The sequence below is a fragment of the Limnobacter humi genome, assembly GCF_024518835.1.
In the GTDB taxonomy this organism is placed as follows: Bacteria; Pseudomonadota; Gammaproteobacteria; order Burkholderiales; family Burkholderiaceae_B; genus Limnobacter; species Limnobacter humi.
Map to the genome: position 1 here is coordinate 1 of NZ_JANIGO010000007.1, position 48,894 is coordinate 48,894.

The following is a 48,894-nucleotide window of genomic DNA, read 5'->3' on the forward strand; positions in this document are numbered from 1 at the left end:
TACCATCGACTTAATCCGGTTCTGGTTTTTTTGAACATCGATCCGGATTAAGTTAAACCCATTTTCTACCTCCAGGACGACAATATTTCGAATTGCAGCGTCACTTAATCCACCACACTGTCAAATACATCGATGTTTTCTGCGAAAACATCGATTTCTAAACCCGCTTACGCTAAAGAAACGGGGAAAAGCTGCCGTTAATTGAGTCATGGCTAACACGACATTCCTCTTAGACTCCAGAGGTGGCGACAATGAAAATTTCCAATTCCAATGACCTGGCTGCTGCCCTGCCCCGTGCGCAGGACACCGCCAAACCCAACAGCGATCCACCCGCGATCCAGAAATCCATCATGGGTGATGCCGCCGTGCTTACACCGGGTGAGGTGGTGGAAATTGTTCAGAAAGCCAATGCCGCACTGCAGAGCAGCCAGTCGAACCTGAAGTTCATGGTGGACCCTGACAGCGGCGAACAGATTGTGCAAGTGGTGGACAAGGAAACCGAGGAAGTGCTGCGGCAAATCCCCTCGGTGGAGATGCTGAAAATCGCCAAGGCGATTGAAAAAATGCAGGGTGTGTTGATGTCGACACAGGCATGAATACCCTGAACAGGAGTTAGGCAATGGCAGCGATATCATCGGCAGGCGTCGGTTCGGGTTTGGACATTGAGGGCATCATCAGCCAACTGATGGCGGCAGAACGAAAGCCGCTGGCCACCATCAGTGAGCAGAAAACCCAGATCAACACCAAGATTTCGATCTACGGCATCATCAAAAACTCATTTGCCGACCTGCAAACCGCAACCCAAAAGCTGACCAGCTTGAGCACGCTCAACCCAATGAAAGCCACCTCCGCATTGGACACAGCGGTGGGTGCATCGGCCAGCTCGACAGCCGCCAAAGGCACCTACAACCTGGAAGTCAGCCAGCTTGCGAAAGCGCAAAGCGTGGCGGTGCCTGCGGTGGCCTCCGCCGACACCGTGGTGGGCACTGGTTCGCTGACCATTACACTGGGCAATTACAACTCCGGCACGAACACCTTCACAGCCAATGCAGCCAAAACACCGGTGACGATCAACATCGGCGCCGGACAGCAAACCTTGAGCGGCATCAAACAGGCCATCAACGATGCCGGTGCGGGTGTAACCGCCTCCATCATCAACGATGGCACTGGTTCACGATTGGTATTGACCAGCACGGACACCGGCGCAGACCTGGGTTTCAAACTGGGTGTGACGGATGCGGATGGCAACAACACCGACACCAGTGGTTTGTCTCAAATTGCGTACGACCCCACAGCCACGGCTGGTGCGGGTAAAAACGCGGCCACACTGCAATTGGCCCAAAACGCCAACTTCACCATCAACGGACTGGCGGTGACCAAATCCAGCAACACCGTGAGCGATGCCATTGATGGCGTTACCCTGAACCTGAAAGCCGTGACCACCAGCCCAGTGGCCGTCACTGTGGGTCTCGATGACACCGCGCTGAAAAGCACGCTGGACGGTTTCGTTGCGGCGTACAACAAAATTCGCGGAAACCTCAAAGACCAGCAACAGAAAGACGCCACCCTGTCCAAGGAAACCACACCATCGTCGCTGGAGCGCGGACTGCGCAACATTCTGCGCGACACCGTGTCGGCTTATGGATTAAGCCTGAGCGATGTGGGTTTGAGCTTTGACAACACCGGTGTGTTGTCCCTGAACAAAACCAAGCTGGACAGCGCGATGGCCGCCGACTCATCCGTGCTGCAAAAACTGTTCTCCAATACCGGTGTAGCCACCGATGCGCGGGTGAAGTACATGGGTGGCACGTCCAAAACCCTGGAAGGAACCTATGCCATCAACATCACCACGGCAGGTGGTAGTGGCACCAACATTGCCGGCACCATCGGCGGGGTTGCGGGTACAGGTTTGGACACCATTCTGACTGGCGCTACTGGCACCAATGCAGAGGGCTTGCAAGTGTCTGTCACGGCGGGCACGTCCGGCGCGCTGGGCACCATCACCTACAGCAAAGGCCTGGCCAGTCGCCTCAGTGAATGGATCGACAGCCTGAATGCAGAAGGTGGTGCACTCGTGTCCAGAACGGACGGATTGAATGCCCAGGTTAAACGCCTGGACAAGCAGACCGACAACCTCAACACTCGACTGGACATGGTGGAGAAGCGCTACCGGGCCCAATTCAGTGCCCTGGACACGATGCTGTCCAGCATGCAGCGGACCAGTTCATATCTGTCTCAGCAGTTGGCGGCGTTGTCCAAGTAAAAAGCGCTGAACAGTGGTGTAAAACCCCTGTTTTTAAGCGCTTGAAAAGGCGGACGGATCGGTACCATGTGTAATAGACAAACAACCGGGTGATTGTTCCCATGATGTACGGCGCAAAAGCTTATGCACAGGTCGGTCTTGAGACAGGCATCAACAGTGCCTCGCCGCACGGACTGATCGTGATGCTTTACGATGGCGCCATTGAAGCCATTCGGAAAGCGCGCATTTATCTCGAGATGAACGATATCGAGATGAAAGTTAAATCCATCGACAAAGCCCTGCGCATCGTCAAGGACGGACTGACAGCCTCGCTCGACATTGAGGCTGGCGGTGCCCTGGGTGAACAACTCCTGGCCCTCTACGACTACATTGGCAAAGAACTGGTTCTGGCCAATGTGCAAAACAACCCCGAACGTCTGGATACCTGCATGAACCTGCTCAACGATTTGCGCAGCGCATGGCTGGAAATCGGATCCACAGCAACCCTCGAAAAATAACGATAGACAAGGACTGGACGACCATGATGCTGAACAAGGAACACAACGCTGCTGTCATGCGACTGTACGCAGCCATTGCCAACCAAAGCCAGGCCATGCTGAATGCGGCCAAGGAAGGGGATTGGGATGGACTGTGCGCGGCCGAAGAGCATTGTTCGCGTTTGATCCATGAACTGCAAACCATCAAAGAGATCAAGGCTGTTGAACTGGACGACCACGAACGTACCCAGCACATTGGTTACTTGAAAAAAATCCTCGCCGACGATGCCGCCATACGCAACATCACCGAGCCTCGTCTGCGTCAACTCGAGGAGTTTCTGCGCGCGGCCAGCAATAGCCAACGCCTGAGCAACTCCTACGGGTCCAACTGAATCCCGATAGGCCGGGAGGCTGCGTTCCATGTCATTGACACCACTGCGCAGCCAGACCCCGGCCACCCTCAACTCCGTCCTTCAGGCCAACCCGGGCGACCGGGTCAGTGCCGACAAAGGCGAGGTTGCACCGATTGTGGCGGTGTTGTCACGCCAGCTTCCACTACCCCAGGCACAACAACTGGCCGGTCAAACAGCACTGGTCCGTGTACTCAAGGGTGGCCCAGGCAACCAGGCCGAGCTTGAATTCGACGGTCAAAACCTGTCGGTCAAACTGCCGCCAGGCCGTCAACTCACTGCGGGCGAAATGGTCACGGTGGCCTTCGCACTGAATGACAAGCTCGACGGATTGGGGGCCAACCCGACTGGAAACCGCAAGGTTCAGGATGTTCGCAACACGCCGGTGCCGCTCATCAGCACCAGCGATTCCGCCGAGGACGAGGGCCAACAATCGCCGAGTTTCGTGGACCGCCTGTCAGGCGGTGCCCGGCTGATTGGCCTTTTGGAGCGATTGGGGCAACATCAGCCCACCACGGTGTCCACCCAAGTGATGAAAAGCCTTCAGCAACTGGGCGCCATGGTTCAGGACAGACTGGCGACAGCGGCTGCACAAACCGGGCAGACCAGCGCTGAAACCGGGATGTTGGCTGGCAAGGATGGCGCAAAAACTGCGTCCCCAGCCTTGCCCCCCACCGTCAACTCCAACACGCCACAACCCCTTCAAAAAACCGATGTTGCCAGGCTTGCACTGAACCCTGGCTTAACCCATGTGCTGGCCCAACAAGTCAGCGAGGCCGTGGAAAACAGTGGTCTGTTTTACGAAAGCCACTTGCAGCAATGGGTGATGGGCCAACGCAGCGTGGATCAATTGGCTCAAGAGCCGCAAGCACGATTTGGTGCCGAGCAAATCATTGGTGACAAGGGCTTGAATCCAGCCTCGGTTGAACAATCCGCACGCTTGGTCAACGCGCAACTGGCCACACTCGACCAAACCCGCATTGTGCTCAACTTGCCGGGTTTACTGGGCAATCAACTACAGGTTGAGATCGAACCAGACCAGCACCAAGCCGACGACCCTTCAGACCACGAAACAGCGGGCGTGCGCCCCTGGGTTGCCAGACTGAAGCTGGACATGGCACATTTGGGTGTGCTGCATGTTCGCGTGCGTATGGTAGGGTCGCAATGTGATGTCACGATTGAAGGATCTTCCGCCAGCAAACAAGCCATGGACCCCCATTGGGGCGAATTCCAGCAAGCCATGTCGCAACAGGGCTTGAAGCTGAACCACGGGCAGTTCATCGCGGAGCAAACACATGGTTGATAAAGACAAATTGACGCCACAACAAGCCGTTGCCCTGGCTTACCTTGAACATTCCGGCGCACCCAAAGTGGTGGCCAAGGGCAAAGGGTTGGTGGCTGAGCAAATTATTCAAAAAGCCAAAGAGTCGGGTGTGTTTGTTCATGAAAGCCGTGAGCTGGTGTCGCTGCTCATGAACATCGATCTGGATCAACAAATTCCCCCTGGCCTGTATCAAGCAATCGCCGAATTGCTGGCTTGGGTTTATCAAATTGAACAACGTGAACAGAGGGTTTCATGAGCCATTCGATTTCCATCCAACCCGAATTTGATCCTGCGCTGCTCGACGAGTTTGCCTTGGGCTCTGAGCCCATGGTTCGAAAACTGCTGCACACCATGCTGGACGATGAGCATGAACTGTATGTTTTTCTCAAAGGCACAGGGGTTCATTTCGTCACTGAAATTCTCGAACTGGACTGGGAGCGGGGCCTGCTGTGGCTGGGAACCCCTTATGACAAAGAACTGGCGCAGGGCTGCAATGTGTACTGCGAATTTACCATCGTCAGTTTTCCGGACGGTGTGAAAGTTCAATTCAGTGGGACCGGTATGGTGCCGGATACTTTTGAAGCAGCGGCTGCCTTGCGGATTGCCATGCCCACGAGCCTGGTGCGCTTGCAACGCCGCAATTATTTTCGGGTGGTGGCCGACACAGAACTGAATCGCCAGGTTCGCTTGAGTGTGCCAGGTTTGCAAACCCTGCACGGGCTTCTGGACATCAGCCTGGCCGGTGTGGGCATGCTGGTTGGCAAACAACCCGACCTGGAGTCTGGCCATGTGTTCAGGAACGCGCAGCTCACACTGCCCGATGGTGAAGGCTCCATGCTGGTTAACCTTGAGGTTCGCAACATCAAGCCCCAGGTGGATGAGCCAGAGCAATTACAAGTGGGTTGCGAGATGACCTTGCTGGAACGGGGCGCAGAACGCCGGCTTCAACGTTTCCTGTTGGCCACCGAGCGTCGGCAGCGTTCTGCACAACATGCCTGAGGCTTAACGGCGTCGAGATCCACCGCCCAGCATCGACCCCAAAATGCCGCGCACGATTTCCCGACCCACTTGCGAACCAATGGCCCGGGCTGCGCTTTTGGCCATGCTTTCAGCCACGCTTTGTCGTTGACGGCCATTGCTTCCGGCGGTTTTTCCAAACAACAAATCGCCCAATCCACCAAAACTGCCACCGCCATCGCCAGCGGTGGTTTGGGGTTGAGGCGTGCTGGCAGTTACAGGCTCATCACGTGAGCCCGCTTTGTTGACTGCACGGTCCCGCAATCGCTCAAAAGCAGATTCACGGTCAACCGCCTGTTCGTACACGCCTGCCACCATCGATTCGGCAATCAAGGTCTTGCACTGGTCCGGCGTGGCTGGGCCAAACTGGCTGGCCGGCGGGTATATCCAGGCGCGGCGGGTGGGGCTGGGTGTACCCTTCGCATCCAGAAAGGACACCAAGGCCTCACCCACACCCAGCTCGGTGATGGCACTTTCAATGTTCAGCCCGGCGTTGGGCCGCATGGTTTCGGCCGCCACCTTCACCGCTTTTTGGTCGCGCGGCGTGAATGCACGCAAGGCATGTTGCACCCGGTTGCCCAACTGGCCCAACACCGTTTCAGGCACATCCAATGGGTTTTGGGTCACAAAGTAAACACCCACGCCTTTGGAGCGGATCAAACGCACCACCTGCTCCACCTTTTCAATCAAGGGTTTGGGTGCGTCATTGAACAACAGGTGCGCTTCATCAAAGAAAAACACCATCTTGGGTTTGTCCACATCGCCCACCTCGGGCAGGTTCTCAAACAATTCCGACAACAGCCACAGCAAGAAGGTGCCATACAGCTTGGGTGCATTCATGAGCTGGTTGGCCGCCAGAATATTGATCACACCCCTACCCTGCCCGTCGGTTTGCATCATGTCGGCAATGTTCAACATGGGCTCACCAAAAAACTGGTCTGCGCCCTGGCTTTCCAGACTCAGCAGGCCTCGCTGAATGGCGCCAATGGATGCAGCGGAAATATTGCCGTACTGCGTGGTGAAGTCCTTGGCGTTGTCACCCACAAATTGCAACATGGCGCGCAAGTCCTTCAAGTCCAGCAAAGCCAGGCCATTGTCATCGGCAATTTTGAACACCAGGTTCAACACGCCTTCCTGCGTGTCGTTCAAATTGAGCAAACGGCCCAGCAACAATGGGCCCAAGTCGGTCACCGTGGCCCGCACCGGGTGCCCCTGTTTGCCCAACACATCCCACAAGGTGACCGGAAAGCCTGTGAACTCCGGCACCGCCATGCCATTGGCACTCAGCCGATCCAACAATTTGGGGGATGATTTGCCCGGTTGCGACAGGCCTGTGAGGTCGCCCTTCACATCGGCCATGAAGACGGGCACACCAATTCGGGAAAACGCTTCGGACATGACCTGCAGGGTCACGGTTTTTCCCGTGCCAGTGGCCCCGGTGATCAAACCATGCCGATTGGCCAATGCCGGCAGCAAGCACAGTTCGGAAGTGGAATCTTTTGCTACGGGAAGGGGGGAAATCATGGACAGTGGCTCCAGTCGTTGAACGCACGGCAAGGGGAAAACGTTCAACGATTGTGCCACAGCCCGGGAATACAAGACCGGGCTGTTATTTAGACCGGCATGTTCATGATGTCGTTGTAAGCCTGAACAATCTTGTTGCGGGCCTGCACAACGCCCGTGAATTGCAGGGATGCCGTGTTCATGGCAATCACGGTTTCTTCAATGCTGACATTGGGGTCGTCCATTTGCAGCCGTTTGCTCAAATCATTGGATTTGTCTGCCGCTGAACTGGCACTCTCCAAGGCTTTGGAAATGGCATCGGCAAAGCTGCCAGCCTCCACACCCTGGGATTTGCTGGCCTTGCTGGCCTGCGTTGCGCCTTTCACAGCCTCGGACACGGCATTGCTCAGCACACCACTCAGTGCACCGCTCAGTGGGCCACCCAAGGCGCCAATCTTTTCAATCATGACGATCTCCTTCTTCACGAGCCTTATTTGTAACCGCAAGCGCTGGCAAGCCTTGCGGGAAACAGAGGCCAAAAAGCCCCCTATTTGATGTTTATTTATTGTGTCGCACCCTCAAGTTTCCGAAATGGGTGCCGTTAAGGCCGCTTTTTGTCGGATGGCCCGACAACCTGGCTCGGCACAATGGCTGTCATAGAACAACACCTTTGACCGCTTGCAGGACACCATGGCAGAAACACTGAACAGCCCAGACGTGATTGGCGCCGCTTCAACCGGCAACAACCCGATTGCCAATTTCCAGGCCCGTTTTGCGCAGCTTCCCCAGAAAAACCGCATCGCCATCCTGGCCGGCGTGCCGCTGTTGATCGCACTGCTGGTGTCGCTGATGATGTGGGCCAACCAAACCAGTTACAAAGTGCTGTTCAGTGGCCTGAATGATCAGGACGGTGGCGCCATCACCGAGGCATTGAGCCAACTGAAGGTGCCCTACCAGTTCAATTCCAGCGGTACCGCCATTCTGGTACCCGCCGACAAGGTTTACGACACCCGCCTGGCCCTGGCCAGCAAGGGCTTGCCCAAAGGTACTGTGACCGGCTTTGAAGCCATGGACAACCAGAAACTGGGTATTACCCAGTTTCAGGAACAGGTGAACTACCAGCGCGCCCTGGAAGGTGAACTGGCCCGCTCCATCCAGTCGATTTCGGCTGTTGAAAATGCGCGGGTTCACCTGGCCATTCCCAAGCCGTCCATCTTCATTCGTGAAAAGCAAAGTCCCAGCGCATCCATTGTGCTGACCCTGTACGGTGGCCGCACCCTGTCTGAATCACAAATCAGCGGCATCGTGCACCTGGTGTCGTCAAGCCTGCCCAACATGAGCCCGAAAGACGTGAGCATCGTGGACCAGACTGGCCGCCTGCTGACCGAGAATGACCAGAGCAGCACCACCGGCCTGAACCCGCATCAGCTGGCCTACCAGAACCTGGTGGAGTCCAACCTGACCAGCCGAATCATCAACATCTTGACGCCCGTGTTTGGCGCCAACAATGTGCGCGCCACCGTCACGGCTGACATGGATTTTTCCACGCAGGAACGCACGGACGAAATCTACAAGCCCAACAGCGACCCCACACAGTCGACCATCCGCAGCCAACAGTTGAGTGAATCCAAGGATGGCACAGCCACCAACCCATCCGGTGTACCAGGCACACTGTCCAATCAGCCGCCCACGCCAGCCACATCGCAAATTGGTCAAAATCCGCAACAGGGCCTGCCCAACCAGGGCAACAACACCAACAGCAGCGCACAAAATTCCAGCAGCCGGAAAGACTCCACCATCAATTACGAAGTGGACAAATCCGTTCAGTACAAAAAGGAACAAGTGGGCAAAATTGACCGCCTGTCGGCCGCGGTGGTGGTGAACTATAAAACAGTGACCGATAAGAAAGGGGAATCGCGCGACGTGCCGCTGACCCCCGACGAAGTAACCCAGATCAACACCTTGGTGAAACAGGCCATTGGCTTTGATGAAAAGCGCGGCGATGCCGTCAACGTGGTCAACCAGGCCTTCACCAAAGAAACCGTCGAAACCACCCCGCTGTGGGCACAACCCGACACCATGGACCTGGCCAAATCGCTGGGACTGCCCATCGGCGTTGCCTTGGTGGCCGCCATTCTGGTGTTCGGCCTGTTCCGCCCCATGATGAAGCCACCCGTGCTGGAACCCTACACCGAGGGCCCGGAACTGCTGCCCGGCCAAAACACCGCATTGACCGTCGGCGACCGTGGCAGCGACATGGAATTGCTGGAGCAGTTGCAGCGTGAAGGTGCCCTGCCCAACAACGGCATGAGCCGCCAGGAAAAGCTCGACAAACTCCGGAATTTGGCCAAAGAACACCCCCAGATTGTGGCCAATATTGTGAAGAACTGGGTCAACGGCGAAGCACAAAACGCCTAACCCACCAACGAGGACAAGTACCATGGCAGACAGCGAACTAGGCATACAAAAAGGCGCCATCCTCATGTTGAGTTTGGGTGAGGAAGAAGCCGCCGAGGTATTCAAATACCTGGGCCCCAAAGAGGTTCAAAAATTGGGTCAGCAAATGTCCAAGACCAAGGACGTGCCCAAGGAACGCATTGAAGAAATTGCTGGCGAAGTGGTGGAGTTGGCCCAAAGTCAAAGCGCACTGGGCCTGGATTCTGACAACTACATTCGCAGCGTGTTGACCCGCGCACTGGGTGAAGACAAAGCCGGCTTTTTGCTAGACCGCATTTTGCAGGGCAGCGACACCTCCGGCATTGAAGGCCTGAAGTGGATGGACCCAGCCACCGTGGCTGAACTCATCAAAAACGAACACCCGCAAATCATCGCGACCATTCTGGTTCACCTGGAGCGCGACTTTGCAGCCGCCATCCTGAACTTGTTTGTGGAACGCCTGCGCAGCGATGTCATTCTTCGCATTTCCACCCTGGAAGGCATCCAACCCAACGCCTTGCTGGAATTGAACGACGTGCTGTCCAAGGTGCTGGCCGGTGGCGACAAAATCAAAAAGACCACGCTGGGCGGTATTCGCGCAGCCGCTGAAATCCTTAACTTTGTGGGCACCACCTCCGAGAAGGCCGTGTTGGACACCATTCGCGAATACGACAGCGAACTGTCCCAGCGCATTCAGGACGAAATGTTCACCTTCGACAACCTGCTGGATGTGGACGACCGTGGCGTGCAGACCATTCTGCGCGATGTTCAGAGCGATACACTCGTGATTGCCCTGAAAGGCGCCGACGACTCCATTCGCGACAAAATCTTCAAGAACATGTCCTCTCGTGCGGCCGAAGCGCTCAAGGACGATCTGGAATCCCGCGGTCCGGTCCGACTCTCCGAAGTGGAAGCGGCACAAAAAGACATTCTCAAAGTAGCCCGCAAGCTTGCCGACGAAGGCCAGCTGGTGCTGGGTGGCGGAGGTGAAGATGCCTTCGTCTAACCGCATCATTCGGGGAGCTGAGGCCTCTACCTTCACTGGCTGGAACATCGACCTCTTGGGCAATCACTATGAAGGCCCCGTGGACCGCCTGCTGACTGAAATCAGTCAGGATCGACCGGCTCCCGAGCTACTCCCCAAACGGCGGGAATTGAGCGAGGAAGAAATCCGTCTGCAGAACTGGGAAATGGTGCTGCGCGAACGTGAAGCACAGTTGACTGGATTGGAAGAAGAAGCCCAACAACGAGGCTACAAACAAGGCCAACAGCAAGGCTACGCAGAGGGTTTCGAACAGGCTGAACAGGAACGTCAAACGCTCACTGCCGTGGCTGCACAAATCAACGATCAATTCGAGCAATACAAAACCCAACTGGCCGACAAACTGTTGGCCCTGGCCGTGAGCGTCAGCAAGAAAGTGCTGGCCGACACCCTGCAAGCGCACACCGACCATGCAGCCCTGCTGCTGAACCAAGTGCTGGACGGCCTGCAACTGGACGGCAAAGCCATGACTGTGCGGGCCCACCCGTCAACATTGGCGCAATTGAAACAGCACTTGGGTGAAGACCACACGCTGGGCAACGTTCGCTGGGTGGAAGACCCTCAACAATTGCCCGGTGGGCTCGTGCTGCAACATGCCGAAGGCGAAGTGGATGCCAGCATTCAGACCCGCTGGATGAAAGCCATTGAAGCCTTGGGGCTTGACACGGCATTGACACCTGCAGATCTCGATTAACCCAACGCACAGACTGAGCACCTCCACATGGCAGACCTTCTGGAATGGCTGGACGAATGCAAACACCTGGTCAACCACACCAGTGTACAAACCAACACCGGCAAACTCACCCGCGTGGCCGGTCTGGTCATGGAAGCCGTCGGGCTCAAACTGCCAGTGGGCAGCGTGTGCACCGTGGTGCAAAAAGGCACGCCCAACCTGGAAGCCGAAGTGGTGGGTTTCAATGGCGATCGCCTGTTTTTGATGCCCTCCACGGATGTACACGGCATGACACCAGGCGCCAAAGTCATTCCACTGGACCCACCCCCCATGGTTCCCAAACTGGGCACCCACGCACACCCCTGGCGCCGTCCAGAAGACAAAACCAAACACCTGCCCGTGGGCGACAGCCTGTTGGGCCGTGTGGTGGACAGCAATGGCCGCCCGCTGGACAGCCTGGGTGAACTCCAATTTGAAAAACGCTGCCCCCTGGCAGCCCGCCCCATCAACCCGCTGGAGCGCGAGCCCATTCATGAACACCTGGATGTGGGTGTGCGCGCCATCAACGCCCTGCTGACCGTGGGCCGAGGGCAACGCATTGGCCTGATGGCGGGTTCTGGCGTGGGTAAATCGGTGCTGCTGGGCATGATGGCCCGTTACACCAAGGCCGACCGCGTGGTGGTGGGCCTCATCGGTGAACGGGGTCGCGAAGTGAAGGAATTCATCGAACAGATTCTGGGCGAAGAAGGCTTGAAGCGCAGCGTGGTGATTGCTGCTCCGGCCGACGTCAGCCCACTGCTGCGCATGCAGGGTGCAGCCTACACCCAGGTGGTGGCCGAGCATTTCCGCGACCAGGGCCACAACGTGCTCATGATCATGGACTCGCTGACCCGCTATGCCATGGCCCAGCGCGAAATTGCACTGGCCATTGGCGAACCACCAGCCACCAAAGGTTATCCACCCAGTGTATTCGCCAAATTGCCCGCCCTGGTGGAGCGCGCTGGCAACGGCCGCCCGGGTGGCGGTTCCATCACGGCGTTTTACACCGTGCTCACGGAAGGCGATGACCAACAAGACCCGATTGCTGATGCAGCGCGGGCGATTTTAGACGGCCACATCGTGTTGAATCGCCAACTGGCTGAACAAGGCCACTATCCAGCCATCGACATTGAACAGTCCATTTCGCGGGCCATGCACAACATTGTGCCGCCAGAACACCTGAACGCCGCACGTCACTTGAAAGCTGCCTTTTCAAGGGTACAACGCAACCGCGACCTCATCACCGTGGGCGCCTACGCGCCAGGGGCAGACCCGCAATTGGACCAGTCTTTGGCCCTTTATCCGCAGATTGAAAAGCTGCTCCAGCAGTCAATGTTGGAGAGTGCGAGCTTTGAAGAGGCCTTGGGTGGCCTGCAAGCTTTGTTTCCCAATGAATTCAACCAGACCAGCGCATGAGCAATGTCCTGCACATCCTGATTGACCAGGCCAAGGAAAAAGCGGAGAGCTGCCTGAAAGCCATGGCCAAAACCCAGCAACTGATTGGCCAAGGCGATCAAAAACTGGCCATGCTGACCCAGTACGAAACCGATTGCCACACCGGGCTTCACAACCGTGCCAGCCAGGGCGGTATTACCGGTTTACACCTGCGCAACCAAAATGCTTTTGTGGGCAAAATCAGCCAGGCCATTGAACAACAGCGCCAGGAGCTGGCATTTTTGGCCACCACCCTGACCCACCAACAACAGCAATACCAGTTGGCCCTGCATGAGCAGCGCAAATACGAAGCCCTGGTGGCGCGCGAAAAACGCCGCGAAGCCCACAAAGAAGCCAAGCGAGATCAAAAAATGAATGATGAATATGCCGCACGCATTGCCCGGGTGCACGCTGCAGGAGAACTGTCATGACCACCGGAACATCCAGTGTGAACAACACCATGAAAGTACAAAACACAGCCGCGAAATCCACAGCCAAAACCACGGTTGACCCATCCGCAGTGGATTTCAGCAGCCTGTTTTCATCGGCCAAGCTCAATCGTTTTGAAAGCCAGATGCGCGACGCTTTGGGCAACGACACATTGAGCACAGAAACCCAGCGGAGCAACCAGGAAAAGCGCAGCAAAGCGCCCGCCACACCCGACCCCCAGGCCATGGTGTGGGCCCAGCACAGCTGGATGGCAGCACAGCAGCGGCCAGTAAGCCCAGCAACGCCGGTGAGCGAGCAGACCCGTTCCGTTGACAGCGCCACCAAGGCCAATTTGGACAACCGGCAATCCCAGGCCACTGCAGCACACCCCGCCGATGACACACCGAGCGACAGCAACAACAGCGCCACAGCACCGGCGACTACAGCCAACGAAGCCGACTCCGCTGCGTCGAACGCCACAGTGCTCACACCACAGAAAAACGCCACCGCCGACGCAACCCCGGTCAATACCACGGTGGACAAGGTAGGCAGTGCCCCACTGAATATCGCCGCGTTACCAACCGAGACGAAGCCGTCCGTTCAGGCATCGGCCACGGCTGAGGGTTTACCGCTGGTGGCCAACAACGCATCAGCCCAGGCACAGCCAACAACAAGCGCATTGAATGAGCCTGGCACCCGACAAGGATTGCGGCATGAAAACGGCTCAGCGGAATTGACACTGCCGGTGTCCATGTCCTCCGAGTTGTCGCAAGGCCGTCAAACCGCCGATGCCCGCAGCGCCGCGTCAGCAATGGACCCCACTGCCCTGGCACGCCTGCCCATTCAAGCAGCGGTGGCCGCACAAACGCAAGCAGTCAGCGCCCAAACCCAGGATCTACCCTTGGACGAGCTGTCCATCAAAGCCGGTGACAGCAAACTAACCACCACCAACCTGAACCCTGCATTGGGTAGCCTGCCTGGCCAAAGCGCTGTGGCGCGGGGTACAGCACCAGCCGTGGGTATTCGCACACCGGTGAGCCAACCTGGATTCGCCAAAGAATTGGGGCAAACCATCAACTGGGCATTGGGCAAGCAATTGTCCACGGTTGAGTTGCGTGTGAATCCGGAATCCTTTGGACCCATGAACCTGAAAATCGTCCAGAAAGGCCAGGAACTGCACATCACGATTCGTACCCAGGATGAAAGCAGCGCCAACCTCATGGCTCAGGCTGTGAGCGGCCTGAAAGAAACCATGGCTCAAAATGGACTGCAACTGAACCAGGTGACGGTGCAGCACAGCCAGGGATTTAACCTGGGTCAATCGGCTGGCGATTCGAATTCGGCCCAAACAGCCCAGCAGGGCCAACAAGGCCAACAATCGCCCGGACGTCGGTCTGGCAACCCAGCCGATGGCGAGGGCTTGTCCAACGACACCCAACAAACCAATGCATCACGCGGTAACGCCGCCCCAGGTGGGCTCGACCTCTTCGCGTGAGACACGAATAGGACACAAACTGCACGGTTATTCGCCCAATTGACTGGCCGGTCTTCTTGCCACAATGAACACAGTCAATAACCGATCAGTTTGAACCACGGAGTCAACATGGCGAAGGTCGCAGCAGTTCCTGCCAAAGCTGGCGCTGAAGAAGCCCAGGCCCCCGCAGCGGGATCGAAGAAAAAGCTCATCATCATGGTGGCCGTGGCCCTGCTTGTTCTGATTGCTGGCGGTGCCGGTGCCTTTTTCATGCTGAAAGGTGGAGAGCACAAGGGTGAAGAGGCGGCCAAGGAAGAAAAGCCCCATGGACCGCCCGCCTTCGTCGTCATGGATCCCTTTGTGGTTAACCTGGCCGCACCCGACAGCACCCGTTATTTGCAAATCGGCATCACCTATGAAACCACAGGACCCCTGATTGCCGAGGAAATCAAGACATTCACACCGGTCATTCGCAGCCGCATCCTGATGGTGCTGTCCAGCAAGAATGTCAGCCAATTGACCACCATTGAGGGCAAACAGGCCCTGATGGATGAGCTGGTGGACCTGGCCCGCGTCACCATCAAAGGCGACGTCAAAGACCCCACACACGGCATTCGTGATGTGCATTTCTCATCGTTTGTGATTCAGTAAACGGAAGCGCCACCATGCCCGGAGAATTTCTTTCACAAGACGAAGTCGATGCCCTGTTGAGGGGTGTGAACGGCGAAGAAGAAGCCAAAGAGTCGGCGGAGGCTGCAGGCGGTGTTCGCCCCTACAACCTCGCTACCCAAGAGCGGATTGTGCGTGGCCGCATGCCCACGCTGGAAATCATCAACGAGCGGTTTGCCCGTTTGGTCCGAATTGGCCTGTTCAACTTCATGCGCCGCAGTCCCGAAATTTCCGTGGGCCCAGTGAAAGTTCTGAAGTACAACGAGTTCATCCGCAACCTGGTGGTGCCCACCAACCTGAACATCATGGCCATGAAGCCGCTGCGCGGCAACGCCCTGTTCATTTTTGACCCCAGCTTGGTGTTTGCTGTCATCGACAACCTGTTCGGTGGCGATGGACGCTTTCACACCCGGGTTGAGGGCCGCGACTTCACACAAACCGAGCAGCGCATTATTGCCCGGATGCTGGAAGTGATTCGCGAGGAATACATCAAAGCCTGGGCACCGGTATTTCCCATGAAACCGGAATACCTGCGCTCGGAAATGCACACCCAATTTGCCAACATCGCCACACCATCTGAAATCGTGGTGACGTCCTCATTCTCGATTGAATTGGGCGCTGGTGGCGGCTCGCTTCACATTTGCGTGCCCTACGCCACCATGGAACCGATTCGTGATCTGCTCTATTCCAGCATGCAGGGTGACCAGGCCGAGCCAGACAAGCGGTGGGTCAGCATGCTGAAAAAGCAGGTTCAGATGGCGGAAGTCGACCTGATCGCCACCCTGGCTGAAACCCAACTCACCGTGGGCGACATCATGGAACTGCGTGTGGGCGACGTCATCCCGATCGACATTGGCAAAAACATCGAGGCGAAGGTGGACAACGTGCCCATCTTCAACTGCACCTACGGCACCAGTGGCGGACAGTACGCACTGAAAGTCAATGAAGTGCTGGCCATGCCCCAGGAAGGCGTGGGCGACAATCTGAATTTGCAAGAAATACTGAACCGCGAACAGAAACAGGCCGAACAGGCTGTTTCAGGCACCTAACGCACACACCACGGCACGAGGAAACACACCATGGCGCAACAACACGACGAAGTGGTCACCGACCCCGCAGACGACTGGGCTGCCGCCCTGGCCGAACAGGCCAAATCCAGCGGCACCGCGCAAACCGACGGTGGTGCAGACGAACTGTTTGCACAGGCCAGCGCAGCCAAGCCCGCCACCGGGCTGTTCCAGCCTTTTGGCGGCAATGTGGCGTCAGGCACTCAAAACGACATCGACATGATCCTCGACATCCCGGTTCAGTTGACTGTTGAGCTGGGTCGGACGAAGATACCGATTAAACACATCCTCCAACTGGCCCAAGGCTCGGTGGTTGAGCTTGACGGCCTGGCCGGTGAGCCCATGGATGTGCTGGTCAACGGCTATTTGATCGCGCAGGGCGAAGTGGTGGTGGTCAACGACAAGTTTGGTATCCGCCTGACCGACATCATCACACCCTCTGAGCGACTGAGAAAGCTGAATCGATGAATGCTTCACACGATTTGCTGGAATGTCTCAACACAACAATCAACTGATTTCTCAGACGGAACACCCAGCCAGCAGCTGGACAAGGCGCGCGTGCCACACGGCCGCGCGTTTTTTCATGCTCGGTGGATTGTTCATCGGGCTGGCCGTCACACAGCTTGCCATGGCGCAATCAACTGCCCAGGCACCCACCAACACGGCCAATCCACCCCCTGCCGCCGATAGCCTGAGCAGCGGCCACCTGCTGCAAACCACACTGGGTTTGCTGTTTGTCCTGGGTTTGTTGCTGGCCTTGGCTTGGGTGCTGAAGCGTGCCGGTTTTACGGCAGCCCAGAAACGGGGTGGCTTTTACAAAGTATTGGCCACCTCCAGCCTGGGGCCACGCGAAAAAATTGCCCTGATTGAAGTGGGTAACACCTGGTTGGTCGTGGGTATTACCGCTCACAGCATCAACACCTTGCACAGCCTGCCAGCCGGTGGGTTGGACATTGGTGAAGCCATCAGCCCGGCGGTCACATTTGCCAAGCTGCTGGAACGTGTCAAAACTGGCAAGGTGGGCTCATGAGCCAAACCCATCCGAAGAACACTCGGTGGTGGTGGCCCGCATTCACCCTGGGCTTTGTGGTGATTGGCCTTGCAGCCATGGCCTTGTGGGCCAGCAGTGCACAAGCCCAGCAAATTCTGCCCGGTGTTACCGCAGCACCCGGCCCGGGGGGCACCACCAACTACAGCGTGCCCATTCAAACCCTGCTGTTTTTTACGTTTCTGGGTTTTTTGCCAGCCATCCTGCTGATGATGACCGGCTTTACCCGCATCGTGATTGTGCTGTCGTTGTTGCGCATGGCCATGGGAACCCAAAACTCGCCGCCCAACCAGGTCATTGTGGGTCTGAGCATGTTTCTCACGTTTTTTGTCATGTCGCCGGTGTTCGATAAGATTTACACCGAGGCCTACATCCCGTTTTCGAAAAACGAAATCCAGTTTCAGGAACTGGCCGACCGCGCCTCAGCCCCCATCAAAGACTTCATGCTCAAGCAAACCCGAGAGCCAGACCTGGCCTTGTTCATGCGCCTGGGCAAAGTGGAAAATCTGGAGCAGCCCAGCCAGGTGCCGCTGAAAGTGCTCATTCCAGCCTTTGTCACCAGCGAACTCAAAACCGCATTCCAGATCGGCTTCATGATCTTTCTGCCGTTTCTCATCATTGACCTGATTGTCTCCAGCGTGCTGATGTCCATGGGCATGATGATGCTCTCGCCCATGCTGATCTCGCTGCCGTTCAAGATCATGTTGTTTGTGCTGGTGGATGGCTGGACACTCCTGGTTGGCTCGCTGGTCGCGAGCTTCACGGTCTAATGGAGGGCAAGCGGTTATGAACAGCCAAACCGTGTTGAATTTGGGTCAAGATGCGCTGCAAGTCATGCTGATGGTTTCTGGTCCGCTGCTGATCGTGGCGCTCATTTTGGGCTTGCTCATCAGCATCTTGCAGGCTGCGACGCAGATCAACGAAATGACCCTGTCCTTCATTCCGAAGATTTTGGGGATTTTTGCCACCCTCATGCTGCTGGGCCCCTGGATGCTGGCCACGCTGGTGGACTACACCCAGCGCCTCATCACCAGCATTCCCAACATCATCGGCTGACCGGGTCGCCTGTTCGCATGATTCCCCTGAGCGGTTCACAAATCGAGGTCTGGGTCGCGGCCTTTATTTGGCCCTTCATCCGAATCCTCGCCATGCTCTCCACTGCGCCTGTGTTCGACAACCGCAGTGTCAGTCGCCGATTGCGGGTGGGCCTGGCCGCCCTGATTGCCATGCTCATGATGCCCCTGCTACCAGCACCCCCCACCCTCACACAAGCACAGGCACTGCCCGTGCTGCTTCAACAAATTTTGATTGGGGTGTCCATGGGTTTTTCCATGCGACTGGTGTTTGCAGCGTTTGAAATGGCAGGTGACCTGTTGGGGCTGTCCATGGGGCTGGCCTTCTCGCAATTCATCGACCCAGTGCGGGGCGGGCAAAGCCCCTTGCTGGGCAGTTTCCTGGGTGTGCTGGCTTCGCTGGTGTTTTTGGCCATGGATGGCCATCTGTTGGTGATTGCCGCAGCGGTGCAAAGCTTTCAGCTGATTCCTGTGTCTGGCAACCTGTCGGTCATCAACCCGCAGAACATTGCCAGCGCCGGCAGCATCATGTTCATGCTGTCGTTGCAGATCGCCCTGCCCGTGCTGACCGCCATTCTGATTTGCAACATCGTGCTGGGTATACTGGCGCGCGCGGCCCCACAGCTCAACATCATGTCCATCGGCTTTTCAATCACCATCACCGCGGGCTTGTGGGTGTTGTGGGTCAGCTTGCCTTACTTCATCGCCGGCATCGACGGGGCGATTGGCCGTTTGTTGAGCATCTCTGTGCTGAACACATCCAGTTAGCGGCTATTCCAGGTGAAAGTCTGAATCCGACAACAGAGCGCTCGAAAAACAATCGGCGGGCGCCGCCGGATCGCTGCCCAACTGGTTTTTTACCATCACCAGCAATTCATCCACTTCAAAGGGTTTGATCAGATAATCGCTGGCACCCAAGGCCAAGGCCTTGCGCAAATCACTGGCATCACTGCGTGCGGTCAACAGAACGAAGGGAAGCTTTTCATACACCGCGTCACCGCGAACCAGGCTCAACAGCTCAAAACCATCCATAAACGGCATCATCAAATCACTGATGATCAATCGGGGCTGTTGCGCAGGCAACTCCCGCACGGCAGTCAATTGATTGAAAGCGTCCAAACCATTGGCGGCCTGCATCACATCCAGCCCGGTCAGTTCCAAAATTTGGGCCAAGTTTGCAAGAATCACCTCCTGATCCTCAACAACCATCACGCGGGGCATGTCTCCTCCTTCAAAGACGGCAAATCCACACAGAGCGCCAAATCATCGCCCTGCTGCACCATCATAAGTCGCCCACCGATAAATCGTATCACCCGCTTGGTGAGCAACAGGGAAAATGGCAAATGTTCGTCCTTGAAGGGAATAATGGTGCCTTGGTCGCTGGCATCCACACCATGGCAGGGAATGGCCCAGTCGGGCCACTGCAGCAGGCTCAGGCTCAATTGCAAACCGCCTGCTTCCGGGCGGTCTACCCAAACCTCGCCGATGTTCAACTCTTTGTCCTGCACACACGCCAGCAGCTGACGCACCACCTGGGTCAATGCATACTCGTCGGTGTAAAACTCATACCCGTTCAGCCTGGGTGAAAAGTTCAACGCATCTTTCAGGGAAGCCCCCCGCAAACGGCTGTGAGCCAACACAAAGTCGGTCAACACCCGCTGAACAGGCACCGGTTCAATCCGAAGGTTTTTGTGGGAATACCCACTGCCCATGAACATCAAGGTTTCATCCACCAAGGCACGCAGCGATTTCAAGGCCCAGCCAATCTGATCAACATAGGTCAACACCAGGTTGGCATCCGGCTCGGGTCGGTTCATGCAATTTTCGATCAAGGCCTTGGCCGATCCAATCACCGTCATCGGGGTTCGGATTTCATGGGCCAGATAATCCACAAACTGGGACTTTCGGCTGGACAGCAGATGCTCCTCGTTCAATTCTTCCCGAATGGACAACTCCAGATCCATTTCACCCGTTCGGTCATGCATCACGCCCACCAAACGGGTGGGTAAACCGTACGCATTTCGCACCGCCACAATGCGGATTTCAATCTTGAGCAGCGCGCCATACGGGGTTCGATAGCGGATTTGCGTCACATTGCTGGCGTTCGGATCGGTGAGGCAACCCTGCATGGCCTTGTTCAACTGGATTTGATCGTCTGCCAAAATGCCCACGCGCCACAAACCGGCCGGCACCAAATGCCCCAGGGGCAAGTCCAGCCCAAACAAGCGGCGCCAGGAGGGACTGAAATCCAGCAACTCCTGCTCCAGGTCCCACTCAAACATTCCCTCTTCCAACGAGAACAACGCCGCCACCAAACCTTCGATGGACACTTGGTGGTCCTTCTGCACCGCCTCAACAGAGCGCTCCAACTGCTTGCGCCGATGTTGTTCGGAGGCAAGCTCAGCCGTGGTTTGGCGCACCTGGTCAATGGCCGTCTGGTTCAACACCGACAGTTTTTGGTTATCAAATTTCAGCAACCCCACCACGCGTTGTTGAATGGTGTACACATAAATCAACAAAAACAGAATCATGAGCAAGGCCAGCACACCCATCATGGACTCAAACGCCGAAGCGCTGATCCAGAACTGGTGCCAGGGTATGGGCGAGGTGACCACCGAGACTTCTGCAAAACTCATCACCGACATGGCCACCCACTGGTTGGCCGCCGTGATGCCCAGGATGTAGAACACCCGGTCGCGGGTGCTGCGCACGCTGCGGGTCAGGCCAGTCTCCGAAAGCCTGCCCAAGGCATACAACACCAGGCAACTCACCGCCATGCTGGAAGCCACCAAGGGCCAACGGATGCGAACCACATCGGTGCTGCTCACCCCATACACAAACAGGGAATGCACGGCAAACATCACCAGGGTTCCAACCACCCCGTATATCTTGCTGAAATGAAAACGTCGCCGCAGCGCCACGCGAACGAGGGATTCGGACGACATCATGAGCGCCAGAGCCACCCAGAACCACAGCACCGCCCGCGTGATGGAGTACGAGGTCCACACCGATGTTTGCAGGGTGAGCGCAACAAAAGCCGACGAGAACAACATCGACAGCACATACAAGCTGCACACAACAGCTTGTCGGCTCAGGGTGGATCGGAATTGAAGATACTTGATCGACCGCAGGCGCAGCTCAATGCCCACTGCCATCGTCAACAGTGAGGAAAAGAAACCCAACACCAGTGCCGAAACATGTGTTTGTGTCAATACGCCCAAGTACGCAAGCCAGTCCTGCTTTACATCAATCATTGCTCTCTGCCTGCGTGTGGCGGGTTAAAAAACCAGCGCCATCCCGGTTTGAATTATTATGAATGTTACAAACTGTTATAACCCAGCACTCGGTGGTTTTCCCCACCCAGTCGGGTTAGAAATGCCCTGCAGGTTTGTTTCCCATCTTGAAGCAAATTAACGTCTGACATTGCGACAATTTGTCTACCCCAAATGGGTGAAATTGGTGGACTCACTCTAACCCCGGGATATTTGTACGCAAATGCCTCATTGCTTTATAAAATGCGGTTCATGTTGATTTGTAAATGGTTTCTGGAATGTCCACCGCCCTTGAAGACAGCCTGATTGCGCTGCGCCGCATCATCCGTGCCACGGAGTCCAGCGCGCGGGCATTGGCCAAACGGGCTGACATGGCCACATCGGAACTGCACACCTTGCAAGTGGTGGAAGACAATCCCGGTATTTCTCCCGGCGAGCTGGCCAGGGCCTTGGGGCTGTCGCCGGTGACCTCCACCGTGATTCTCCAGAAGCTGGAAGGCCGCAACCTGGTGTGCAAGGTTCGAAGCCTGAATGACAAACGTCGGCTGGAGGTACAGCTGACCGACCAGGGCCGTCAAGAGCTGGTGCAAGCGCCGTCCAGCCTGCAAGGCCGCTTCCGGTCTGAGTTCTCCACCCTGCCCGCCTGGGAACAGCACCAAATTGCTGCCGTTCTGGGACGGGTGAGCGGCCTGTTGGGCGCCGACAACCTGGACGCCTGAGGATCATGCAATTTCACGCCATCCTCAAGGCCAGTCAGCCTGTGTTCTGGTTGATGTGCGGGATATGCTTGGTTTTCCTGATTTTGACCCAGGTTGGCAAAGCGCTGGACAACCTGCAGTCCACAGAGGACATCCACTGTATTTCACCAGGCCGGCCTGCGCTGGACCGCCACTGTCAGGATCAACGCGAGAGCTGAATCTGCCCGCCTAGCGCTCGGCCACCACCACCTGGTTTTTGCCATTGCGCTTGGCCTGGTACATCAATTCGTCTGCTGCACGCAACACATCACCCGCTGTGAGGCCCTGATACCGGGTTTGAACCAGCACGCCCACGCTGGCCGACACCGGCAGGTTGGGAGCCACCTGCGCAACCACATCAAGAACGGCATCCCGAATGCGCTGCCCCAGGCAGGCCGCCGTGTCTGGGCGGTTAACCGCCTGGCTAAGCACCACAAATTCATCACCCGACAAGCGATACACCCGGTCTTCCGTTCTTAACTTCAGTTGAAGCCGTACACACACCCGGCGCAACAGCTTGTCACCCCAGTGGTGGCCCAGCGTGTCATTGACCTGCTTGAAATTGTCCAGGTCGATGAAACCGACCATGAAGGTTTTTTGCTCGGCCAGTGCGGCCCACAACGCCTGTTCCAGTGCCTTGCGGTTAAATGCACGGGTGAGTGGGTCCAGCAGGTTTTCTTCGGACAGGCTGCGGGAATTTTCGTGAATTTTCCGGCTCATCCGATAAAAATGAAACGGCAGAATGCCCAACAAAAACAGGTTGCTCAGCAGCAGTGGCGGGTTGTCCCGCCAAAAGGGGTGAGCAATCCACAACACCACAAACAGCAGGCCGCCCAACAGGCAATGCAAACCCAGAGCCCGAGGGCCGTAGCGCATGCCGCGAATCAGTGCCAACACCGACACCAAGGGAGAGGAAAAAGCCAAAGGAACTGGTGCCAGCCACAAACCGATGCCAATCACCGGTACATCGGCCAAATACAGGGCTTTTTCAAGCCACTGGGGGCGCTGCTGGCCTTGCAGCCAAACCCACTGGAACACAGCCAGGGGGAGATAAACCGCCATGAAACCCAAATAGAAGTGGGCATGGCCGGCCGGGCCTTCCAGGCTGCCGGGTGGCGTGAGCAACACCAGCAGCACAGCCAACGCGGCAAAAACCACCCGCTGGCGGCAGCGAACCAACATGTCGTGCAACTCAAACGGGGAATGGGAAACAGACGGGTTGGACGGGGATGACATGCCAGGCGGGGGTCAAGGTACAACCCCTATACTCTATGACATCGGAATAAATTTCACCCAGATGAGCGACATCCGGGTGAAACAATTCACCATCAATTTGACTATTGAATGGATTAAGCAGCTACGGTTGATTCCAAATCAGCCGGAATTTCAAAGTCCAGCAAGCGCTCCACATTCAGCACCAACACGAATTCTTCATCCACCTTGCCAATGCCCCGCAAAAAGTCGGTGCGAACACCCGCGCCAAACTGGGGCGGCGGCGAAATGGAATCACCGGAAATGTCCACCACTGCGTTGACTGCATCCACCATGAAACCAACCACCTGGGTTTCATCGGCCATCTGGCTTTCCAGAATCACAATGCAGGTTCGGCGGTTCACCGCGGTTTGGCCCTGACCAAACCGGGCGCTCAAATCCACCACCGGCACCACAGAACCACGCAAATTGATCACACCACTGATGCACTGCTGCATCATGGGCACCACGGTGATGCGGCCGTATTCGATGATTTCCTTGATTCGCAAAATTTCAACGGCCAACCGCTGGTTGCGCACCTGGAAAGTCAGGTACTGGTGGCTGGCACTGTCGGCTTCTTGAGCCGTGGCAATCTGATGGTTGATGTCGTTCATGGTCATGGGTCCTTGGGAGTTATCAGGCATGGGCCTGTTCGATCTGTTGGCTGGTCAGACTGCTCACTTCACCAATCAGCTTGGGTACATCAATAATGAGGGCCACATCGCCGTTGCCCATGATGGTGGCACCGCTGATGGCCTTGTTCTGTTCAAAAATATTGCCCAGTGGCTTGATCACTGTCTGGGACTCGCCGTGCAACTGGTCCGCCACAATACCGGCCTTGATGCCGCCGGAACTCACCACAATGATGTTCTCGCGCTTGGGTTTCGGGGCGTTGCTGCCAAACACCTTGCGCAGGCGGACACACGGCAGGAATTCACCGCGCAGGTCGTAATGAATGTCCATGCGGTCATCATCATCGCCCAGGGCGCCCACAGGCAGTTCCAAACATTCGCGAACAAAGGCCAGCGGAATCACATAGGCAGATCCGCCCACACCAATCATGAATCCATCAATGATGGCCAAGGTCAGTGGTAGACGAATCTCGAATGTGCAACCCTGACCAGGGCGTGAACGCACCTGCACCGAGCCCCTCAGGGCTTCGATGTTTTTCTTCACCACATCCATGCCCACACCCCGTCCTGAGATGTCTGTCACTTGGTCGGCGGTTGAAAAACCCGGTGCAAAAATCAACATATTGACTTCGGCATCGCTTAAGGTTTGCTCTGGTGTGATGATGCCCTTTTCAATGGCTTTCTTCAGAATCTTGTCACGTGCAAGGCCACGCCCATCGTCCGACACCTCAATCACGATGTGACCGCTATCATGGTAGGCATGCAGGCCCAATTTGCCGGTGGCTGGCTTGCCACTGGCTTGTCGTTCCTCGGGTGTTTCCAAGCCATGGTCCAGCGCATTGCGCACCAGGTGCATCAACGGGTCGCCAATGCGCTCCACCACCGACTTGTCCAGCTCGGTGTCTTCGCCTGAAATTTCCAGTTGGATCTGTTTGCCCAAACCCATGGAAATGTCGCGAACCACGCGCTGGAACCGCTGAAATGTTTCGCCGATTTGAACCATGCGCAAACCCAGCGCGCCATCACGGATTTCTTCAATCAAACCAGCCACAGCGCTGGTGGCCTCCAGCATGGAGGTGTTGTTCAGGTGTTTGGCCTGCTCGACAGTGCCAGCATTGGCGATCACCAGTTCACCGACCAAATTGATGAGCGCATCCAGCTTGTCCGACGGCACACGAATGAATTGACTGGGTGCTGCAGCCTTGTTGCTTGTTTTGGCTTTGGGTGTGGCTTTGGCAACCGGATCTGCAGCCATGATGGCTGCAAGAGCGGGCTCAACCAATGAGCCTTGTTCAACCGCAGCAGGCTGCATGGCCTGCGGGCGCTGGCAACCCAACTGTTGCAACCATTCTGCACCCCGCTCTACGCCCTCTGGATACCCCTGCAACAGCGCATCCCAACGGGCTGGTTCACACTGGTGAGGCAGAATACGCACCACGCTGTCTTCGGTCAAAAATTCAAATGCGTCTTGAATGGCGGCTTCATCCCGGTCTGTCACAAAGCGCAATTCAAAGCCCAGATAGCAAGCTTCTGGGTCCAGTTCTGCAAACGCCGGCAAATGGTCCATCACCGGCACCATGTCTTGAATATCACCGTAGGTGCTGAGGTACGCAAAAATGGGCGCTGGGTCAAAACCGTCGCAAAGGGTGGAGCGCGCCAAGCGCAGCGAAATATGCCAGGCTTGTTGCCCGCTGGCTGCCGGCACTGCTGCAATATCAGCATCAGCCGGTGTTGCAGCTTGTGCTGCGGGTGGTGTTTCATCGGCATGCAGGTAAGCTTTCAGTCGCGCGGTCAATCCATCTTGAACCACCGCCAGCTCCCCATCCACCTGCTCTGCACTGCCACCGCCTTCAATGCTGTCCACCAGCTCGGCGATGTGGTCCCGGCATTCCAGCACCAGGGTGCTCATGTTGGCATCAAAACCAATTTCGCCATTGCGAACCCGGTCCAGAACGGTCTCCAGGTTGTGTACAAAATGGGTAATCACCTGCAGGCCGAATACGCCAGCACTGCCCTTGATGGTGTGTGCTGCCCGAAAAGCTGCATTCAGCACCTCGGAATCGTCCGGGTTCTGCTCCAACTGGAGCACATAACTTTCCACCTCACCCAGCAACTGTCGGGCTTCCGTAAAGAAGATGCCACGTGACGCTTCCAGATCCAATTCAAATGCCATGTTTAATTCTCCAGGAAGCCTGCATTGATCCAGGACAGCAGGCCAAGGCGCTGGGCTTTCATGCTCACCAGCTCAGAGGGTTTGGTCCAGTGCACTTTCAAGTTGACGGCAGGGTCGATCTGAATGGCCGCCAGCAATTGCACACCGGCGGTGTCAATTTCCTGGCACTGGCTAATGTCCAACAGCACTGTGAGTCCCGCTGTCAGTTTTTGCTTGATCGCTTCAAACACGCCACCACAATCGGCAATGGTGAGTGTCTCCAGGGTCAGCACGTTGTTGTCGGTTTGTTCGTGTGCCAGCTGTGCATGCTCGTCGGCTTGGCTAACTGCAAGTTCCATGTTCATAGCGCCTCCCTCGGCCTCGTCGTGATGTGGTCCGCGTTCAGGCCACGAGTTTGTTCACGGCAGCAATCATTTGCTCCGGTTTGAAAGGTTTAACCATCCAGGCTTTCAAACCTGCGGCCTGCCCTTCAGCTTTCAATTTGTCGTCCGATTCGGTGGTCAGCATGATGATGGGTACAAACTTGTAGCTGGCCATCTTTTTGACTTCACGCACAAAAGTCAGGCCATCCATATTGGGCATGTTGAGGTCACTAACAATCAGATTGACCTTTCGTCCATCCAGCTTGGTCAATGCATCTTTGCCATCACATCCTTCCAGCACTTCAAAACCCTGGCTTTTCAGGGTCATCGAAACCACCTGGCGAAGGGAGGTGGAGTCATCAACGATCAAGACTGTTTTGCTCATGGTGTGCTCTCGTGTAATCCGTGCTTTTAGAAAAAGGTGAGTTCATCGGCGGGCGCGGCCTTGGCAACAGCCTGGCCCTGTCCGTGGTTGGTGCGTTCTTCAGCCATGGTGTAATTGCGCTCCAGCTCTTCCATCAGGGCGCCAACATTCAAGCCGTTCAGGCCCTCATGAAGCTGGCTTTGCAATTGCTCCAGGCTGTCTTTGACGTGTCCAAGAATCTGAGACACGCGGTCCTGAAACTGAAAATGCACCACAGCATTGTTCAGGCTGGCCGATACCTCATGGGTGTTGCCCACAATCTGTTCGCTGGCATGTTGCAGCGGTGTGGTCACTTGTTCAAACTGGGCCACAACGCCGGTCAATGTCTCACTGGCCTGTCCCAGCACGTGTTCATCGGACACCTGCATCCGGGCAGCACCCTCGCCTGCCCGCTTGGCCGCTTGGGCGATGGCTTGAACACGTTCACGAATTTTGACGCCTGTATCAGCCGACAACATGGAGAGCTTTCGCACCTCGTCAGCCACAATTGAGAATCCACGACCATCTTCACCAGCGCGTGCGGCTTCAATGGCGGCATTCAGGGCCAGCAGATTGGTTTTGGCAGCCAGAGATTCCACCGAGGCAGCCATTTTGGCCAGCTCGTCCGTGGAGGTGATGAATCCTTTCACCTCATCCATGATGGCGGCCTTTTCGTCCAGCGACTGGCGAATGCTCGACAGCATGGCATTCAGGCTGCGTTCCACGTTGCCAGCCAAACCGCCGTGCCCACCCGATGCGCCACCCGATGCGCCACCCAATACGCCGGCCGCTTCTGACGCGATGGTGACCGTGGCATTCAACTGGGAATGGATACCGGAGAAAGCCTGTGCCAAATTGACAATGCCGTCCTCCATCTGTTTGTTGGCCGTGGTGAGCTGGTTGTTGAGCGTGGGCACCCAGGTGTCAGCCACGCGGTTGAGCTCGGCTGTGTCGGGCAGTGCAGACTTTTGCTCTTCCAGGGCAATGTGTGCCTTGGTGATGGCGCGTTGCAACGTCAGGTTTTCAGCATTCAATGTTCGCCGGGTGGCCAACACTGAAAATGCCACAGCGCCCACACCAAAACCCAGAGCCAGCCAACTTTGAGCCATCAGTGCGCCCATACCCAACAATATCAGGGCGCTGCCGTGCATGGCCCAGGGCAGCAATTTATCCACAGTGTCGATTTTTTTGTTCGATTGGCTCATGAGTCGTCTTGTCCTTGGGTGAACGGGGGCACAAACCCACCACGTGCTTTGACACAGTGTGCGGGAAAGCCCTCACCTACAAAGGGGAGAAAAGAGCCGGGAAAAGTGGGCAATCCCCGGTCATGAACCGACCGGGGCAGCTTTTTAAGCGTGGTTGGACCAGAAGCGCTGAAGGGCTTTGGCGGTGCGCAGGGGAGTTTCGACCATGGGCAGGTGGCCCACGTCATCAAACAGCAGCACCTCGGCGTGGGGAATGATCTCGCCGTAGGTGAAGGCGCCGGTGTAATGCACCAGCTTGTCTTCCTTGCCCCACATGATCAGCGTGGGCGACTGATTGGCCGCCATGCCTGGCAAGTCGGTGCTTGGGGCGTGCACCAGCATTTGGTGAAACAGGTGCCGGTTCACGTGGCGGCGGTTGATCAGGTCTTGCGCCATCAACGGGGCCAGTGCCAGGGCAATCGCCCTGTTGTGAATGGCCAGGCTCATCAGGGTGTGGGCACCCGCCAGGCTTTCCACAATCATGGGGTTTTTGCCTTGCTTCAAGCCCGCCTCAAACCGGGTGTGATCCGCCCCTTTGCCACCAGCCGGGTTCATCAGGCAGGCACTTTTGAACAAGGCTGGGTGGCGTCCGGCCATCAAAGCGGTAATCAGCCCACCCACTGAATTACCCACCACGTGGGCCGGCGCAGGCACATGGGCCGTCATCCAGGCAGCCACACGCGCCACTTGGTCATCCAGACCATATGTAAGGTTCGCGTTGAACTGGCTCTCACCCCAGCCGGGCAGGTCCAATACATACAGTCGGTGAGTTTTGAGCAGAAACGGCACCAGCGACAGCCAGTTTTCCTTGTTGGATGCAAACCCATGGAGCAACACCACGGCGGGGCCATCGGCCTTCCCGCCTTCCAGCCACACCAGGTCATGGTCCAGCACTGGGGCCGATTGGCGACGCAAACCGGTCACACCTTTGTGCAGGGTATTGATCAACGGCACCGCGGTGCGTTTTTTCCATTGGCGAATCTTCAAGCCATGGGGTGGCCGCGCATGGAGCAAATAGCTGGGCGCCACGTCGTTCAAAAACGCGTGTTCCAGTGTGTGCAACCCCAGCAGGTCTTGTTCAGGCATGTGGCCCATACGACAAAAAACTCCGTTCAATGGATGGAAAGCATTCAATCAAACAGTTGTTTGATGAATTGAATGTAACATTGTCGGATGTAAAGGTAATGGTGTGCCCTTCTCAAGTCAATTCAATTTTTCGGAGGGTATTCACTAATATTGGAGGCGAAACACCGCCGATGCTGGGTTCAGGCGGGCTTCAAAGCGGCGTTTTGGCAACACGGCTTGGGCACGCAGCTCGGCCATGAGCGGAAATAGCTTGAACAAGCCCACATCCAGTTGCTGCAAAGCGGCCATGTTGTCGCACTGGTACTCCCAGCGCATCAACACATCCGAATGCGGTCCCACCGTGTGCCCTTGGTGATCATCACCCGGGGCATGGCTGTGGGGGTTGAGTACATCGGAGGTCAATGCCAGATCAACCCGCTTGCAGCGGCTTTCCGGATTGAATCGCAAGGCGGTTTCGGACCGCAAAAAGGCAACGGCCCGTTTCACCTTCTGGCGGTCTGCATCGCTGGCCGGTGCCGCCTCGGAACCCAGCAGGTTGTAGAGCGGCCCCGACAGCACCACTGACAGGGCATTGCCCTCGCGAATCACGTCCAGCTCACCCACACCATGCACATGGGTGTCGGCGGCTCCCTGCCCGGCTTGCACCGGGCTGGCCATGGTGCAACACATGGCCAGGCTCAACATCACACGCCGCATTACTTTGGCAGCACGGGCAAACCACCCACCAGCGGCAAGCCACCGCCCGACTGGTTGTTCTCCTGGCAGGCATCGGCGTTCTTGTAGCTGGCATCGATGACCGTATTAATCCACTGCGTGATCAGCGTCACGGCCTCGTCCTGCACCACACTGCGGCCCAGTGGTGGCATCTTGGCTGCCAACTGAACAGCCTCTGGCCCAATCCGGTAAGGAACAATCGAATCATTGGCCTGGCCGGGGTGAATATCATAGAGGCGGTTGCCACGGCCTTCAGAACCACTGGCGGTTGGCTTCTTGCAAATACCGTAAGTGCTGTCCACTGCACGGAAGGCATCCACATAGAAACCAGTGTTGGAGGCCTGACCATTTTCATTGTGGCAATGCGCGCAGTTCACTTCGATCCATGCGCGGGCCCGGGCCTCAATGTCAGCCTTGGAGTTCGCTGGTTGACCGGAATCACCGGGCACGTTGAACTTGGGCAGGTGTGGCACGTTTTTGGCCACCTGCTTGTCATCCAGATTGAAGCTGTCCGGGCAATTGGTCATCAGGCCCGTGTCGCACATGAATTTCAACTGGTTTTTGCCAGTCACCGGGTGAGAGGCCTGCCCGGTTGGCATCGGCGACTCATTCAGGTAAGCACGGTTCAAATTGCGCGGCTTGGGCCCAATCGGTGAAGAGCCAGGCTCTTTGTCATTGTTGGCATGGCAAATTGCGCACTGTGTGGCGTTGGGAAACAGGTAAGCATTGGTTTGCCCGGTGTGGCGAACACCAGAATCGGTATCGACATAATCCCACTTGGCCGAACCTGTGCCACCCGACTGGGTCAGCACTGCTTTGCGCTTGCCATCGCCACCGTCCTGCCAAATGTATTCCAGACCTTCCCAGTACTTCTGTCCGTCCTTCCGCTCACGCTTGATGAGCAGACGGGTTTCATAGGGCGTTTCAGTCTTGGCCGTTTGGTCGACGAACGTGAATGTTTTGGCAATGATGGTACCCACCGGGAATTCAATGGTGGAGGTGACACGCCGGCTTTCATCGGTCAGGAAGCGTGCACTCTTGCCCTCTGGAATGTACATGACCCGGTGTTTCACCGCGTAATCCGTGAACAGCTTGGAATTGAGCGTATACGGCATGCCCTGGCCATTGGGCTTGCTGGTGGGGTCGTCGGCTTTGGAGAAGAGGTTGTATTGCGACAACTCATTGCAGTTCACTTGGTAAGCGGCTTCATTGACCACGCCGGCCTTCAAGGGTACTTCGCACAAAGCTTTCACGGCTTCGGCAGCAGGCTCAGGCGCATACTGACCACTGGGCACAAAAGGCTCAAACTCAAAGTCGGGCAACTTGGGCAAGTCGGCACCGAAACGGGCTGCACAATTGTGCTTGCTCAAGTCGAATTCGGATGCAAATAGCGGAATGCCCGATGCAATGGCTGACACATATTCCACCGAGAGGTTTTTGCTCGGGTCGTTCGTGTTCAAGTTGACCAACGCATCCAGACCGCGTGTGCCGTGGAAGTTGGCAAATGAAATACTGTCCGCATCAAACTTGTTGTTCGGGTTGATGCAACTGAACCACCAGGCGGGCACCTTGCGCTCGCCATTGGGCTTGAACTTGTAGGCGTTGTAACGGCAGGCTGGATTGGGGTTGGTGTTGCCCTGAATGGGCTTGCCGTCGGCGTCCACCGCCACTGGCTTGCCGTTTTTGTCCAATGGCAGGGCGCAGTTCTGGTTCAAGGTGTCCTGATAGCCATCCCACACAATGTGGCCGCCTTTGTACCCTTTGCCACCGGCTGCGTTTTTCAGCCCCACCACCATCGGGAAAGCACTGCTAATCTGGGCGCCCTGCGTGGCCAGAATGGTTGCAAAATCTGGCTGGGGCAGGTCATTGCCGTTGTTCTTGAAGGTGTTGTTGAAAATATTGACCGCCTCGGAATACACGTCCATGCGGCGGTCGCCGGGGTCACCCAACATGTCATAGCTGGTGAGAATCACACCAGCGGTGCCGTTGTTCTCGAACACGTTGTCGTAAATATCGATTTTGTCGTAGGCCAGCGTAATGAGCCCCGACCCACGCGGCACGTTGGCCACAATCGAACCTGGCACGGCAAAGTTGTAAGTGTTGTTGTTGCGGGCGATGTTTTTGTGCACGCGCGAACGGCTGCCGTACTGAGTCAGGTTGTCCAGGTCGTAAACCAGGAAACCACCCGAATTACACTCGGCCACGTTTTCGAGGTATTCGCCGTCCTGCACGTTTTCAATCTCGAAACCAAACACGTTGAATGCTGCACGGCTATTGCGGATTTTCGCAATGTTGGTTTGACCCACGTAAATGCCCGCATCCGAGGCGCCAATTGATTCGGCACCATCCACCAAAATATTGCGGGATTGCACCGGATAAATGCCATAACGGCCTGATGCGGTGGAAACGGTGTAGTCCGGCGACGTGTTGTCACGCTCCAGCGGATTTGGGTTGTTCGGGTTGTGGCGGGCGGGGTCGGTGCATTTCACCTGCACCGCGGTTTTAAAGTTGGCGGCGGTGATGGGCACTTCCTGCGGGGTCTTGCGTCCGCTACTCCAGATGGCACGCACCCGCAACAAATTGCCATGGTTCACACCCTTCATTTTGTAGGCATCGCCTGGGGAATCCGCAATGGTCAGGTCGCGAATGGTCACACCCATCACGTTGGAGGCCAAAAAGCCTTCCTGGGTGTTGCTGTCCCGAAAGGACAGCACCGTGTCATTGATGCCGCAACCCTCAATCACCACGTCCTCCGTGGCTGTGATCTGAATACCGGTCTTCAGGTCAAAAAAACCGCAATCGAATTTGAGGGTATCCTTGGGTTTGAGCTGCACCATGGCTTTGGTCATCTCGTCGGTGGCATTGGGCCCCGGCTTGATCAAAAACACACGGCCGTTGGATTCAGCGGGCGTTACGGTGGTGCCTCCACCCGATTCACCGACCGTCGTCGCGTCTCCGCCGGACGACAGGCAGCCACTGAGCAAGGCCACAGCAGCCAAGGTGGCCACAGTGGTTGCAGCGTTCAAGGCAGGTTTGAACATGTTGTACCTCTTCTCTGAATTTGCTGATGCGAAATGCTGCTTTTGGGTTGGGTACTGCTCGCCTATACTGTGTTACCGGCATGTGACGACATTGGATTGCAACCAATGTCGTCTAATTGACACTATTTCAAATTCAACGGGCTAAATATTTCACCGGGCGCCAGACCCGGCTTGTTGCTTGGAGGCACCACATGCACACCCTCATCCACACCGGCGTCCGATGGATCGGACTGGCTGGCATCAGCATTTGTTTGATCAACCCGGCCACGGCCGCCAAGGACAGCGCCGAGCGGGCGCAAGCGGAACTTCGGGCGGCAAGCCTGGTGGCCACTTGCGCCAACTGCCACGGCACAAACGGCCAAGGTGTAACAGGGTCAGCCGTACCCGGCCTGGCCAACCTATCGGCGGAGTACATCGCCACCAACATGAAATGGTTCAAGACTGGCGAGCGGCCAGCCACACTGATGCACCAGTTGGCCAAAGGCTACACCGATGAGCAGATTGAACTCATTGCCACCACCATCGCCAACACCTTTGGCAAACAGAACTGAAGGAAGCCACCATGCAACGTCGTGAATTTTTGCAAGGCAGCGCATTGGCTGCAGCCACTCTGTTGGGCAGCCTGCCACTGTCAGCCATCGCCAGTTCAGCCAAAGGCAAGGTGGTGGTGATTGGCGGGGGTTATGGCGGCGCAACCGCGGCCAAATACATTCGCCTGTTTTCCAAAGGGCGGGTTGAGGTCACCTTGATTGAACCCAACGCCCAGTTTGTATCCTGCCCCATGTCCAACCTTGTGGTGGGCGGTGTGCGGCAACTTCAGGAGATCACCAACCCTTACACGGGCCTCTCCAAACACCATGGCGTGAAGCTGGTTCGGGATTATGCGGTGGGCATTGACCCCGACAAGCGCTTGGTGAAACTCAAGCAGGGCAAAACCCTGCCCTATGACAAGCTGGTGCTGGCCCCCGGCATCGACCTGATACACAACAGCATTGAGGGACTGGAAGCAGCTAATGCCACTGGCGCCACCATTCAAGCGTGGAAGGCCGGGCCAGACACGATTGCCCTGCACCAACAGATTGCCGGCATGCGGGACGGCGGCAATTTCCTCATCAGCATACCCCTGGCCCCCTACCGGTGCCCACCCGGGCCCTATGAACGGGCCAGCCTGGTGGCCAATTACCTGAAGCAGCACAAGCCGAAGTCCAAGGTCATTATTCTGGATGCCAACCCGGATGTGATCTCCAAAGGCAAATTGTTCAAGGCGGTGTGGGAAAGCCAATACAAAGGCATTCTGGAATACCGCGGCAACCACAAAGTGACCGGCGTGGACGCCGCTACCAAAACCGTGAAGTTTGAATTTGAAGAACCGGTACAGGGCGAGGTACTGAACCTGTTGCCCGACATGCGGGCCGGGAAACTGGCCGTGGACCTTGGCGTGGCCAACCTCAATGGCCGTTGGGCCGATGTGAATTACCAAACCTTTGAGTCCAAGGTGATGCCGAATGTGCATGTGATTGGTGACTCGATTCAGGTCGCCCCCCTCATGCCCAAAAGCGGCCACATGGCCAACAGCCATGCCAAAGTGGCGGCGGCAGCCATCGTCTCGCAACTGAGCGGCTGGGAACCCAACCCCACACCGTTGCTCAACAACACCTGCTACAGCTACATCAACGCCAAAGAAGTCATTCACGTGGCCAGTGTGCATGCTTACAACGCCGAGAAAAAAACCTTCTTGACCGTGGAGGGCTCCGGTGGCGTATCCGCAGGGCCAACCGAATTGGAAGGCCAGTATGCGTGGAGCTGGGCTCAAAACATTTGGGCGGATACCTTGGTGTGATGTATGCTCGATTTGAACCCGGGCTCATGGTTTGAGCCTGGGTTTTTGTTGCCCTCTCGTAAACTATTGGCTCAGTCCAGTTGAGAGCCTCCAGCAACACCGGTAGCCCGTGCCGAACGCCCCCCGACAGTAAAGGTTGCCCCGCGCATGTCGAACCGTCCCGAGAACTCGCCACTGCGTGGCTCAGACATCTCGGTCCGTGTGTTCGAATGCTGTGCGGGTCAAGCCGATCGGGGGTCTGACTGTTCGGCGCCGGCTATTGGTGTTACTGGGGTCCATGTGCATGCGGCGATGCGCGGTTCACCTCCCCTGTAGCGACATTCAGGACAATCTGCAAAACCGTGACAAGCAGGCGCGGTGGGACAAGCTCAACGAGCTGGCCCAGAGGTCGATTCCCGACCGTGTTTTTTGGAGGGTCGACCTCAGCGATCGCGAGGCTCAGGTTTTGAACCACAGATTGGCCGTCGCCAAGGGGAATGACCGCGCAGTGGCGCAGTGCCGCAGTCCCAACCTCACCAAGCACATCAACCACACCGTGCCGAAAAACCACACCCTCAAGCCACAACCTGGCCCAAGACTTGCTCAAGCCATGAGCAAATGCTCAACTAAACCTGAAAACTGTCGTTATTCAGGAACAAGAACCGAGCAAACCAGACATAGAGTAAAGACAATAACAAGCGCACAGCACGCCTGAAGCAAGGAGATCCGCATGTCCGCTCGACCACCTGTTCAAACCGTCGGCCCACTCACACTGGGCGCCGCCGCCAAAGTCGCTGTCCGCGAGGGTTACCTCATGGGCTTAAGCTTCCTGTTCCGCCAACGAGTTCCCAGTCTGCTGCCCACCTACAGCTCAAACTTCCACAACCGACAGTTGCCACTGGTGGTCATGGTTCCGGGCTACATTGAACGACCAGGCTGCTTTGCAGCGCTGTACGAGGAATTGGTGTTTTCAGGCCTGCGGGTTGCCCTGTACACACCCCGCTATGTGCTGGCCTCGGTACGGGACATGTCTGCGGACTTTGGCCGGTTCCTGGACCATTTGGTGGCAAAGCCAGAATGCGAGAACAGCGCGATCTACCTCTTGGGTCATTCCATGGGAGGCCTGATTGTGCGCAAAGCCATGTCCAGCCGGTGGGACAGTCATGCCCAAGTGCAACACCTGTTCACCTTGGCATCACCCAACAATGGAACCAAAATGGCCCACCTCGGCATCGGTGACTGCGTGGTGGACATGATGCCAGGCAGCGTTTTTCTACAGGAATTGAACAGCGAAGACCGGCATCAACGCCACCGCATGAGCAGCATTGTGGTCACCCCCGACGCGCTGATTCTGAGCCCCGAATTTGCCCAATTGGCTGGCGCCCAGCACCATCACATCGATGCGTCTGGACACATGGCCGTGCTGGATGATCCCCGCCTGGCCTGGATCTTGAAACGCCAGTGCCAAATCGACAACCCGCATCAGTTGTTGGGTATTTAAGCGAACAACCCACCCAGAGGCCCTAGGCCTGGGGTTGTTTGCCAATCACTGACTTGAAATACAGTTCCGACTCGATTTCAACCACTTCAACCGTGATTTGCACCTGCAGGTGATCAAACCCCGCCAAGCAACGCTCCAGCGTTTTCTGCAAGAGCAAACCCAAATGCTCGCGCAGGGAAAATTCACGCCCACTCAGCACAGCCAGGCGAGCTGCCACAAAAGCGTGGGTTTCGTCCTCGTGGCTGTCCACCCCCACCCGGAAACTGTCGCAACGCACCACGCGCGACTTGATGTCGGAATCCATGAACAAGCCAGAGGCCATCAACGCCCTGTTGGCCTGTAGCAGAAGCCAGGATTCATCCAGGCCCTGCAGATTCCCACTGGTGTGCACAATCAGATGAGGCATGTTTTCTTACAACACCATGAAAGTTCAAAGAATTGTCTAGTATGAATCATCTACAAATTTGCTTGCCGCACAAGCCGGGGAAGCACAAAATACTGACATTGATCGCTGTAACAGTGATCAACCTCATGTCTCCTCTTCTCCGCAAGCGAGAAAGGTTAGGCCGGCTCCCAAACAGGTGCCGGCTTTTTTTTGTCTGCTGGTTTTACTGGCGGCAGACCAGAACGGTTTCGTTTCACAACAACAACTCGCTCACGGGCGAGTTTGGAAATGAGTGCTTAACAATCGGGCCACTTCAACGGGTTGATCATGGTGCAACATGTGGCCAGCCGCTTGAACAATGCTGCACCGCCAGTCTTTCACGCAGTCAAATCGTTTGCGGAAGGCGTCAAAATCCACGGGTTCGCCGGCTTTGCTCAACCACAAGCCAGCTTCTGTTTGTGCAGCCTCCACATGCAGCACCGGGGCTTTGATGGCAGCCCAGCTGGCTTGGGCCTCGGCGAGTCGATAACCAATCGGATTCATGATTTTGTGCGCCGGGTCACCGAGCAGTTGGTAAGCATCGCCCACCGGTTTGGCCCAATACTGCGCCAAAAACAGTGCCTTGTCAGTGGACAAACGGGCATTCGTTTTTTGCAGGCGAGCGGCCACTGCATTCAAGTCCGGATAATCGCGCAACTGGTGGGGTATTTTCAGCTCATCCAGCCATTTGGCATAGCGCGTGGGGGCCTTCTCGGCCGGGGAGTCCAACATGCCGAAGCCCTCTAGATTGACCAGTGTCTTGATGCGCTCTGGCCGAACACCCGCGTACAACATGGCAATGTTGCCGCCCATGCTGTGGCCCACCAAATGAACCGGGCGATCGGGCGATAACTGGTCCAACAGGGCATCCAGGTCCGCCAAATAATCGGGAAACCAGTACGAACGCACACCCGGACAACCCTGTGCCACCGGCCAGTCCGACTGACCAAAACCCCGCCAGTCGAGGGCCACCACGCGGTAAGCACCGGCGGTCTGCTCAAGAAGGGAGTCCACCACAAACTGGAAGCTGGCCGCCATGTCCATCCAGCCATGCACCATCACCACCAAGGGTTTGTCTTGGTCTCCCCAGCACAGCACATGCGAGTTCAGGCCGCGCAAATCAAGGAATCGTGATTCGGGAAGATACCGGGGTTTGTACATGGCAAGCGTTCGAACAATCGTTTGAAAACTCGATGACTGTACAACACCTGCTGGCCACCGGGTTGAACCAGCTCGCCGGGTCAGTGATTCTTTTTCCGCGCCAAGGCTTTGGAAAAGGTCTCCAGCACGGCGGCCGGCATGGGAACCACCTTGCTGTGGGCATAGTTGAAAAATACAAAACCCGACTTGGCCAGGGCAATCAACCGGCCATCCGCAGGCCGAGTGATGCGGAAAATAATGTCGCATCCGTACGTGTTGAAATCCATCACCCCCACCTCAAAGCGCAGTTGGTCACGCGCATGCGCCTCGCTTTTGTACATGGTGGCAAGGTCCGTGACGATAATCCCGGTTTTGTCGGCGGTGATTTCTTCCACACCAAAGTGGAATAAAAAGCGTGCCCGCGCCTCTGAGATCATGGAGATCATGGAATCGTTGGCCAGGTGATTGCCCGCATTGATGTCGGTGATTCGCACCGTGAGCTGGGTTTCAAAAATAAATGCGTCATCGGAAAATTGCAGCTGCAGGCGGGCCATGGTGTTAAACGAACGGTGTCAACAAGGTTGGAGTGTACGTGGATTGTGCAGTGCAATGCAGTCGACTCAATTTGACCTTCCCTTCTAATCGCCGGCGGGCTTGGGGCAGTCTGGGGATTCACGGTTATCATTCATCAAAACGTCACACCACAACAAGGCACGGAGACACACATGCCCAAACTAGACCCCGCATTGCTGGAGGCCATCGGACAACCGATGCCCGAGCTTGAAAAACTGAGCGCAGCCGACCAGAAGAAACTGGCGGCCGACTTGGCCCATGCCCACAAACAACACGACGCCACCCTGAAAAAAAGCATGGACGACGCCATGGGGCACATTCCATTCCTGCTGCGCGGTGCAGTCAAAAAAATTCTGGGGCTGTAAATCATGGACCGAAACACCGAACTCCGCCGCCTGGCACAAGCCCTGCATAAAACACCGGAAGACCTGGGATACCTGGACAAACTGGATGCACTGGCCTTGCAAAAGGTTCGCATCAGTTTTCAAAACTCATTGCTGAACAAGTTTGGCCATGTGTTTGAAAAAATCGCAGGTGCGGGCAAGCTGGCCCCGGACTCCATTTCAGCCACCCTGTGTACCAAGGTATTTGGTCCCATGATCACGGCCAATATGTCTTACTTCACCCCCATGAGCAAAGCGGTCAGCCTGTGCAAGCTGTTTGATGCCGACTTCATGGCGGATGTGGCCCGAGAACAGATCCCTGAAAAATCCGTGAGCATGCTGGCGGAATTGCCGGTCGATCAGCTCAAGCGTGTGACCGCCAAACTGGTTGAACAGGGTGAGTACCATGTGCTGGGTGGCTTCACCGATTACATCCCAGAGAAGAAAGCACTGGAGATCATGGAAGTGATCACCGACCCGGCGGCCAACCTCCACATTTCCTTTTATGCGCAGCGCAAAGACCGTGTGGCGAAAATGGCCGCCATGCTGAGCGATGAAAAGCTGGTGGAACTGATTGCTGCGGCCTACACCGATGACAACCTGTTGGTGGAAGTGGGCTTGATCACCGCGGAAATGGACGCCAAAGCGCAGCAGCGCATGGCCAAGTTGACGGACAAGGTCAACAAGACGTTCCGCGCGCAGGGCAAGGCCGTGGCTGAGAAGATGGGCTATGCCGACCGATTGAAGGCCTTCTTCGAGGCTTGATGGTGTTGTGAATAACCGGGCTCATGGGTTGAGCCTGGTTTTATCAATGCCCGGCCTGTTTGATTGCGCCCCGCAACGCCAGTGGGTCTTGCTTCTTTCAGACCCCCAGCAACACCGATAGCCCGTCCTTCTTTCAAGCCCCAGCAACGACATTCAGGACAATCTGCAAAACCGTGACAAGCAGGCGCAGTGATTGGCCCCAAGCAAGAATGAACGACAGAGCACTTTCGTTCACAATTAAAAAACTTTTAATAACTATTTAATAACAATGACTTGAAAAATATTAGAGCGATCATTCAAGCAAAAAACAACATCGCATATTGATTTTTAGTGCACAACTGTACACAATTAATCCAAGCAAACAACACATCGTTTGCTGGGGTTAAAAGCGGGGCCCCGAACTTTCCCGCAATACAGTACAAGGGATACACCATGAAACAGTTCATCGACTCCATCGTTCGCACCCCTGGCGTGTTGTTCATGTCCATGCTCGCCACAGGCTTCACTGTCAACGCCGGCGTTCAATTCATCAATGGCACCAACCTGGAAGGCCCCAATTTGCTGGCTGCAGGTTGTCTGCTCATCGGTCAAGCCGCGTTGGTGATTGTTCAGCAACTGCGCAAGGTGGGCGAAAACCGCCCCGCCCTGTCCCTGCAATAATGGGCGAACGTTTATCCTGTTGAGTTGGGTCGGCCCAAAAAGCCCAGCCCAATTCAACAACCCAATCCACGCTTAAAATCCCCTCGTCGCTGGTCTTTGGCTTTATTATTGCAGGCAGATTTCAAAAACTCTGTCTTCCACCAAGGGCTTTGCTATGCAGAAAGTGGCCATCAGCGGCACGGGTATGTTCGTTCCCGATCACATCATCACCAATGAAGAGCTTGTGCAGTCGTACAACGCCTATGTGGTCAAATTCAACGCGGCCCACGCAGCAGCGATTGAGCGCGGTGAAATTCAACCCCTGTCCGAATCGTCCGCTGCATTCATTGAGAGCGCCTCGGGCATTAAGCAACGCTACGTGATCGAGAAGGAAGGCATTCTCAACCCAGATCGTTTGCATCCCTACCTGAAAGAACGCCCCAACAGCGAGCTGTCCCTGATGGCTGAAATTGCGGTGGACGCCTGCAAGAAGGCCATGGCCGATGCGGGCAAAACGGCTGCCGATGTGGACGCGGTGATTTGTTCTGCCTCCAACATGCAGCGCGCCTATCCGGCCATGGCGGTCGAAATCCAGTCTGCACTGGGCATTCAGGGTTTTGGGTACGACATGAACGTGGCCTGTTCATCGGCCACATTCGGGATTGAACAAGCCGTGAATGCCGTGCGCACCGGCACGGCCAAAGCAGTGTTGGTGGTCAACCCGGAAATTACCTCGGCTCACCAGGCCTGGCTGGACCGCGACTGCCACTTCATCTTCGGCGATGTGTGCACCGCTGTGCTGGTGGAAAAACTGGAAACCGCCAAACCGGGTAGCTGGGAAGTGCTGGGCACCAAGTTGGCCACGGTGTTTTCCAACAACATTCGCAACAATTTCGGGTTCATGAACCGTTCTGAAGACGCCGACCCCCAAGGCCGCGACAAACTCTTCATGCAAGAAGGCCGCAAGGTATTCAAGGAAGTGTGCCCCATGGCGGCAGAGCACATGAGCAGCCACCTGGAAACCCTGGGATTGAACTCTGCCCACGATGTGCGCCGCTACTGGCTGCACCAGGCCAACCTCAGCATGAACCAGTTGATTGCCAAAAAACTGTTGGGCAGCAAAGAGTTTTCAGCCGATGTGGCCCCGATTATTCTGGACGAGTTCGCCAACACCGCCTCGGCGGGTTCCATCATCGCCTTTCACCGCCACAATAAAGATTTGAACACTGGCGACGTCGGCGTGATTTGCTCATTCGGTGCCGGCTACTCGATCGGTAGCGTTGTTGTGCGGAAACATTAATCGGATTCCGCTGAACATCCCCCGAGTTCACTTCATCGGACTGGGTGTTTCTACTCATCACATTGAACGTGTTTGAACATCGCGCCGAAACCATGGAGCGAGCGAAAAATGTTCAATATTGAGAAAGCAGTGTCAACCCTGATCAGTTTGGCATCTGCAACTCCCCAGAGTAAGTGTGCTTTGCACATCAGGCTTGCACTGGACGCAGGTGGGGTAATGATTAGGCCAACAATTGGTCAAGCCAAGTTGTTTAACCCGATACTTGAGCGATACGGCTTCAAAAATATTCGCTTGACGAAGGGGGTCTTAATTGACAATCAAGATTGTCGTCGATACAAACCTGAGCTGGGTGACATAGCCGTTATCCCCAACGTTCCTGGTGGTCGTTCTGAAGGCCACATTGCCATGTTCACCGGCGAATTTTGGTACTCCGATTTCAAACAAATCGATATGTGGGGTGGCGCATTGTATCGTCAGGTTTCTCCAGACGTCGCAATTTTCAAATACGCAGGCGATCCATCATGAAAAGACCTATCCAAGCGCTCGTCAGCGCCCTGGTATTCATGCTTTGCTTGTCCACCTCGTTTTCCACTCAAGCCGTCGAGCGTGACTCGAGCGCAGTGCAAGCGATACAAGCGTATTACTCAGAAATCTATCGTAGCGATTCGACGACATCGTCACTGGACAAGCCTGAACGTATATACGCCGAGCCACTTCTCCAACTGATTCTTCAAGAACAAAAAAAACAGGCCACCAGCGGTGAACTGGGACAACTTTCAGCAGATCCACTCTGCAGCTGTCAGGATCCGAGTGCAGTTGAGGTCAGAAATATTCGATCGATGCCATCGCGAAAAAAAATTCAGCGTATTCAAGTCGAGTTGAATGTGTCAGGTCATACGGAATTCATCACGCTCCAGGTGGTGAAACTGTTCCGCATTTGGAAGGTCAGGGATGTCTCGACCCAAGACATCCCCAGTTTGAAACAGAGCTTACTCGCGGGACAAAACGCCCAAGTCAATCAAACCCCGTAGGTTTTGTCCAGATATTTCAAAATATCGTTCGACTCGTACATGGCCACGCCCGTGTTGGGGTCGATCAGGTAAGGCACTTGAACCTTGCCGGTCTGTTCGGCCAGCCACTGGCGGTTGGGTGTGGTGCCCTTCGGTGCCTTGAACAGCTTGTCACGGAATGCCGGTGGGCCCATGTCGGTCATGGCGCCCTTGGCGGTATTTTTCAACACATACGGAATTTCAAGTTCGCACAGGCGTGCGCGCACAGGCTTGGAAAACGGGCTGGCTTCAAAACTGTACAAAATCAAGGGCTGTTCAGGTGCCTTGGATGGACGTGCCTTCATGCCAGTCAAACCACCAGGCCTTGCATGAAAAACACTGGACAATATGGATGTTCCGACCGCCAACTGCCGCCCCAAACCGGTTTGTGCACGCACCTTGCCCTCATAGGTGGTGGCAATGTAGTCAATGATGTTGGCGGATTCATTCATGACGACACCGGTGTTGTCATCCACCAGCATGGGAAATGTGGTGTTGGGAATCAGGGCTTTGGCTTCAGGACGGAAGCGTTTGCCACCGGCTGGACAGGGCAAAATCATGACGTCCAAGTCCATTTCGGACAGGGCTTCGCGTACCAAACGGCAGTAAGGGCTGACTTCAATGTCGTACAGCTTGAGGATTTTCTCCGGGGTTTTGCGGGCGCGTCCGCGCACCAAGGTGCAGCGCCAGCCGCGCACTGTGCCTGAAAAGAGGTTGATGACTGCATCGATTTGGGTACTCATGGTGTCTGTCTCGTGTGTTGTGTTGTTGCACACGAGTGTAGCCCAAAGCCCGCATGGACTAGAATGCAAGAATTGCAATTAGAAGTGCGCCACCAGACTCGGAGATTCCTGTGAAACGACTGCTGCTCATCAATGGCCCCAACCTGAACCTGCTGGGCACCCGCGAACCGGGTGTGTATGGCCACATGACCTTGCTGGACATTGAAAAGGCGCTACACCAACAGGCCGAGCAGGAAAAGTTTGAGCTGCTGACTTACCAAAGCAATCACGAAGGCGACCTCATTGACCGCATTCACAAAGCCAAGGTGGAAGATGTAAACGGCATCGTGATCAACCCTGGCGGGTACACCCACACCAGCATTGCCATTCGCGATGCGCTGGCGGGTGTGGCCATTCCCTTTGTGGAAGTGCACTTGAGCAACATCCACCGGCGGGAAGCCTTTCGGCACCACTCCTATTTGTCCGACATTGCAGAGGGTGTGATTTGCGGGATGGGATGGCTGGGTTATTCGTATGCGCTAAAGCACTTGAACGCCAAGTGATTGACTGTTGCCGGCTAACCCCGCCGTGCCCGCACCGACGACCCATACGCCGCCACGATAAATGCAATACCAATCACCCCGGTAACCACTTCGGGAATGTGTACCTTGGTGCCCACAAACATGATGGCGGCCAGTACGCCAATCGCATAGTGAGCACCGTGCTCCAGGTACACATACTGCTCCAGCACACCGCGCCGCACCAGGTCAATGGTGATTGACCGAACAAAAATAGCGCCAATGGCCAGGCCCAGCATGATGATGACCACGTCGCGCGTGATGGCAAAAGCGCCCACCACACCGTCGAAGCTGAAGCTGGCATCCAGCACTTCCAGGTACAAGAACGCAGAAAAGCCCATCTTCCCGACCGTGCTGGTGAGACCACCCGCGGTCTTCTCGCCAGTCATGGCTTCCATGCGCTGTTCAAACAACTGGTCCAGGGTACTGATGGCCACAAACAGCACCACGCCGGAAACGCCGCTGAGGAGCACCTTGAATTGAAGGGCCGGGTCAGCCACCAGCGCGGTGACAGAGACCGCAATCAGCGCCAGCAATGCGTTCATGCTGTCCAGTTTGCCCAATTCAATGAGGCGGCTTTCCAGGGGTGTCAACCAGAAAATCTCGCGTTCGGGGTCCAACATGAAGCCCAGAAACACCATTAACAGAAATGAACCGCCAAACGTGGCAATCATCGGGTAGGCGTCAGTCAATACCTTGCCGTACTCATCCGGATTGTTCATGGCCATTTGAACCACCGCTGAATGGTCCAGGCCCGTAATCACTGCCACGATCACAATCGGAAACAGCAAGCGCATGCCAAACACGGCAATCAAAATGCCGATGGTGAGGAACATTTTTTGCCAGAACGGCGTCATTTGCCGAAGCACTGCGGCATTCACCACCGCATTGTCAAACGACAGTGAAATTTCCAGAATGCCCAACACAGCCACCAGCCACAGGGCGGGCAACATGCCCATGCCTGTGTGATGCCCCCACCACAAGGCCAATGCGGTGCACACCGATGAGAACACCAATGAAAATCCGTAGGTCTTGAGCACAGCCTGCATCCTGAAGGTCAATAAACCGTGCCAGTGTAAACATTCCTGCCTTGCCGTCAACCCGGCTTTAACACCTAAGAAAAATCGGGGGGATTGAATCTGTTAACCTTGACGGGTGTGTAACGCACCCCACTGCCCTCACCAATCCGACACAGCATGCCCAGCAATCCTGACAGCCCGGTCACACCCGAGTTTTTCACCACCAAAGAGGTGGCGGACATACTTCGCCTGAAGGAACGGAAAATCTATGAACTGGCCTCGGAGGGCCGGGTACCTTGTGTAAAGCTGACTGGCAAACTGTTGTTCCCCAAACAACCTTTTTTGGACTGGGTGTCCCGTCACGACAGCGCCACACCGACTGCGCCACAAGCTCATGCAGTGCGCCCCAGTGTGTTGGCTGGCAGTCATGACCCCTTGCTGGAATGGGCCATTCGGGAATCCAATTGCGCAATCGCCTTGCAACTGGACGGGAGTCTGGCCGGGCTGGATGTGTTTGAACAGGGTTCAGCCATGGCAACCGGTTTGCATGTCATTGACTCCAACACGGGCGAATTCAACCAGCACGCTGTATCAACCCGTTTCGACCAACAGCCCGTGGTGCTCATTCAATGGGCATGGCGCCAGCAAGGATTGATTGTGGCGCAGGGCAACCCCATGAACATTCAAGGGGTGGCTGACTTGCCCGGTAAACGCATCGCACTGCGACAATCCGGGGCGGGGGCCAGCATTCTTTTAAACACGTTGTTGAGCGAACAGCAGATCGCCAGGGAATCCATTCACACCACGGCGATATGCCGAACAGAAAGTGAGGCCCTGGCTGCAGTGGCCAGCGGGCAGGCCGATGCCGCACCCGGTTTGGAATGCATGGCCGCACAGTTTGGGCTGGGGTTTGTGCCAACACGGCAGGAGCGGTTCGACCTGTTGGTGGACCGTCGAAGTTTCTTTGAAAAGCCTTTTCAAACACTGCTGGGTTTTTCGCGAAGCCTTGCTTTCAGCACCAAGGCAGCGCAGCTTCGGGGTTATGACACCACCGGCCTGGGCTCGGTGGTGTGGTTGGCTTGACAACCCGCTGACCTCTCAGCCATTCAACATTGATACTAGCCCTTGGCCTTGGGCGCGTTCGGGAAAAACATGGGCTGGCCATTCAACTGAAAGCCAGTGATGGTGCTTTGCCCTTTGGCAGACAACAACCAGTTGGCAAAGGCGTTGGCATAATCCGTTTTTACATTGGGGCATTTCGCCGGGTTCACCACCGTCACGCCATACTGGTTGAACAGCACCGGGTCGCCCTCCACCACAATTTTGTAGCCGGCCTTGTTGCCAAAGGCCAGCCAACTGGCCCGGTCCGCCAAAATGTAGGCGCCCATGCCCACGCCGGTGTTCAGTGTGGCACCCATGCCAGAGCCTGTCTCGCGGTACCACTTGCCGCTGGCTGCTTTCACATCCACGTTGGCGGCCTGCCAAACTTCCATTTCCTTTTTGTAGGTGCCGCTGTCGTCGCCACGTGAGGCAAACAGTGCACCTTTTTGCGCGATGGTGGCCATGGCCTTCACCACATCTTTGGAGCCTGCAATACCGGCTGGATCACTGTTGGGCCCCACGATCACAAAGTCGTTGTACATCACATCAGTGCGCTTCACACCATAGCCTTCAGCCACAAACTTTTCTTCGGCCGATTTGGCATGGGCCAGCAGCACATCCCCATCACAGTTCATCGAGTTTTTAATGGCCTGGCCCGTACCCACCGCCACCACACGCACTTGAATGCCGGTCTCGGCCGTGAACTTGGGCAGCAAGTAATCGAATAACCCACTGTTTTGTGTGGAGGTGGTGGACTGCACCACGATAAACTTGTCCGCCGCCTGCGCAAGGCTGGCTGTGGCCATGGTGGCGGCTGCCAATGAAAACGCGGCAACCGCGCGAGTAAAACGGTGCATCATGGTGTGTGTCTCCTGTGTGTACAACATCAATCAATGAATCAACAATTCACCCGCCAAATAGGCGTTGGCCTGGGGGGTGGATGGATTTTTCAAGAATTCGGGTGTGGGCAATTTTTCCAACACGCGGCCCTGGTGAATAAACACCACTTCGTCTGCAATCCGCGCAGCCTGCCCCTGGTCATGGGTGACCACCACCACCTTCACGCCACAGGCGGACACGCGGCGAATCAGGTCTTCAATCAGCGCAGTGGCTTGCGGGTCCAGGCTTGCGGTGGGTTCATCCAGAAACAGCACGCTGGGGCGCGATGCCAAGGCCCTTAACAGGCAGAGGCGCTGCTGCTCGCCGCCGGACAGCCGCCTTGCAGGCGATTTCAGCAGGTTTTGCAATTGCCCCAACGCCAGCAATTCAGCCAAGCGGATTGGTCGCTCGGTGGCATCCAGACCGGCCACCTTGAGCGCATGCAGCAGGTTTCCCTCCACGGTTCGGCGTAACAGCACCGGCCGCTGAAACACCATGGCGAATCGATTGCGGGGTAAATACCGGGATGACCCGGCCAGTGCGAAACCCGAATCGGGTTTGACCAAACCGGCCAACAGACGAAGCGCAAGGCTTTTGCCAGCGCCGTTGGGGCCCATGATGGCGGTAATGCCGGTGTTGTCCAGGCTTAAGTTAAAGTCGTCGAACACGGTTTTGGTCCGAAACCGCAGACTGATGTTGCGCAGCGTCAACGGCAGCAAATCTGCGGATGTAACCGCTGGTGCCAACAAGCGAATGTCCGTGTTGACCTTAAGCATAGGACATGCGCTCCGCGGTCTGTTTCAACACAAACAGGCTGCCATTGATCAGGATGGACAACAGGATCAGGATAAACCCCAGGCCCAAGGCCAGGGCCAGCTCGCCCTTGGACGTTTCCAAGGCGATGGTGGTGGTCATGACGCGGGTAACGCGGTCAATGTTGCCACCGACAATCACCACCGCACCCACTTCGGCAAAAGCCCGTCCCAAACCGGCCAACGCGGCTGTCAGCAGCGAATAGCGCGCATCCACCAGCAGCGTCCACACGGTTTGAAAGCGGGATGCATGCATGGAGCGCAGCAGTTCATCGTATTCCGCGTGCAGGTCTTCAATCACCTGCCGGGCCAGCGCCGCCACAATCGGCGTGACCAACACGGTTTGGGCGATCACCATGGCCGTGGGGGTGTACAACAGGCGCAAATAACCGAATGGTCCAGCGGCTGACAGCATCAAATAAATGCACAGCCCGACCACCACCGGCGGCAGACCCATGAGCGAGTTGAGCAGCACCACGACACCCATCCGACCTGGAAAGCGGGCCACGGCCAGCAATGCCCCCAAGGGAAAACCGATGACGCAAGCCACCGACACGGCCGTCAAGGTGACTTGAAGCGACAGCGAGATGATCTCAACGAGTTTTGGATCGGCCGAGCCGATCAGGGTGAAGGCTTGTACAAACGCCTGCTGAAAGTCTTGCATCCCAACAACCTGTTCGCAGTTTGGTTTTTACGCACAAACCTGCATATTTTTTGTATACCTGGAGTTTAGTTGTAAAAAATGCAAAAGTCAGCACAGAAACGCGCTGTAAAGGTCAAACCAAGGGAAAACGAGGACGTGAAAAAAGGCAGGTGCAGCAAGCCCTTGGGCCGGTGCAGTCTGCCGTAAACCGGTCGAGGTGTTGGACCTCAACCGGATGCTTGGACGAGAATTCGG

54 protein-coding genes are annotated in these 48,894 nt (G+C 56.2%); 33 read left to right on the plus strand and 21 right to left on the minus strand.

Going from position 1 to position 48,894, the window contains the following annotated elements; all coding sequences use genetic code 11:
- Positions 1-251 precede the first annotated feature (251 nt).
- From NQT62_RS14985 to NQT62_RS15015, 7 genes are all read left to right on the plus strand, one after another.
- Positions 252-596, plus strand: coding sequence for a flagellar protein FlaG (locus tag NQT62_RS14985; protein WP_256765557.1), 345 nt, complete (start codon positions 252-254; stop codon positions 594-596).
- A 23-nt stretch (positions 597-619) separates the two neighbouring features.
- A complete protein-coding gene (fliD, locus tag NQT62_RS14990) occupies positions 620-2,263 on the plus strand; it encodes a flagellar filament capping protein FliD (protein ID WP_256765558.1) in 1,644 nt (547 codons plus the stop codon).
- 101 nt (positions 2,264-2,364) lie between these two features.
- Positions 2,365-2,760: a flagellar export chaperone FliS gene (fliS, locus tag NQT62_RS14995; protein ID WP_256765559.1), complete on the plus strand. Its 396-nt coding sequence runs from the start codon at positions 2,365-2,367 to the stop codon at positions 2,758-2,760.
- Positions 2,761-2,783: 23 nt separating this feature from the next.
- A complete protein-coding gene (locus NQT62_RS15000; RefSeq protein WP_256765560.1) occupies positions 2,784-3,131 on the plus strand; it encodes a flagellar protein FliT in 348 nt (115 codons plus the stop codon).
- 28 nt (positions 3,132-3,159) lie between these two features.
- Complete coding sequence (gene fliK, locus NQT62_RS15005) at positions 3,160-4,452, plus strand: flagellar hook-length control protein FliK (RefSeq protein ID WP_256765561.1); 1,293 nt, start codon at positions 3,160-3,162, stop codon at positions 4,450-4,452.
- Positions 4,445-4,729, plus strand: a complete 285-nt coding sequence (locus tag NQT62_RS15010) for an EscU/YscU/HrcU family type III secretion system export apparatus switch protein (protein ID WP_256765562.1) — start codon at positions 4,445-4,447, stop codon at positions 4,727-4,729. Before fliK ends, NQT62_RS15010 begins: the two co-directional genes overlap by 8 nt.
- Positions 4,726-5,472 carry a flagellar brake protein gene (locus NQT62_RS15015; protein WP_256765563.1) on the plus strand — a complete coding sequence of 249 codons (747 nt, stop codon included), beginning with the start codon at positions 4,726-4,728 and terminating at the stop codon, positions 5,470-5,472. The genes NQT62_RS15010 and NQT62_RS15015 overlap by 4 nt, the downstream gene beginning before the upstream one ends.
- 3 nt (positions 5,473-5,475) lie before the next feature.
- On the opposite strand, the gene NQT62_RS15020 is transcribed toward NQT62_RS15015, so the two are convergent.
- Complete coding sequence (locus NQT62_RS15020) at positions 5,476-7,014, minus strand: helicase HerA-like domain-containing protein (protein ID WP_256765564.1); 1,539 nt, start codon at positions 7,012-7,014, stop codon at positions 5,476-5,478.
- Between the two features lie 89 nt (positions 7,015-7,103).
- Positions 7,104-7,460 (minus strand): flagellar hook-basal body complex protein FliE, encoded by a 357-nt coding sequence (gene fliE / locus NQT62_RS15025; RefSeq protein ID WP_256765565.1) that lies wholly within the window; start codon positions 7,458-7,460, stop codon positions 7,104-7,106.
- Positions 7,461-7,683: 223 nt separating this feature from the next.
- On the opposite strand from fliE, the gene fliF reads away from it, so the two are divergent.
- The 13 genes from fliF to fliR all read left to right on the plus strand — a co-directional run bounded on the left by fliF (position 7,684) and on the right by fliR (position 19,145).
- Positions 7,684-9,411, plus strand: a complete 1,728-nt coding sequence (gene fliF, locus NQT62_RS15030; protein WP_256765566.1) for a flagellar basal-body MS-ring/collar protein FliF — start codon at positions 7,684-7,686, stop codon at positions 9,409-9,411.
- 22 nt (positions 9,412-9,433) lie between these two features.
- Positions 9,434-10,435: a flagellar motor switch protein FliG gene (gene fliG / locus NQT62_RS15035; protein WP_256765567.1), complete on the plus strand. Its 1,002-nt coding sequence runs from the start codon at positions 9,434-9,436 to the stop codon at positions 10,433-10,435.
- The gene (locus NQT62_RS15040; protein WP_256765568.1) at positions 10,422-11,165 is read left to right on the plus strand and encodes a FliH/SctL family protein; all 744 of its coding nucleotides are present in this window, start codon (positions 10,422-10,424) and stop codon (positions 11,163-11,165) included. The genes fliG and NQT62_RS15040 overlap by 14 nt, the downstream gene beginning before the upstream one ends.
- A 27-nt stretch (positions 11,166-11,192) precedes the next feature.
- Positions 11,193-12,599, plus strand: a complete 1,407-nt coding sequence (gene fliI / locus NQT62_RS15045) for a flagellar protein export ATPase FliI (protein ID WP_256765569.1) — start codon at positions 11,193-11,195, stop codon at positions 12,597-12,599.
- Positions 12,596-13,048 carry a flagellar export protein FliJ gene (gene fliJ, locus NQT62_RS15050; protein WP_256765570.1) on the plus strand — a complete coding sequence of 151 codons (453 nt, stop codon included), beginning with the start codon at positions 12,596-12,598 and terminating at the stop codon, positions 13,046-13,048. Before fliI ends, fliJ begins: the two co-directional genes overlap by 4 nt.
- Positions 13,045-14,541 carry a flagellar hook-length control protein FliK gene (locus NQT62_RS15055; RefSeq protein ID WP_256765571.1) on the plus strand — a complete coding sequence of 499 codons (1,497 nt, stop codon included), beginning with the start codon at positions 13,045-13,047 and terminating at the stop codon, positions 14,539-14,541. Before fliJ ends, NQT62_RS15055 begins: the two co-directional genes overlap by 4 nt.
- A 108-nt stretch (positions 14,542-14,649) precedes the next feature.
- Positions 14,650-15,171: a flagellar basal body-associated FliL family protein gene (locus NQT62_RS15060; protein WP_256765572.1), complete on the plus strand. Its 522-nt coding sequence runs from the start codon at positions 14,650-14,652 to the stop codon at positions 15,169-15,171.
- 14 nt (positions 15,172-15,185) lie between these two features.
- Positions 15,186-16,238: a flagellar motor switch protein FliM gene (gene fliM / locus NQT62_RS15065; protein WP_256765573.1), complete on the plus strand. Its 1,053-nt coding sequence runs from the start codon at positions 15,186-15,188 to the stop codon at positions 16,236-16,238.
- Between the two features lie 30 nt (positions 16,239-16,268).
- Complete coding sequence (gene fliN / locus NQT62_RS15070; protein WP_256765575.1) at positions 16,269-16,724, plus strand: flagellar motor switch protein FliN; 456 nt, start codon at positions 16,269-16,271, stop codon at positions 16,722-16,724.
- A gap of 22 nt (positions 16,725-16,746) precedes the next feature.
- Positions 16,747-17,286: a flagellar biosynthetic protein FliO gene (gene fliO / locus NQT62_RS15075; protein ID WP_256765576.1), complete on the plus strand. Its 540-nt coding sequence runs from the start codon at positions 16,747-16,749 to the stop codon at positions 17,284-17,286.
- The gene (fliP, locus tag NQT62_RS15080; protein WP_370569197.1) at positions 17,283-18,074 is read left to right on the plus strand and encodes a flagellar type III secretion system pore protein FliP; all 792 of its coding nucleotides are present in this window, start codon (positions 17,283-17,285) and stop codon (positions 18,072-18,074) included. The genes fliO and fliP overlap by 4 nt, the downstream gene beginning before the upstream one ends.
- Positions 18,075-18,090: 16 nt before the next feature.
- Entirely contained in the window at positions 18,091-18,360 is a 270-nt protein-coding gene (gene fliQ / locus NQT62_RS15085; RefSeq protein WP_256765577.1) for a flagellar biosynthesis protein FliQ, read from the plus strand.
- A 17-nt stretch (positions 18,361-18,377) separates the two neighbouring features.
- On the plus strand, positions 18,378-19,145 hold the full coding sequence (fliR, locus tag NQT62_RS15090) for a flagellar biosynthetic protein FliR (protein ID WP_256765578.1): 768 nt from the start codon (positions 18,378-18,380) through the stop codon (positions 19,143-19,145).
- A gap of 3 nt (positions 19,146-19,148) precedes the next feature.
- Here the strand turns inward: fliR and NQT62_RS15095 are convergent, their stop codons facing one another.
- Both NQT62_RS15095 and NQT62_RS15100 read right to left on the minus strand, forming a co-directional pair.
- Positions 19,149-19,598: a response regulator gene (locus tag NQT62_RS15095; protein ID WP_256765579.1), complete on the minus strand. Its 450-nt coding sequence runs from the start codon at positions 19,596-19,598 to the stop codon at positions 19,149-19,151.
- Positions 19,586-21,631, minus strand: a complete 2,046-nt coding sequence (locus NQT62_RS15100; RefSeq protein WP_256765580.1) for a histidine kinase dimerization/phospho-acceptor domain-containing protein — start codon at positions 21,629-21,631, stop codon at positions 19,586-19,588. The genes NQT62_RS15095 and NQT62_RS15100 overlap by 13 nt, the downstream gene beginning before the upstream one ends.
- A gap of 296 nt (positions 21,632-21,927) precedes the next feature.
- On the opposite strand from NQT62_RS15100, the gene NQT62_RS15105 reads away from it, so the two are divergent.
- Together NQT62_RS15105 and NQT62_RS15110 are read left to right on the plus strand one after the other, a co-directional pair.
- Positions 21,928-22,368 (plus strand): MarR family winged helix-turn-helix transcriptional regulator, encoded by a 441-nt coding sequence (locus NQT62_RS15105; RefSeq protein WP_256765581.1) that lies wholly within the window; start codon positions 21,928-21,930, stop codon positions 22,366-22,368.
- A gap of 5 nt (positions 22,369-22,373) precedes the next feature.
- Positions 22,374-22,565 carry a hypothetical protein gene (locus NQT62_RS15110; protein ID WP_256765582.1) on the plus strand — a complete coding sequence of 64 codons (192 nt, stop codon included), beginning with the start codon at positions 22,374-22,376 and terminating at the stop codon, positions 22,563-22,565.
- 10 nt (positions 22,566-22,575) lie between these two features.
- Here NQT62_RS15110 and NQT62_RS15115 read toward each other — a convergent pair whose 3' ends face one another.
- The 9 genes from NQT62_RS15115 to NQT62_RS15155 form a co-directional block, all read right to left on the minus strand.
- Entirely contained in the window at positions 22,576-23,568 is a 993-nt protein-coding gene (locus tag NQT62_RS15115; RefSeq protein ID WP_256765583.1) for a GGDEF domain-containing protein, read from the minus strand.
- Between the two features lie 167 nt (positions 23,569-23,735).
- A complete protein-coding gene (locus NQT62_RS15120; RefSeq protein ID WP_256765585.1) occupies positions 23,736-24,251 on the minus strand; it encodes a chemotaxis protein CheW in 516 nt (171 codons plus the stop codon).
- A 22-nt stretch (positions 24,252-24,273) separates the two neighbouring features.
- Complete coding sequence (locus tag NQT62_RS15125; protein WP_256765586.1) at positions 24,274-26,442, minus strand: chemotaxis protein CheA; 2,169 nt, start codon at positions 26,440-26,442, stop codon at positions 24,274-24,276.
- A 2-nt stretch (positions 26,443-26,444) separates the two neighbouring features.
- A complete protein-coding gene (locus NQT62_RS15130) occupies positions 26,445-26,786 on the minus strand; it encodes an STAS domain-containing protein (protein ID WP_256765587.1) in 342 nt (113 codons plus the stop codon).
- Positions 26,787-26,823: 37 nt separating this feature from the next.
- Complete coding sequence (locus NQT62_RS15135; RefSeq protein WP_256765588.1) at positions 26,824-27,189, minus strand: response regulator; 366 nt, start codon at positions 27,187-27,189, stop codon at positions 26,824-26,826.
- A 26-nt stretch (positions 27,190-27,215) separates the two neighbouring features.
- Positions 27,216-28,412 (minus strand): methyl-accepting chemotaxis protein, encoded by a 1,197-nt coding sequence (locus NQT62_RS15140; RefSeq protein ID WP_256765589.1) that lies wholly within the window; start codon positions 28,410-28,412, stop codon positions 27,216-27,218.
- Positions 28,413-28,556: 144 nt separating this feature from the next.
- Positions 28,557-29,546, minus strand: coding sequence for an alpha/beta fold hydrolase (locus NQT62_RS15145; protein WP_256765590.1), 990 nt, complete (start codon positions 29,544-29,546; stop codon positions 28,557-28,559).
- Positions 29,547-29,681: 135 nt separating this feature from the next.
- A complete protein-coding gene (locus tag NQT62_RS15150; RefSeq protein ID WP_256765591.1) occupies positions 29,682-30,194 on the minus strand; it encodes a DUF2796 domain-containing protein in 513 nt (170 codons plus the stop codon).
- Between the two features lie 38 nt (positions 30,195-30,232).
- Positions 30,233-33,292, minus strand: a complete 3,060-nt coding sequence (locus NQT62_RS15155) for a parallel beta-helix domain-containing protein (protein WP_256765592.1) — start codon at positions 33,290-33,292, stop codon at positions 30,233-30,235.
- 191 nt (positions 33,293-33,483) lie between these two features.
- Between NQT62_RS15155 and NQT62_RS15160 the strand changes: the two genes are divergently transcribed.
- The 3 genes from NQT62_RS15160 to NQT62_RS15170 all read left to right on the plus strand — a co-directional run bounded on the left by NQT62_RS15160 (position 33,484) and on the right by NQT62_RS15170 (position 36,612).
- The gene (locus tag NQT62_RS15160) at positions 33,484-33,843 is read left to right on the plus strand and encodes a c-type cytochrome (RefSeq protein ID WP_256765593.1); all 360 of its coding nucleotides are present in this window, start codon (positions 33,484-33,486) and stop codon (positions 33,841-33,843) included.
- Positions 33,844-33,854: 11 nt separating this feature from the next.
- On the plus strand, positions 33,855-35,132 hold the full coding sequence (locus NQT62_RS15165) for an NAD(P)/FAD-dependent oxidoreductase (RefSeq protein ID WP_256765594.1): 1,278 nt from the start codon (positions 33,855-33,857) through the stop codon (positions 35,130-35,132).
- A gap of 709 nt (positions 35,133-35,841) precedes the next feature.
- Positions 35,842-36,612 carry an esterase/lipase family protein gene (locus NQT62_RS15170; RefSeq protein ID WP_256765595.1) on the plus strand — a complete coding sequence of 257 codons (771 nt, stop codon included), beginning with the start codon at positions 35,842-35,844 and terminating at the stop codon, positions 36,610-36,612.
- 22 nt (positions 36,613-36,634) lie between these two features.
- Here the strand turns inward: NQT62_RS15170 and NQT62_RS15175 are convergent, their stop codons facing one another.
- The 3 genes from NQT62_RS15175 to NQT62_RS15185 form a co-directional block, all read right to left on the minus strand.
- The gene (locus NQT62_RS15175) at positions 36,635-37,018 is read right to left on the minus strand and encodes a 5-carboxymethyl-2-hydroxymuconate Delta-isomerase (protein ID WP_256765596.1); all 384 of its coding nucleotides are present in this window, start codon (positions 37,016-37,018) and stop codon (positions 36,635-36,637) included.
- Between the two features lie 249 nt (positions 37,019-37,267).
- Complete coding sequence (locus NQT62_RS15180) at positions 37,268-38,197, minus strand: alpha/beta fold hydrolase (RefSeq protein WP_256765597.1); 930 nt, start codon at positions 38,195-38,197, stop codon at positions 37,268-37,270.
- Positions 38,198-38,277: 80 nt separating this feature from the next.
- Positions 38,278-38,730 (minus strand): thioesterase family protein, encoded by a 453-nt coding sequence (locus NQT62_RS15185; RefSeq protein ID WP_256765598.1) that lies wholly within the window; start codon positions 38,728-38,730, stop codon positions 38,278-38,280.
- A gap of 171 nt (positions 38,731-38,901) precedes the next feature.
- Between NQT62_RS15185 and NQT62_RS15190 the strand changes: the two genes are divergently transcribed.
- The 6 genes from NQT62_RS15190 (at position 38,902) to NQT62_RS15215 (ending at position 42,867) form a co-directional block, all read left to right on the plus strand.
- Complete coding sequence (locus NQT62_RS15190) at positions 38,902-39,114, plus strand: hypothetical protein (RefSeq protein ID WP_256765599.1); 213 nt, start codon at positions 38,902-38,904, stop codon at positions 39,112-39,114.
- Positions 39,115-39,117: 3 nt separating this feature from the next.
- Positions 39,118-39,897 carry a hypothetical protein gene (locus tag NQT62_RS15195; protein WP_256765600.1) on the plus strand — a complete coding sequence of 260 codons (780 nt, stop codon included), beginning with the start codon at positions 39,118-39,120 and terminating at the stop codon, positions 39,895-39,897.
- A 432-nt stretch (positions 39,898-40,329) separates the two neighbouring features.
- Positions 40,330-40,557 carry a hypothetical protein gene (locus tag NQT62_RS15200; protein WP_256765601.1) on the plus strand — a complete coding sequence of 76 codons (228 nt, stop codon included), beginning with the start codon at positions 40,330-40,332 and terminating at the stop codon, positions 40,555-40,557.
- A 154-nt stretch (positions 40,558-40,711) separates the two neighbouring features.
- On the plus strand, positions 40,712-41,836 hold the full coding sequence (locus NQT62_RS15205; protein ID WP_256765602.1) for a beta-ketoacyl-ACP synthase III: 1,125 nt from the start codon (positions 40,712-40,714) through the stop codon (positions 41,834-41,836).
- Positions 41,837-41,944: 108 nt separating this feature from the next.
- Positions 41,945-42,361, plus strand: coding sequence for a hypothetical protein (locus NQT62_RS15210; protein WP_256765603.1), 417 nt, complete (start codon positions 41,945-41,947; stop codon positions 42,359-42,361).
- Entirely contained in the window at positions 42,358-42,867 is a 510-nt protein-coding gene (locus NQT62_RS15215; RefSeq protein WP_256765604.1) for a hypothetical protein, read from the plus strand. Before NQT62_RS15210 ends, NQT62_RS15215 begins: the two co-directional genes overlap by 4 nt.
- Here the strand turns inward: NQT62_RS15215 and NQT62_RS15220 are convergent.
- Positions 42,855-43,628 carry a glutathione S-transferase N-terminal domain-containing protein gene (locus NQT62_RS15220; protein ID WP_256765605.1) on the minus strand — a complete coding sequence of 258 codons (774 nt, stop codon included), beginning with the start codon at positions 43,626-43,628 and terminating at the stop codon, positions 42,855-42,857. The genes NQT62_RS15215 and NQT62_RS15220 overlap by 13 nt on opposite strands.
- Before the next feature lie 110 nt (positions 43,629-43,738).
- Between NQT62_RS15220 and aroQ the strand changes: the two genes are divergently transcribed.
- A complete protein-coding gene (gene aroQ / locus NQT62_RS15225; protein WP_256765606.1) occupies positions 43,739-44,170 on the plus strand; it encodes a type II 3-dehydroquinate dehydratase in 432 nt (143 codons plus the stop codon).
- Positions 44,171-44,184: 14 nt separating this feature from the next.
- Here the strand turns inward: aroQ and NQT62_RS15230 are convergent, their stop codons facing one another.
- On the minus strand, positions 44,185-45,225 hold the full coding sequence (locus tag NQT62_RS15230) for a DUF475 domain-containing protein (RefSeq protein ID WP_256765607.1): 1,041 nt from the start codon (positions 45,223-45,225) through the stop codon (positions 44,185-44,187).
- A gap of 156 nt (positions 45,226-45,381) precedes the next feature.
- On the opposite strand from NQT62_RS15230, the gene NQT62_RS15235 reads away from it, so the two are divergent.
- The gene (locus tag NQT62_RS15235) at positions 45,382-46,287 is read left to right on the plus strand and encodes a substrate-binding domain-containing protein (protein ID WP_256765608.1); all 906 of its coding nucleotides are present in this window, start codon (positions 45,382-45,384) and stop codon (positions 46,285-46,287) included.
- Between the two features lie 35 nt (positions 46,288-46,322).
- Here NQT62_RS15235 and NQT62_RS15240 read toward each other — a convergent pair whose 3' ends face one another.
- From NQT62_RS15240 to NQT62_RS15250, 3 genes are read right to left on the minus strand one after another with little or no spacing between them, the layout of a single operon-like run.
- On the minus strand, positions 46,323-47,165 hold the full coding sequence (locus NQT62_RS15240) for an ABC transporter substrate-binding protein (RefSeq protein WP_256765609.1): 843 nt from the start codon (positions 47,163-47,165) through the stop codon (positions 46,323-46,325).
- Positions 47,166-47,195: 30 nt separating this feature from the next.
- Entirely contained in the window at positions 47,196-47,960 is a 765-nt protein-coding gene (locus tag NQT62_RS15245) for an ATP-binding cassette domain-containing protein (protein ID WP_256765610.1), read from the minus strand.
- On the minus strand, positions 47,953-48,660 hold the full coding sequence (locus NQT62_RS15250; RefSeq protein ID WP_256765611.1) for an ABC transporter permease: 708 nt from the start codon (positions 48,658-48,660) through the stop codon (positions 47,953-47,955). The genes NQT62_RS15245 and NQT62_RS15250 overlap by 8 nt, the downstream gene beginning before the upstream one ends.
- Between the last annotated feature and the right edge of the window lie 234 nt (positions 48,661-48,894).

What these genes read in the sequence shown, in the direction of transcription:
- NQT62_RS14985 (WP_256765557.1), top strand. Translation starts at nt 252, where the DNA reads ATGAAAATTTCCAATTCCAATGACCTGGCTGCTGCCCTGCCCCGTGCG.
- NQT62_RS15115 (WP_256765583.1), bottom strand. Translation starts at nt 23,568, where the DNA reads ATGTTGGTTCGCTGCCGCCAGCGGGTGGTTTTTGCCGCGTTGGCTGTG.
- NQT62_RS15040 (WP_256765568.1), top strand. Translation starts at nt 10,422, where the DNA reads ATGCCTTCGTCTAACCGCATCATTCGGGGAGCTGAGGCCTCTACCTTC.
- NQT62_RS15195 (WP_256765600.1), top strand. Translation starts at nt 39,118, where the DNA reads ATGGACCGAAACACCGAACTCCGCCGCCTGGCACAAGCCCTGCATAAA.
- NQT62_RS15135 (WP_256765588.1), bottom strand. Translation starts at nt 27,189, where the DNA reads ATGAGCAAAACAGTCTTGATCGTTGATGACTCCACCTCCCTTCGCCAG.
- fliF (WP_256765566.1), top strand. Translation starts at nt 7,684, where the DNA reads ATGGCAGAAACACTGAACAGCCCAGACGTGATTGGCGCCGCTTCAACC.
- NQT62_RS15205 (WP_256765602.1), top strand. Translation starts at nt 40,712, where the DNA reads ATGCAGAAAGTGGCCATCAGCGGCACGGGTATGTTCGTTCCCGATCAC.
- NQT62_RS15020 (WP_256765564.1), bottom strand. Translation starts at nt 7,014, where the DNA reads ATGATTTCCCCCCTTCCCGTAGCAAAAGATTCCACTTCCGAACTGTGC.
- NQT62_RS15175 (WP_256765596.1), bottom strand. Translation starts at nt 37,018, where the DNA reads ATGCCTCATCTGATTGTGCACACCAGTGGGAATCTGCAGGGCCTGGAT.
- NQT62_RS15180 (WP_256765597.1), bottom strand. Translation starts at nt 38,197, where the DNA reads ATGTACAAACCCCGGTATCTTCCCGAATCACGATTCCTTGATTTGCGC.
- NQT62_RS15010 (WP_256765562.1), top strand. Translation starts at nt 4,445, where the DNA reads ATGGTTGATAAAGACAAATTGACGCCACAACAAGCCGTTGCCCTGGCT.
- NQT62_RS15160 (WP_256765593.1), top strand. Translation starts at nt 33,484, where the DNA reads ATGCACACCCTCATCCACACCGGCGTCCGATGGATCGGACTGGCTGGC.
- NQT62_RS15145 (WP_256765590.1), bottom strand. Translation starts at nt 29,546, where the DNA reads ATGGGCCACATGCCTGAACAAGACCTGCTGGGGTTGCACACACTGGAA.
- fliS (WP_256765559.1), top strand. Translation starts at nt 2,365, where the DNA reads ATGATGTACGGCGCAAAAGCTTATGCACAGGTCGGTCTTGAGACAGGC.
- NQT62_RS15140 (WP_256765589.1), bottom strand. Translation starts at nt 28,412, where the DNA reads ATGAGCCAATCGAACAAAAAAATCGACACTGTGGATAAATTGCTGCCC.
- NQT62_RS15165 (WP_256765594.1), top strand. Translation starts at nt 33,855, where the DNA reads ATGCAACGTCGTGAATTTTTGCAAGGCAGCGCATTGGCTGCAGCCACT.
- NQT62_RS15245 (WP_256765610.1), bottom strand. Translation starts at nt 47,960, where the DNA reads ATGCTTAAGGTCAACACGGACATTCGCTTGTTGGCACCAGCGGTTACA.
- NQT62_RS15110 (WP_256765582.1), top strand. Translation starts at nt 22,374, where the DNA reads ATGCAATTTCACGCCATCCTCAAGGCCAGTCAGCCTGTGTTCTGGTTG.
- NQT62_RS15060 (WP_256765572.1), top strand. Translation starts at nt 14,650, where the DNA reads ATGGCGAAGGTCGCAGCAGTTCCTGCCAAAGCTGGCGCTGAAGAAGCC.
- fliJ (WP_256765570.1), top strand. Translation starts at nt 12,596, where the DNA reads ATGAGCAATGTCCTGCACATCCTGATTGACCAGGCCAAGGAAAAAGCG.
- NQT62_RS15015 (WP_256765563.1), top strand. Translation starts at nt 4,726, where the DNA reads ATGAGCCATTCGATTTCCATCCAACCCGAATTTGATCCTGCGCTGCTC.
- NQT62_RS15250 (WP_256765611.1), bottom strand. Translation starts at nt 48,660, where the DNA reads ATGCAAGACTTTCAGCAGGCGTTTGTACAAGCCTTCACCCTGATCGGC.
- NQT62_RS15170 (WP_256765595.1), top strand. Translation starts at nt 35,842, where the DNA reads ATGTCCGCTCGACCACCTGTTCAAACCGTCGGCCCACTCACACTGGGC.
- fliN (WP_256765575.1), top strand. Translation starts at nt 16,269, where the DNA reads ATGGCGCAACAACACGACGAAGTGGTCACCGACCCCGCAGACGACTGG.
- fliQ (WP_256765577.1), top strand. Translation starts at nt 18,091, where the DNA reads ATGAACAGCCAAACCGTGTTGAATTTGGGTCAAGATGCGCTGCAAGTC.
- NQT62_RS15100 (WP_256765580.1), bottom strand. Translation starts at nt 21,631, where the DNA reads ATGATTGATGTAAAGCAGGACTGGCTTGCGTACTTGGGCGTATTGACA.
- NQT62_RS15150 (WP_256765591.1), bottom strand. Translation starts at nt 30,194, where the DNA reads ATGGCCAGCCCGGTGCAAGCCGGGCAGGGAGCCGCCGACACCCATGTG.
- fliI (WP_256765569.1), top strand. Translation starts at nt 11,193, where the DNA reads ATGGCAGACCTTCTGGAATGGCTGGACGAATGCAAACACCTGGTCAAC.
- fliM (WP_256765573.1), top strand. Translation starts at nt 15,186, where the DNA reads ATGCCCGGAGAATTTCTTTCACAAGACGAAGTCGATGCCCTGTTGAGG.
- NQT62_RS15000 (WP_256765560.1), top strand. Translation starts at nt 2,784, where the DNA reads ATGATGCTGAACAAGGAACACAACGCTGCTGTCATGCGACTGTACGCA.
- fliD (WP_256765558.1), top strand. Translation starts at nt 620, where the DNA reads ATGGCAGCGATATCATCGGCAGGCGTCGGTTCGGGTTTGGACATTGAG.
- NQT62_RS15235 (WP_256765608.1), top strand. Translation starts at nt 45,382, where the DNA reads ATGCCCAGCAATCCTGACAGCCCGGTCACACCCGAGTTTTTCACCACC.
- NQT62_RS15210 (WP_256765603.1), top strand. Translation starts at nt 41,945, where the DNA reads ATGTTCAATATTGAGAAAGCAGTGTCAACCCTGATCAGTTTGGCATCT.
- fliR (WP_256765578.1), top strand. Translation starts at nt 18,378, where the DNA reads ATGATTCCCCTGAGCGGTTCACAAATCGAGGTCTGGGTCGCGGCCTTT.
- fliO (WP_256765576.1), top strand. Translation starts at nt 16,747, where the DNA reads ATGTCTCAACACAACAATCAACTGATTTCTCAGACGGAACACCCAGCC.
- NQT62_RS15095 (WP_256765579.1), bottom strand. Translation starts at nt 19,598, where the DNA reads ATGCCCCGCGTGATGGTTGTTGAGGATCAGGAGGTGATTCTTGCAAAC.
- NQT62_RS15120 (WP_256765585.1), bottom strand. Translation starts at nt 24,251, where the DNA reads ATGAACGACATCAACCATCAGATTGCCACGGCTCAAGAAGCCGACAGT.
- NQT62_RS15190 (WP_256765599.1), top strand. Translation starts at nt 38,902, where the DNA reads ATGCCCAAACTAGACCCCGCATTGCTGGAGGCCATCGGACAACCGATG.
- NQT62_RS15240 (WP_256765609.1), bottom strand. Translation starts at nt 47,165, where the DNA reads ATGATGCACCGTTTTACTCGCGCGGTTGCCGCGTTTTCATTGGCAGCC.
- NQT62_RS15200 (WP_256765601.1), top strand. Translation starts at nt 40,330, where the DNA reads ATGAAACAGTTCATCGACTCCATCGTTCGCACCCCTGGCGTGTTGTTC.
- NQT62_RS15105 (WP_256765581.1), top strand. Translation starts at nt 21,928, where the DNA reads ATGTCCACCGCCCTTGAAGACAGCCTGATTGCGCTGCGCCGCATCATC.
- fliK (WP_256765561.1), top strand. Translation starts at nt 3,160, where the DNA reads ATGTCATTGACACCACTGCGCAGCCAGACCCCGGCCACCCTCAACTCC.
- fliG (WP_256765567.1), top strand. Translation starts at nt 9,434, where the DNA reads ATGGCAGACAGCGAACTAGGCATACAAAAAGGCGCCATCCTCATGTTG.
- NQT62_RS15220 (WP_256765605.1), bottom strand. Translation starts at nt 43,628, where the DNA reads ATGAGTACCCAAATCGATGCAGTCATCAACCTCTTTTCAGGCACAGTG.
- NQT62_RS15055 (WP_256765571.1), top strand. Translation starts at nt 13,045, where the DNA reads ATGACCACCGGAACATCCAGTGTGAACAACACCATGAAAGTACAAAAC.
- NQT62_RS15185 (WP_256765598.1), bottom strand. Translation starts at nt 38,730, where the DNA reads ATGGCCCGCCTGCAGCTGCAATTTTCCGATGACGCATTTATTTTTGAA.
- NQT62_RS15125 (WP_256765586.1), bottom strand. Translation starts at nt 26,442, where the DNA reads ATGGCATTTGAATTGGATCTGGAAGCGTCACGTGGCATCTTCTTTACG.
- NQT62_RS15130 (WP_256765587.1), bottom strand. Translation starts at nt 26,786, where the DNA reads ATGAACATGGAACTTGCAGTTAGCCAAGCCGACGAGCATGCACAGCTG.
- NQT62_RS15215 (WP_256765604.1), top strand. Translation starts at nt 42,358, where the DNA reads ATGAAAAGACCTATCCAAGCGCTCGTCAGCGCCCTGGTATTCATGCTT.
- fliE (WP_256765565.1), bottom strand. Translation starts at nt 7,460, where the DNA reads ATGATTGAAAAGATTGGCGCCTTGGGTGGCCCACTGAGCGGTGCACTG.
- NQT62_RS15155 (WP_256765592.1), bottom strand. Translation starts at nt 33,292, where the DNA reads ATGTTCAAACCTGCCTTGAACGCTGCAACCACTGTGGCCACCTTGGCT.
- fliP (WP_370569197.1), top strand. Translation starts at nt 17,283, where the DNA reads ATGAGCCAAACCCATCCGAAGAACACTCGGTGGTGGTGGCCCGCATTC.